The organism is Candidatus Nitrospira nitrosa (assembly GCF_001458735.1).
Taxonomy (GTDB): domain Bacteria; phylum Nitrospirota; class Nitrospiria; order Nitrospirales; family Nitrospiraceae; genus Nitrospira_D; species Nitrospira_D nitrosa.
This window is the reverse complement of the sequence record NZ_CZQA01000001.1, coordinates 1,146,148-1,203,011: the sequence shown is the minus strand read 5'-3', so window position 1 is coordinate 1,203,011 and position 56,864 is coordinate 1,146,148. Positions and strand designations below refer to the sequence as shown.

Sequence of the window (56,864 nt, the reverse complement as noted above, 5' to 3'; positions counted from 1 at the left end):
CACCTTGTCTGCAGCGGAGAAACTGACATCCTCCGCCTGCGCGCCATCACGCAACGTGGTGTCATAGATTTCTAATTTCGCCGTCTGCTCGACAGACGGACTTTTAACAGCAACCGGAGCCTGTTCACGGACAACGCGGGAAGTACGTGATCGTTTGGTATAGCTAGCCATGGGGGGAAAGGGTATCAGGAGAGGGGCTCCCCTGTCGAGACGTCAGGCCTGAGCGACTTGCACCATCACTCGGTCAATTTCTGAATGAGTTGATCAGAACTTACGACGCGCATCTGACAACCGTTATGACTCTGAACATCACCTGGTGGCTGCCTATTATGCGTTGCGTTTGCAATCCCCTCCGGCCCGTTTACTATCACAACCAGAATCGCGAGATTCGAATCCATCCAGTTCTAATAGCACTGATCGATGACTCTCCCAGTTTCTGAGGTGCATAGACTTCCCTCAGGCTCAGGAACAAATCATGTAGCAGTCCAGGAATTCCTCGAAAGGAACACTGTTGATTTCATTAGCTGACAACAGGAAGCAGGTTTATCGTGAGGCAGCTGCGTCCGACGAAAGCCGATCCAAGTGGTGATGGTCGTGTGCTGGTCTTATTCCGACTGGTATCAGGACCGCACTTGGTCAAGACCGAATGCTGAATGGAGGGAGCGCATGGCCAGTTCGAGGTACTTCTCATCGATCACGCAAGAGATTTTGATCTCCGACGTACTGATCATCATGATGTTGACCCCCTCGTGCGACAGCACGTTGAACATCTTGGCTGCCACGCCGGAATGCGACCGCATGCCTACGCCGATAAGCGAAACCTTCGCAATGGCTTCGGTGACGGAGACCGATTTGGCCTCGATATCCTTCGCCACGCCTTGGATGAGGGGCACGGCTTTTTTGAGGTCCGCCCGGGGGACGGTAAAGGAGAGGTCCGTCAAGGCTGCTTGGCTGATGTTCTGAATGATCATATCGACATTGATGTTGGCATCGGCCACAGGCCCGAAGATCCGAGCGGCAATGCCCGGCTTATCCGGGACACCGATAATCGTGATCTTTGCCTGGTTCCGGTCACCCGTGACTCCGGCAACCGCCGCCGCTTCCATATCCGTATCTTCCTTCGTCACGAGCGTTCCCTTTCCTTCTTTGAAGCTGGAATTCACTTCGACCGGCACGTTGAACTTCGCCGCGAATTCCACCGATCGAGTCTGCAGCACTTTGGCGCCAAGACTCGCCATTTCGAGCATCTCTTCATAGGAAATCTTGTCGATGCGCTTCGCCGCCGGGACAATATTGGGATCGGCGGTGTAGACCCCGTCGACATCGGTAAAGATAATGCAGCGATCGGCTTTGAGTGCTGCCGCCACCGCAACTGCGGAAAGATCGGACCCACCTCGCCCCAGCGTCGTCACATCCGACCGTTCGTTGATGCCTTGAAACCCCGCCACAACCGGCACCACCCCTTGATCCAGGGCCTCGCGGAGCCGTCCGGACGTCACGCGTGCGATACGCGCCTTCGTATGGGCGCTGTCAGTCATGATGCCTACCTGCCGGCCTGTAAACGAGCGCGCATCAACACCTCTCCCACGTAACTCCATCGCCAACAGGGCGATGGTGACGCGCTCGCCGGTGGAGAGCAGCATGTCCATCTCCCGATCATCCGGAGTCGCGGTCACTTCGTGGGCGAGTTTAATGAGGCGATCTGTTTCACCGCTCATCGCGGAGAGCACGACGACAACTTGATGGCCGTCTCGAAGTGTTTTTTCGACACGATCGGCCACCCGTTGGATACGCTCGATTGTCCCGACCGACGTGCCGCCGTATTTCTGGACGATCAGTGCCACGATGGTCAGCTTTTAGAGAAGAACTTATTCACGAACTTTGTGGCATCGCGAGCAGGCATATCGGCGGCCTGAGCATCTATCTCAGTGAATCGACGGCCGGCTGATCCGGCAACTTGCTGGCCTCCCTCGCCGAACGCATAAAAGGGTTGGCCGTTGACCCCTCGTCCGTGCTCGCACACGACCAGGAACCGAAAGGGCCCTTGTTTGGCCAGGCCCTCAACAAGCGGACCAACCAAATGACGGTCGAACTCTTCGATGCCACGCACCTTTGCTTTGATATCAGTGCCGTGCATGATCTCGTCCGTCAATCGAGCGTGAACATACACAAAATCTTTCTTGGCAAATTCTGCGAGCGCCACAGTAGCCCTGGTGCGCAGATCGCCGTCGGCCAGTCGTTCCGGATCGACTGCCTCAAGGCCGGCACAGATCCCGACGCCGCGGTAGACATCGCTGGTCGCCACGACGGCCCCGGCAATGTCGTACTTTTCGGTGAGGCTCGGCCACATGACGGCTCGTCCCTCACCCCACAGCCACACACAATTTGCCGCTTTCTTTCCCTCGGCAATCCGCTCATCGTTGACCGGATGATCGCGCATGATCACATGCGCCGCATCCATGAGCTTGCGGAGAATGTCTGCACCGTCGCCCGTGGGCAGAGCATCGACAATGGATTGACCAAGGAAGGACTGCGGATCGTGACAGAGCGCTCGCGACTTGCCATTGACCCAGACCATGAGATGGCGATGACCGGCGCCCGGATAGAACTGAATGGTTTCGGAACCGAGTTGCTCGTTGATCGCCTCGAGCAATTCGCGGGCCTCTTCAGTTTCGATTAAGCCGGCTGTCGCATCGTCCATGATCACATTCGGCCCTAATTTCTTAATCTCTGCGCCCTTTCCACCATCGGCTCGCAGCGTGACCATCGTGCAGCGATAGACCACGTCATGTTCCGTCACCGAGACACCCAGGCTTGCCGCTTCCAGCGGCCCGGGACCTTGATAGTATTTCTTCGGGTCATAGCCGAGAATGGCCGCCCCGAGCAATCCACCTCCATGCCGAATCCCCTCGCTTGGAATGATCAGCTGACCGAGCTCTCCCGTTTGAGTGAGCTGATCGAGATGAGGAGTGGCGGCCGCCTGCAGTGGTGTTCGCCCATTGAGTTCTGCTTGTGGATGGTCCGCCATCCCACCAGCATGCACGATCACATATTTCATCGAATCTACACGCCTTTCACACGTTCAATAATCGAGCGACATCCTCGCGCGTCGCCTTGACCGTCAGTGGTTGTTTGGACACAGAAATGGCGGTATCGGCATCCTTCAGGCCATGTCCTGTCAGAGTACATACCACCGTGTCACCTTCCCGCAGAGCCTTGTGACGATGAAGCTTGGCCACGCCGGCCACGGAGGCGGCCGAGGCCGGCTCGCAAAAGACCCCTTCCGTGGCAGCCACCACTGTATAGGCCTGAAGAATTTCGTCGTCTGTCACCATATCGATCGCGCCGGATGACTCTTGCACCGCGTTCAAAGCCGAGGACCAACTCGCAGGGTTGCCGATCCGAATGGCGGTTGCAATGGTTTGTGGTTGTTCGACAACCTTCCCCAATACGATGGGGGCCGCACCTGCCGCTTGAAACCCCATCATGCGGGGCAGCCGTGTGGTCTGACTGGCGGCACGATACTCCTTGTAGCCCTTCCAATACGCTGTGATATTTCCGGCATTTCCCACCGGCAAGACGTGGATGGCCGGAGCATCGCCGAGTTGATCGCAGACCTCAAACGCTGCGGTCTTCTGCCCTTCAATCCTGTACGGATTCACGGAGTTCACGAGTTCGATATGAAGTGAGGTTGATAGGTCTTTGACGAGGGTGAGGGCCTGATCAAAGTTTCCTTCTATCTGAATGACCGTCGCCTGATGCATCATGGCTTGAGACAATTTGCCCATTGCGATCTTGCCGGCTGGAATCAACACATACACCGACAATCCGGCTCGAGCTCCATAGGCGGCGGCGGACGCTGACGTATTCCCCGTTGACGCGCACATGACCGCCCGCACACCACTCTCCACCGCTTTCGAAATGGCAAAGGTCATCCCCCGGTCTTTAAATGATCCGGTAGGATTGACCCCTTCGAACTTGAGATAGAGTTCAATCCCAGGCGCAATCGCCTTGGCCAGTCGTGCAGCACGAATCAGTGGGGTATTTCCCTCGCCCAAGCTGATGACTGGAGTCTTCTCGGTAACAGGAAGGAATTTACGGTATTCCTCTATAATTCCTCGCCAACGATTCATCGGTTACTCGTCTCTACCTTCCACACGGATCAATCTCGTCGGTTCAGCCACGAATGCGTGCCGGTTGATTTCGCGAAGTGCGGTTTGTACGTCGCGTTCTTTGGCCATGTGAGTCTTAATGACAACCGGGACAGTCTGCCCCTCTCGTCGCCCCTGTTGAACCATCGAGGAGATACTGATCCCGCAACGCCCGAGTTCACCCGCGATCTGCGCCAAGACTCCAGGGCGGTCCACCACGGTAAACCGGAGGTAGTAGAGCGAACTAATCTCCTCCATGGCCCGAAGCCGTAACGGTCGCCGATGGTCCTGTTGGAATGAGGCAACCGGCACCCGGCCGATCGCACCTTTGAGAATATTGCGCCCGATGGCGATCACATCGCTGACCACCGCACTCCCGGTCGGCATGGACCCGGCTCCGCGCCCATAAAGCACAACATCACCGACGGCATCCCCAACAAGCTGGATGGCATTGTACACATCTTCGACTTGTGCAATGGGAGAGGTGGACGGAAGCATCGTGGGATGCACCCGCGCTTCGATTTCTCCGTTCACACACTTCGCGATGCCCAAGAGCTTGATCGTGCAGCCAAACTGTTTGGCGTACGCGATGTCGGTCGGCGTGATGTTCGTGATCCCTTCCGTATAAATTTCCTTGAAGTTGACAGGAGTACCGTAGGCGAGATTCACGAGAATGGCCAGTTTGTGCGCAGAATCGACCCCGGCGACATCAAACGTGGGGTCCGCCTCCGCATAGCCCGCCTGCTGAGCGTCTGCGAGTACCGCCTGAAAGTCGTGCCCCTCTTGGGTCATTCTCGACAAGATATAGTTGGATGTTCCATTGATGATTCCGTATATGGACTCGATCGTATTGCCGGCCAGCCCTTCCGTCAACGCTCGAAGCACAGGGATTCCACCGCCCACGCTGGCCTCGAACCCCAACTCCACACCCTTCCGGGTGGCGGCCGCAAAGATTTCTTCGCCGTGCAACGCCAAGAGCGCCTTGTTCGCCGTCACAACATGCTTCCCGGCAGCGATCGATTCCAATATGATTCGCTTTGCCGTGTCGTACCCACCGATCAGTTCAATCACGATGTCGATGTCGGGATCCGCCAGGACTTGCTTCGCATCGGTCGTGAGGACCCCTGGAGCTACCGTCACTCCACGGTCCTTGACAATGTCCAGGTCTGCCACGCGAACCAATTCAATCGGCACGCCGACCCGGCGGCGGATGAGATCGGCATTACTAAGGAGAGTCTTGGCGACCCCGGTGCCGACGGTCCCAAACCCAATGATCCCCACTCCGATCCGAGACTTCATTCCTCGTCTCCCTCAAGCTTGAGGGTTTTGCGGATCCCACGGACCGCCTGCCGCGTACGATGTTCGTTCTCCACGAGTCCAAACCGCACGTACTCATCGCCCCCTTCGCCGAATCCGATTCCAGGCGACACCGCCACCTTGGCGTCTTTGAGCAAGAGCTTCGAAAACTCCAACGAGCCCATGTGGCGATAGGGCAAGGGGATGCGCGCCCACACGAACATTGTCGCCAACGGCTTCGCGACTTGCCACCCAATTCGGTTCAGCCCACCGACCAGCACATCGCGACGTTTCTGATATCGATGCACGGTTTCTTTGACACAGTCCTGTGGGCCGTTCAGTGCGATGACGCTCGCAATTTGAAGAGGCTGGAAAATCCCATAATCGAGGTAGCTCTTGATCTTCGCCAACGCACCGACGACCTCTCGATTACCGACACAGAAGCCGACGCGCCAGCCAGGCATATTATAGGCTTTCGACAGGGTATAAAATTCCACCCCGCAGTCCTTTGCTCCTGGAACCTGAAGAAAACTCGGGGCCTTATAGCCGTCAAAGACCAGATCAGCATAGGCCAGATCGTGGATGACGATGACATTGTGTTCCTTGGCAAACGCCACGATCTTCTTGAAAAAGCCCAGATCCGCCACCGCGGTTGTGGGGTTGTGCGGGAAATTGATAACCAGAATCTTGGGCCGCGGGAACGTCTGCCGATAGACACGGGTGAGATCTTCAAAAAAATCGCTGTCCTGGCGAAGCTCGATGCCGCAGACTTCCCCGCCGGCAATGATGAAACTGTACATATGAATAGGATAGGTCGGCGTAGGAGTCATGACCACGTCGCCGGGACCGATGATGGCCAGAGCGAGGTGCGCGAGGCCTTCCTTCGATCCGATCGTGACGATCGCTTCGGTCTCCGGGTCGAGATCGACATTATAGTTTCGCTTGTACCACCCGCAAATGGCGTGCCGAAGCTTGGTGATCCCACGTGATGCAGAGTAACGATGATTCTTCCCTTTACGTGCGGCTTCGATCATCTTCTCGACAATGTGCGTAGGGGTAGGTTGATCCGGATTCCCCATGCCGAAGTCGATGATGTCTTCACCCCGTTGCCGTGCTTCCAGCTTCAGTGCTTGAACCTGCGCGAAGACATACGGAGGCAATCGCTTGATTCGATAAAACCCGTCGCCCAACCCCATGAAGTTCCTTTGACTATTCGTGCGGGAGAATGCTCACCCGACGCGCCGTGGCAAATGAGCCTAGAGGTTCACCAGGCGCCTATTTTAATGGAGCAGTCCAGTCCAGTCAATTTCCCAAGTTTTTAAAAGACTTCCCGTCGGGAGACGAGGATCTGACACAAAGGATTTTCCGTCTAGGCCGTTCTTGCCCCCCTTCCCCCCTTTCTGTTACTAATAGCATTGAGATTATCTCACTCGTCTGTCTCTTGTCTTTAATTTTACCCAGTAGCATAGCTGTTGAAGGAGGGTGAATGGCTCGGCTCGGCGTGAATATCGACCATGTTGCGACCTTGAGACAGGCTCGTGGGGGGACCGATCCTGATCCGTTGGCGGCCGCCGTTCTCGTTGAACTGGCAGGGGCTGATGGTTTAGTCGTTCATCTTCGAGAAGACCGACGCCACATTCAAGATCGAGATCTACATCTGCTTCGCGAAGTTTCCCGAACAAAGCTCGACCTTGAAATGGCCACGGACGCCGAGATGGCAAAGATCGCCCTCAATATCAAACCCGACCTTGTCACCCTGGTACCGGAAAAGCGTCAGGAACTCACCACGGAGGGCGGCCTCGATGTCGTGGGTGAACGAGAGCGCATTCAGCACATCGTGAACTTGCTCCGTAACGGCGGCATCCCGGTCTGCGTCTTTATTGAGCCGGACTTGAACCACATTAAAGCCGCCCATAAAATCGGGGTGGATTTCGTGGAGCTGCACACCGGACGCTATGCCAATGCGACGCGATCGAAAGAAGCCGACACCGAATTCGAGGCTATTACCCTCGCCGCAAAACTCGCGTACAAACTTGGAATCGGTGTGAACGCAGGACATGGGCTGAACTACCGTAATATCAAACGGCTGACGCATGTTCCTGAAATCGTGGAATACAATATCGGGCATAGCATTATTGCGCGTGCGGTCCTTGTGGGCCTAGTGCAAGCCGTCAAAGAAATGAAGGCGCTGCTGGGCTAGGGGACGTCCTCTCCTGCCAGCTTCGTCATTCTCGCGACCAACAGCTTTTCATGATCAAAATCATCACCGCTGCACAAATGCAGGAGCTCGAGCGCCGAACTATCGGAGAAGCTCGCATCCCTGCGACTACCTTGATGGAGCGAGCGGGGTCAGGCGTGGCCACATGCATCGAGCAGTGGATGGGGACTGTCAGTGGTAAGACGATTACCGTGGTCTGTGGGAAAGGGAATAATGGCGGCGACGGGTTCGTGGCCGCTCGGCTGCTTCGGCGACGCCGTGCCAATGTTCGTGTCCTGGCGATGGCCTCCCTCTCCGAGTTAAGCCGAGACGCTGCGTTGATGTACAGGCAGTTTGTAAAAGTTGCCGGCAAGTCTGCCGTCATTCCCTACAGATCCAAGGAGGTGTCGCACTCGCTGTTCCAGGAAAGCGATCTACTTGTGGATGCGCTGCTTGGAACGGGACTGTCTTCGACCGTCACCGGTCGCTATGGCGAAGTGATTCAGAGCATGAACGAGGTGAACCGTCACGTCGTGGCTATTGATTTACCCTCGGGCCTTCACGCCGATACCGGAACCGCGTTTGGATCGGCTGTTCATGCCGCGCTCACAGTCACCTTTGGCCTGCCCAAGATAGGTCTGTACCAGAATCAAGGGATCGACTTGGCTGGGAACATCCATCTTGTCGATATTGGGATACCACCGTCCTATGTCGATGCCATAGAAAGCCGAGTGGCCTTACTCACACCTCAGTGGGTTCACGAGCATCTTCCACGACGTGAGCGATCGGGACACAAGGGAACCTACGGACACGCCGGGGTCATTGCAGGGTCTGTTGGAAAGACCGGCGCGGCCGCGATGGCTGCCCAAGCGGCACTGCGTGTAGGGGCCGGCCTCGTCACCGTTGCAACTCCTTCAAGTGTCAACGACGTATTGGAAGCCAAACTCTTGGAAGTCATGACCCTCCCGATGCCGGAAACAAAGGCCAGGACGTTTTCCCGCGCCGCATTAGATCGTCTCCTCGCCTTCATGGCGACCAGAGATGCGATAGCAATCGGCCCAGGATTATCAACTCATCATGAGACGGTTGAACTCATCCAGGCATTGACCGCACGACTCGACCGACCAGCGGTGCTTGACGCTGATGCGCTGAATGCCCTGACTGGACGTACCGCGATCCTCGCGTCATGCAAAATCCCTCCGATCATCACTCCCCATCCAGGGGAAATGGCTCGGTTGGAGGCTGAGGCCACTCCTCAGACAGTTAATCGTGATCGAATTGGTACCGCCACTCGATTTGCCAGAGAGCGTGGTTTGTTCGTCATCTTGAAGGGAGCACGAACGGTTATTGCACGACCAGACGGCACCATTGCAATCTGTCCAACCGGTAACCCTGGGATGGCGACCGCCGGTACGGGAGATGTGTTGACTGGGATGGTCGTTGGTCTGCTGGCGCAAGGCCTGCCGTCATGGGAAGCTGCCTGCACGGCAACCTATCTGCACGGAGCAGCCGGCGATCTGGCTGCAGCCATCAAGGGGGAAATGGGCATGATCGCGGGGGACCTGCTTGAGCACATTCCCACTGCGCTGAACAAGATTCTGGCCCCCCCCACGAACCAGGTCCGGTCGGGAACTTAACGGTCTGGTAGAACGGCATTTCTTATGGCCCGAGCAGTTCGCTCCCGTGGTCTTGTCCTGAACTCTCGACGTGAGACGGAGTTAATCGGAGAATCCATCGGGCGGGTCCTTCGCGAAGGAGATGTGATTGCATTGATCGGTGATCTGGGAGCTGGGAAGACGGCATTAGTCCACGGGATCGTCTCTGGTCTTGATGCTCCCCCCAGCGTAGTCACCAGTCCGACATTCATGTTGATGCACCGATACCACGGGCGACTCCCTTTGATTCATATGGATCTATACCGATTGAGCAGTCTTGAAGAGGCCGAGGCCGTCGGTCTCGCTGAAGTTTTTACCGACGACGCGGCGACAGCCGTTGAGTGGGCTGACCGATTTCCAACCCTCCTTCCTTCTGACCGGCTCGAATTGCGGTTGAGTCACAGAACCTTCACCACTCGATCGATTCAGTTTATGGCACAGGGGACACGATCCCGTTCACTGTTGGCGCGCATCAGGAAAGCCTTGCCATCGAGGCAGAGGCAAGGTCAACCGCCACGTCCAGGACCTAGTGAAAAGAGAAAGGCCCCCATTCGATGACGCGCCTCATTCTTGTCGGCATCCTCTTGCTCCTTTCACTGGCGTTTGTCCTACAAAACCAGGAGCAGGAAGTTACGCTGCGGTATTTCTTCGGCTTACTTGAGGCCTCCACACCAATTTATAAACCCGTTATGGCGGGGTTCGTCGTGGGGCTCCTGGTTTCCGCTATCCTACTCTGCCCTCCTTGGGTGCGCAGCCGTATTCAGCTACGTCGTAAGACAAAGGCACTACAACAGGCCGAGGTAGACCTAGAGCGGCTTCGACAATCGCTCGAGAAGGTATCTGGACGGACTCCCACCCCGGCAGACATAGAACCCGTGAGACATTTTGCTGATGAGTGAGACAACGCTCAGCCCTCTCATGCGTCAGTTCCGTGACATCAAGCAGGGATACCCGGACGCGATTTTATTTTTCCGTGTCGGAGATTTTTACGAGATGTTCTACGAAGACGCGCTGGAAGCGTCTCGGCTCCTCTCAATTGCATTAACGTCCCGAGATAAGAATAGTCCTCACCCAATTCCGCTGTGCGGTGTCCCATACCATTCGGCCACCGGTTACATTGCAAAATTGCTCAACGCTGGACGCTTGGTCGCCCTATGTGAGCAAGTAGAGGACCCGAAGTCTGCCAAAGGCCTGGTCAGACGCGAGGTCGTTCGCCTGTACACACCTGGTACGCTGGTGGACACCGAGTTCCTGATTCCTGGAGAGCTCAACTATCTGGCCGCCCTCGCCGTTCATCCGGATGCCGATTTTGGTCAACGGATTGGGCTTGCCAGCCTCGAAGTGTCGACCGGAGAGTTCTGGTTGATAGAGTTTCGCGGTTCACAGGCGGTGAGCCAGGTTCTGAATGAATTGTCTCGACTCGATCCTCGTGAGCTGATCTTCCCAGCGGACCTCGATAGCCGGAGCGTGCAATGGATCAGACAGATCACAGGACCACGCTTGTGTGAACGTCCGGCTGCTCCATTTGAGACCCTCCGTGCGACCCATCTACTGACGAGTCATTTCCGCGGTACCTCGCTTGAAAGCCTGGGATGTCAGGGATTCCCAGCTGCCGTCGGCGCAGCCGGCGCGGTGCTGGACTATTTCCGTGCGACCCAGCCCGCAGTGCCATTGGATCACATCCGCCGATTATCCGTTCGGGGGAATGACGAAGTCATGCATCTCGATGGGACAACCATTCGAAATCTGGAACTCCTGAAGCCGTTGTCCGCTCGGGAACAAACGGATGCAACCGGTCCCTTAACACTGTTGTCCGTGCTGGACCACACGGTCACTGCAATGGGATGTCGGCTGTTACGTCAGTGGGTGGTTATGCCTCTGTTGCGTTGCAAGCTCATCCAAGCACGTCTTGATGCCGTGGAAGAACTCAAGGAGTCTCTCTTCGTACGAACGTCCTTACGCAGAGCATTGCGGGAGGTCCAGGACATTGCACGGCTCGGGACACGTATCACGCTCGGTTTGGCCAACCCTCGTGAATTGCTGGCATTGAAACAGTCGCTTGCCGCCATGCCTGAAATCTCCACCCAACTGACTTCCCTTCAGAGCGAATTATTAGTCCAGTCCTTCGCAACATGGGATGGCGCGGAAGATCTGTACGATCTGATCGAACGAGCCATCCGCCCGGATGCCCCGCTTTCTTTACGTGACGGTAATATCATTCGAGAAGGCTATGCCCCAGACATCGATGAACTTCGAAAAGCCAGTAAGGAAGGGAAGGAATGGATCGCTGCCCTGGAAGGCCGAGAACGCGAACGAACCGGAATTGAGTCCTTGAAGGTTCGTTACAATCAGGTATTCGGCTATTACATCGAGATTACAAAAGCCAATCTGGGCCGTGTCCCACCGGACTACATTCGGAAACAAACACTCGTCAACGCAGAGCGTTTTACCACTGCGGAGCTTCAGGAATTAGAAGAGCGCGTGATCGGTGCCGACGTGAAACTTCTCGCCTCCGAACAGGAGACCTTCGTAGCTCTTCGCTCCCGGCTGGCTACCGAAACCCATCGGTTGGACCGAATGGCGACACTGTTGGCTCTGATCGATGTGCTCGCCGGTTTAGCCGAGACGGCGGCCCTCTATCGGTACTCAAAGCCGACCGTGACGGAGGGTGGTGGGATTACGATCAGGGAAGGTCGACATCCCGTCGTCGAACGGATTTGTCAGGATTCAGTTTTTGTACCGAACGACACGACTCTGGACCTTGCCACTGAAAGGCTGCTCATCATCACCGGCCCCAATATGGCAGGAAAGAGCACCTACCTTCGGCAGGTTGCGTTGATTGTGCTCATGGCCCAGGTAGGATGTTTTGTCCCGGCTACAGAGGCGCGCATCGGTTTGGCCGACCGGATTTTCACCAGAGTTGGTGCATCCGACAATTTGGCTGGAGGGCAAAGTACGTTCATGGTTGAGATGGTTGAAACTTCGACTATTCTCCGTCACGCTACGCAAAGGAGTTTGCTCTTACTGGATGAAATCGGCCGCGGAACCAGCACCTATGATGGTCTCAGCCTTGCGTGGGCCATTGCCGAGTATATCCATGATTGCACACAGCTCGGTGCTCGTACTCTCTTTGCCACCCACTATCACGAGATGACTCAATTGGAGTCTCAACGTATCGGAATTAAGAACTATCGTGTGGCTGTTCAGGAATGCGATGGAGACATCGTGTTTCTGAGAAAGATCATCGCCGGTAAGGCCGATCGCAGTTATGGCATTCACGTAGCCAAACTTGCAGGGCTTCCCCCGGAGGTGGTTGGTCGCGCTCAAGCAGTCTTATCGCAACTCGAACGACCCGAGTCTACCCCTACCGTCTCGGCTTCAGGTCCATCACAACAACCTGCCCAACCTCTTCCTCAACCCCATCCATTGATAGAAGAGGTGAAGCAGATCGATCTGTTCTCGATAACCCCACTCGATGCCATGAATCGCCTTGCTGATCTGCAGCGGATGGCTAAAACAGAGATCGCCGAATCATCCGTTAGTCAGTAATTCTGAGAGTTCTACATCCCCAATTGTGACTCTGCATTGAAAGAGGCGGGGCACTGTGCGTCTTGCTGAAATTCATTCCGACAATTGATCTGTTCTCAGCCTCTCTGCAAGATTCTTTCATGGTGACTGAGGTTATCGGCTGTGCCATTGATGAGAAGAGGGGGAGTCCAGGCTCAAAATACAAGGGGGCGGCATCCCTGAAGGAATGCCACCCCCCTCTCCGCTTTGATAACTTCTTCAGTGACCGAGATTATACTGCGCAGTCCAAGGAATCAACCCGCCGAGGACCTTCCCACCAGGAAGCATGACATCGTATTGCATGCCGACGTTGCTCCCATCCGGTGTAACCGGAGACGTGTTGAGCCCGGTCTTAGCTTTGTTGCAGGATGCCTCGAATTCGTTTTTCCCTGTGCATTCCTTGAGTCGAAGTGCGGACATGCTTACGGGCTTGCCCATTGCACCTGATACATCAGGAATTCTCTTCACCGCAGAAATCACCCGATGGTTCTGTTCTGTTTCTGTAACGACGAACTCAATCAGGTCCGTCGTGCTACCGGGGGGAACTTCCTTCGCAGCAGCCGGTCCCGCATGGGGTCTCCCCATTTTCTGTAATTCTTGCCAGGCAGACTTGTCAGCATAGAACTTCAGATTCTTACCGGGGTGAACTTTCTGCCAGTATAAACCACTCTCGGCATTTCCACCAAACACGGCCACATTGATCCATACGGCTTCGTCATAGGGATCGAGAACAATCACTCGCCCCTGTAACGTGGTAGGTTTACTCATATCGCCCCATTCGAATCGCTCTTGAAATGACTCAATAGCCGAGGCGCTCGACACCAGACCCACTACGAGGGCAACGGCTGCCAGAATGGCTGCACCTTGCTTCTGAAACATCATGATCGTGTCCTCCTTCACAACAACGTGCTGTACTAAGAGTAGCTAGTCTTTCAGTATTTTGAAGCCGGTGATGGTTCGACCGTCGAGGGTGACCTCCATGGCGACCAATTCCTGTGAGGCTTTGATGATTTTATCCATCAGAGCCTTATCCTTCACGGCAAGGCGAACCGTCGTGGCTGCATGGTACCATCCGGAATAGGCCGAGTTCTTTTCCGTTCCTCCGACAAAGCCCCATGCACAGCAAGTAAAGAGAGGATCCGGCGGTTTCACATCGAGCATGGTTGATGATCGGCCTCCCCCCTCTCCGGATCCTTGATCTCCAGAATTCCAGTACTGAATCCCGAACAACAGTTCTCCATCGGGGTTATCCGCCCACTGAGACCAAACACGTCCTTGCAGAGTCTTGACTGCGGCCGAAGCCTTCAGCGGCTTCCCTCCTACGACGTCATCCGCAAGACCAAGGTGCTCAATGCCAGCAGCGAATGAAAATTCGGCCGCTAGCAAGCTGATACTTGCACATACTATGGCGGTAGCTAGAACGACAGCCTTTTTCATACCTCGTCCCTCCTTCATCAGATTGATTACCAGTGTCTTCATAAGTTATTGATCACATTGAGTTGATCATCGTAAATGCAACAAACTATTTCCTTGTAGACTGACTTGCGCCGTAACTTGTTCAGTGCCCAAGGGAGAAATCCTAGACCAGGATAATAGAGTCGGAACGGTACTGAAACTGCGCTGTCCTGTCAAGGGCATGTTTTTCACGCATAGCCTTGGTTTCGAAAATACTACGACGAGCAATAGGAAAACAATAGCTTAGATGGTTTTATGCCTTCGTGTTTTCTCGCGGTCAGGCCATCGACAGAGAGAACCGTTTCCCTAACACCTTGGTCTGTTGTGATGAAAGTGGTCCCAAACCTGTTACGGCCATATGCTCTGTTGTAAACAGAGTACGTGCTACTCGGTTGACCTGCTGCTCCGTCACGGCGTCAATATCTGAGATCATTTCCTCTAAGGAGGTATGAGTGCCGGCAATGAGTTCGTCCTTGGCAAGTTTGTTCATGCGGCTGTGTGAACTCTCCAAACTCAACATCAGGCCGCCTTTCATTTGTTCCTTGGTCCGTTTGAGTTCCTCACTAGTCATTCCCCGGCGAGCCATTTTCTGAATTTCTCGACGGATCAGGTCCAGCACCCGCGCAACTTCGCTGGCTCGGGTTCCGGCATACACTGTGACGGTCCCCGTATCTGAATACCCCGATAAGAACGAATAAACCGAGTAGGATAACCCACGCTTCTCTCTGATCTCTTGAAAGAGTCTTGAACTGACGCTCCCTCCTAAGACGCTGTTGAGCGCATATATCACATATCGGTCCTTATGGCCGGCCGCGATTCCTTGAAGTCCCACGCAGAGATGGACCTGCTCCAAGGGCTTCCGCTTCAGGGTCACACCGCCGTGCAGTTCAGCCGGCCAACGCGTTCCCGAATCGGTGGCCTTTGAGGCCTGGTAGCGTCCAAAGAGCCTGGTCATCATTTTCTCAAGCTTCTGTTGATCGAAGTTCCCAGCAAGAGCCACAACGATGCCTTCCGGGCGATAATGTCGATCCATGTACTCGAGCAGATCTTGGCGACGAATGTGGCCAATGGTGGACGCTTTCCCAAGGATAGGACGACTCAACGGATGCGTGCCCATCACCAATTTGGCGTGTAACTCTTGAATGAGATCCTCGGGATCGTCTTGCACCATGCGAATTTCTTCGAGTACGACCTGCTTCTCTTTTTCGATTTCCTTCTGCGCGAGCCGAGAACGAAAGAAGAGGTCCGAGAGAAGGTCTAAGGCTTGAGGCAGATGCTGATCCAGGACTTTGACATAGAAGGTCGTCGTTTCGCGCGTGGTAAACGCATTCATTTCTCCACCGAGTGCGTCTATTTCACGGGAGATGTCCGTCGCGGAGCGTGATGTCGTTCCTTTGAACAACATATGCTCGATAAAGTGAGAATACCCGGCTTCTTCGGGACGTTCGTCCCGAGAGCCGGCATTCACCCAAATACCTATGGTGACGGATTTGACGGTCGGGATTCGCTCGGTGACCAAGCGAATCCCGTTGTTGAGGATGACCTTGCGATACAAGTGTTACCCACCCGCTGGATCAGGTGCGCCGCCGGTGGTCGGTGCCGGAATAGTTTCTTTTCGACTGAGGCGGATTTTCCCCTGCTTATCGATTTCAAGCACTTTGACCAAAATTTGGTCTCCTTCGGCCACTTCATCAGAAACCGATTTTACGCGATGATGGGCGAGCTGAGAGATGTGCACGAGTCCGTCCGTGCCCGGCAAGACCTCGACGAAGGCGCCGAAGTCCATGATTTTTCTTACCGTCCCGGAATAGACCTTCCCGACTTCGACTTCCTCGGTCAGGCGGTTGATGATGTCCTTGGCTTTCTGGAGAGATTCACCGTCCGAGGACGCGATCGTGACAATCCCGCTGTCTTCAACGCTGATCTTGACGCCACAATCGGCTTGAATCCCGCGGATCGTCTTCCCTCCCTGCCCGATGATATCCCGTATTTTGTCCTGCTTGACCTTCATCGTGTGGATGCGGGGGGCAAAGGCTGAGAGTTCGGTGCGTGGCCCCTGGAGTGCGTTCGCCATGCGGCCCAGAATGTGGAGACGTCCCGATCGGGCTTGTTCCAACGCTTGCTGCATCAAGGTAGTGGTAATCCCACCAATCTTGATGTCCATTTGAAGTGCGGTCACCCCGTTCTTCGTCCCGCATACTTTGAAATCCATATCACCCAAGTGATCTTCAAGGCCGAGAATGTCGGACAAGATAATCACATCGTTTCCTTCTTTAATGAGCCCCATCGCAATACCGGCAACGGGCTCCTTGATTGGAACACCCGCATCCATCATTGCCAACGTTCCGCCACAGACTGTAGCCATCGAGGAGGACCCATTGGATTCCAGAATCTCCGAAACAATGCGCAGAGTGTATGGAAACACATCCTTAGCGGGGATGACAGGCTTCAACGCCCGCTCCGCCAATGCGCCGTGGCCGACTTCACGTCTACCTGGTGAGCGAAGCGGTCGCGCTTCACCGACACTGAAGGGCGGGAAGTTGTAATGCAGCATGAATGTACGGGTATACTCCCCTTCTAACGCATCAATTCGCTGCTCATCGTCCGTCGTCCCCAAGGTCACAACGGCGAGACTCTGGGTTTCTCCGCGGGTAAAGATGGCCGAACCATGCGCGCGCGGCAAGGCGCCGACTTCACAGGTGATCGGTCGGATGTCGGATGGCCCACGGCCGTCCGCCCGCGACTGTTTCTCCAGAATCATCTTCCGGACTTCCGTGTACTCCAGTTGATGAAAGACGATCTTGATATGCCGCTCACGTGAAGCGTCTTCTGGTTTCTGGAGCTTTTGAACGGTCTCCGCAAGGATTTGGTCCAATCGCTCCTGCCGCGCACTCTTGTTGGAAATCATAATGGCGTCCCGAATCGGCTGGGCCACCAGAGACTTAATCTCCGCCTGCAGCGTGGGATCAATCGACTCCTGTACGACGTTTCGCTTAACGCATCCCACCTTCTTCGCTAATTCATCGATCTTCTGAACAATCTTCTTGATTTCGCTGTGAGCTAACTCCAGCGCCTGCAGCATGGTTTGTTCGGAAAGTTCATTGGCACCTGCCTCCACCATCATAACCGCATCGGCCGTTCCGGCCACCACGAGATGGAGGTCGCTTTGTTCCATGGCTTCGAGGTCTGGATTGACGACGAGCTGACCCTTGATATAGCCGATCTTCACTCCGGCGACGGGCCCATTGAATGGGATATTGGATATGGCCAGTGCCGCCGAGGCCGCGGTAATTCCGATCACGTCGGCCGAGCCCGTCTTGTCGGCTGAGAGGACCGAGGCGATGACCTGGGTTTCGAAATAGAATCCTTCAGGGAAGAGCGGACGCAGGGGACGATCAATCAATCGGCTGGTCAAGACCTCCTTCTCAGCCGGTCGGCCTTCCCGTTTAAAATAGCCTCCAGGAATCTTGCCTGCCGCATAGGCTTTTTCCTGGTAGTCGACCGTCAAGGGAAGAAAGTCGATCCCAGGCTTGGCGGTTTGGGCTGAAACAGCCGTAGCGAGCACGACGGTATCACCGTAGGATGCCCAAATTGATCCGTCGGCTTGTTTCGCGACGCGACCGGTTTCAAGCCGGAGCATACGACCGGCAACTTCTACCTCTACAACATGTATCATCTATGGTCTCCTCTGGTTAGGTCCACAGATGCCCACTGACAAACGCTCTGGTCGACGTTCCTCGCTGCTCAGTCGAGCACGCGAAGGGCACACGTCTCCCACCCATGGCCGGAAGATTTCACCCGGCAGTGGAGGAACAGAGCGCATGTCGGTGTTCATCTGTGGGACATGCGAGTAATGCGATGGCGCCGGTCCACGCCGTTCTGGGAACGACCGGTTACTTGCGTATACCGAGGCGATCGATAATGGCCCGGTAACGAGCGTCATCCACTCCGCGAAGATAGTCCAACAACCGACGCCGCCGGCCGACCAGTTGTAACAACCCGCGTCGCGAGTGATGGTCTTTCTTGTGAGTCTTAAAATGCTCGGTCAGATAGGTAATGCGATTCGTCAAGACGGCTATTTGGACTTCCGGAGAGCCGGAATCTTTGTCGTGCTGCTGATATTCCTGAATCAGTGCTGCTTTTGCTTCCTTCAATAACGCCATAACCACTCCTTCTCCATTAATGACTCGAGAGACTTAATACTTTACGCACTTTAATCGCTCCCAGACCCGTCCGGTCATGAGTTCCAATTGCCAACAGTCGCCCAGCTTCATCCTTCAGTCGCACATTGCCTGCCGCCAGGGAAGAGAGAGACTGACCAATCCCTATCTGGGACACGGGTGTCCCGTGTAACACCCGCTCTGCCTGTTCCTCGTTGACAACCACAGCAGGAAGCTCGAAAAGGAGTTCGTCCAGGGAAAGAAATTGCGATGCGAGAGTGCTCGCCGCAAGGTGAGAGGCGACTTGTTCGACCGTCAATGCACGCTCGATCGAAAGTGGCCCCACACGACGCCGTTCCAACGAAAACAGGTGCCCCCCGACACCTAAGGCCTGGCCTATATCGGCACAGAGCGTACGCACATACGTGCCTTTCGAACAAACAACGCGCAATGTTGCATCTCGGCCATCAAAGGACATGAGTTCCAGCGTATGAATCACGATAGAGCGTTCAGCCCGGTCGATCGTCTTGCCAGCCCTGGCGGCCTTATACAGTCGTTGTCCTCCGACCTTGACTGCCGAGTACATGGGCGGCAGTTGTCGTTGGATACCACGGAATCCGGTGAGCACTGTTTGTAGATTGATTTCCGTGACTCCACTTGGATCAGTACTCGTCAAGAGCCGACCGGTTGCATCCTGTGTATCCGTCGTTTCTCCGAGCCGCAACTGAGCTCGGTACTCCTTATCCCAATCAACCAGATATTCGGCAATTCTTGTGGCTCGCCCCACAAGAATCGGCAAAACCCCTGTCGCACTTGGATCTAATGTGCCGGCATGCCCAACTTTGCTTTCTTTCAAAAGGGCGCGAATTTTGGCAACAACATCATGCGACGTCCAACCGGTTTCTTTGTGAACAATAAGTACCCCGTCTTGGGACACCCTCTGCTCAAACATCGTGGTAGCGCTGGTCATAGCATCAAGACTCTGAAACACTCGATTCCTCAGTGGAGTCTTTGAGGGCTTGCGGTTCTCCGGCAGGACCATGCAATCCTGCCAATAACTGGTCGATTCGATTACCCCTTATGCCACTCACATCCTTCTTGAAAATAACATCGGGGAGGTAACGGAGCGACAGACGACGTCCTAATTCAGCACGCACAAACCCACTCGCTTTTGACAGCCCGGCAAAGACTTCACGCTCAGCCGCATCCCGCTCCATGGTCGTAACGAAGACATGTGCGATACGCAAATCTCCTGTGAGTTCGACATCGGTCACGGTGACACCATGCACCCGAGGATCTTTGATTTTGCGCATAAGAATATCGGCTACTTCCATGCGAATCTGATCGGCCACTCGATCAGCCCGTTTGTAGGTTGCCTTAGACATCGTAAGGTGATGGTCCTCAGGAACGGCGACATGGGGCTGAAGGCTAGAGCAACTCCTGTTGAGTACGGATCACCTCGAGAACCGGCATACTCTTGATCAGGTTCAGCGCCTGCTCCAAAACTTGGCTCACAAAACGTCCCTCGCTGGCCACACAGGCCATTGCGAGAACGGCCTTCTGCCAGAGATCTTGCCCATCGACTTCTGCCACAGAGAGGTTAAATTTACTTCGCAGTCGCTCTTTGAGTCCATGCAGGACCTGACGCTTATCTTTCAACGATTGGCTCTCTGCGATGAACAACTCGACCGTACAGAGCCCAACCACCATAATGACCGCCTACAACGTGCCCTTTATATGAGCCGGTCTCCGTGAGAGCGCCTACCGCACGGCGCCATGATCTGGATTGACATCTAAAGCTTAGTGGCGATTTTGTCGATCGTATACGCTTCGACAATATCTCCCACTTTCACATCATTGAAATTCTCTATACTGAATCCACACTCATATCCCTGCTGAACCTCACGCACATCGTCCTTGAATCGCTTCAACGAGCCAAATTTACCCTGATAGACCACCACATTATCCCGAATCACACGGACTCCAGCACTGGTTCGCGAGATGAGGCCATCAACCACATAGGCACCTGCCACTGCGCCAACCTTTGGGATCATAAAGACCTGGCGTACCTCTGCACGTCCCAGAGCTCGCTCCTTGAGCGTCGGTTCAAGCAAGCCTTCCATGGCGGCTTTGATATCGGCAATGGCGTCATAGATGATCGTATAGAGCCGGACATCGACACCTTGCTGCTCAGCCAATGCCGTGGCCTTTGGCTCAGGTCTAATATTAAACCCAATGACGATCGCCCGCGATGCTGCCGCAAGCAGGACATCGGATTCCATAATTCCGCCGACGGCGTTATGAATGACCCGAAGCTTGACCGCGTCGGTCGATAACTTTTCAACCGCTCCGGCCAACGCCTCAGACGATCCCTGCACATCGGCCTTGATGACGATGGCCAACTCCTTCACTGACCCTTCTTGGATTTTTGCAAAAAGGTCATCAAGCGAAACCTTCGTCGGACTGGTCAATTCGGCTGCTCGACGTTTTTGAGCTCGCTCTTCGGCAATCTCTCTGGCTACCCGCTCATTCGAGACGACATGGAAGACATCTCCTGCCGACGGAACACCCGGCAAGCCAATGACTTCGACTGGAATGGACGGCCCGGCCTGCTGTACTTTTTCACCACGATCATTGATGAGCGCCCGTACACGGCCACTGAACGTACCCACGACATACGCATCGCCGACCCGCAAGGTCCCACCCTGCACCAGGACCGTCGCGACTGGCCCTCGCCCTCGTTCAATTTTCGCTTCGACGACCGTACCTCTAGCCTGCCGGTGTGGATCCGCCTTGAGCTCAAGCACTTCGGCCTGCAAAAGAATCATTTCCAAAAGCGTATCCAGACCAGTTTTTTGCTTGGCCGACACTTCAACCATGATCGTATCGCCACCCCAAGCTTCAGAAATGAGTCCATGTTCTGAGAGCGCATTCTTGACCCGATCCGGATTGGCTGTAGGCTTATCGATCTTGTTCATCGCAACGATGAGCGGAACGCCTGCGGCCTTCGCATGGTGGATGGCCTCAATAGTTTGAGGCATGACGCCATCGTCTGCAGCAACGACGAGAATGACGACATCCGTGACTTTAGCCCCACGGGCCCTCATGGCCGTGAAAGCCTCATGGCCTGGCGTATCCAAGAAGGTCACCTGCTTGCCGCGTACCGAAACCGTATAGGCCCCAATATGCTGCGTGATACCGCCAGCCTCTCCCTCTGCAACATTGGTTTGACGAATGGCGTCGAGTAATGATGTCTTCCCGTGATCGACATGACCCATGATCGTCACGACAGGTGGGCGCGGTTCAGGCCGTTCTTCACCGCCAGTCTCCAGCACATCTTGCAACAAATCGTCCCCTACTTTTTCAATTACGATATCGATCTTGACACCACTCTCTTCAGCTAACATCGCCGCTGCGTCCAGATTCATTGGCTGGTGATAGGTCAGCATTTGACCCATCTCCATAAGCTTACGAACAATGTCTGCGGGACGCTGGCCAATCAACTCCGCAAATTCTTTGACCGTTGTTCTCGGAGTGACCTTGACACTCTTTCGACGCGGCTTCGTCACCTCTGATGGAGCACTATGGTGCAAATGCTTAGAGCGATCATCACGACGTTGGACCGGAATGGCCCGGAGATCCTGCCAACGTGCGGCATCCTCTCTGAGCTTCACATCCTGCTGCTCATCTTTCGGCCGACCTGGCTTTTTGGCCTTCTTGAGCTTGTCCTTCTGTCCTTCGGCTTCAATGGCCTCGAACGCCATGCTCTTCTTCTTGCCGAGGACGGATTCAACCGTCGTGGTCGCAGCGCCTGGCGGTGCAACGACCGGCTTAGGCTGAGCGGCCGCTTGCGTGGGAACCACCGCCGAAGGTACCACTGCGGCAGGAGGTGCGACTATGCTTTCCGGTCGAATGTCCTCCACACGTGGGCTGGGCGCGACAGGCTCTTCAATAACCGACTGCTCTGCAGAGGGTGATGGATCGGTGCTTGCTGCAACTACTAGCTCAGGCTGAGCTGAATGCTCTATTTCCACGGCCGTGGATGACGAGAGAATCTCCGCCGGCTCTTCTTCTTTCTTACGCTTAATCAGAATGCGCCGCTTGTCAGGCTTGGCAGACTCTTCCGTCGGTTGCCCCTTGCTCGCCAAAGACCTGCTCTGCGCCGCGCCGGGAATGGACTTAGATGGAGAGTCTGCTTCAGTCGCAGCCCCCTGCCCCTTAGATTGCGGAGCGAGCTTTCCCAACACCTTCTCCACGATCTCATCATCCAGCGCACTACTATGGGATGTCACTGGCACACCCATTTTCTTGAGCTCTGGGATGAGCACGCGATTTTCCATGCCTAGCTTCTTTGCCAGTTCGTATACACGCATTGCCATCAGACGATTCCGTATCCTACTCTGATCCGTTCAGTGCCTCTTCCGCTCTCGCAGCTTGACGAGCCTCTTCCTGCAGTCGTTGCGCCTCTGTCTCTTCAGCCAGTGCCGCTTTGATTTCCTTGTCGCGCTCCACTTTCTCCTTTTCGTACTCCGTGGCGCTGATGATGTCGATTTTCCATCCTGTCAAACGCGCCGCAAGCCTGACATTTTGGCCATTCTTGCCGATCGCCAAAGATAGTTGGGAATCGGCGGCCACCACCAATGCCGACTTCTTCTCCTCATCGATACCGACCTTTTCGATCGTCGCAGGATTTAAGGCTTCGGCGATGAATACCCTCGGATCTTGGGTCCAGGTAATGATGTCGATCTTCTCACCACGCAACTCACGGACGACGGCTTGCACGCGGGAACCTTTAATACCGACACAAGCACCCACCGGATCCACCGCCTTTTCCCGTGACGTCACAGCAATCTTTGTCCGATCCCCAGGCTCTCGAACAACCGACTTGATTTCGATAATCTTCTCCATGATCTCAGGCACTTCGAGCTCAAAGAGTTTCGACACAAATTGGGGATGGCTTCGCGACAAAATCACCTGTACATCCTTAGGGGTCCGACGAACTTCCAACAGCATGGCTTTCACACGATCACCACGACGGTATGTTTCACGCGGGATCTGCTCTTGTATCGGGAGAATCGCCTCTGTCTTCCCGAGATCTACCAAGTAATTACGGCGCTCCATGCCAAGAATGATGCCGGTGACCAAATCACCCTGCCTCGTGGAGTATTCCTTCTGCACCGCCTCCCATTCTGCTTCACGAACCTTCTGAAAAATGACTTGCTTGGCGGTCTGCGCAGCAATTCTTCCCAATTCATTCATCTCAATCAGGGAACCGATTTCGTCTCCAACTTCGGCTTCGCTGTCATACTGACGGGCTTCTTGTAGGGAAATTTCGGCTTTAGGATTGCTGACCGTTTCGACGATCGTCTTCTTGGAGACAACTGAAATTTCTCCGGTTTTCGGATCTATCTCAACCTGAATGTTCTCAGCCTGCCCAAAGCGCTTTTTTGCGGCAGTCTGCAGAGCGGATTCAATGGCTCCGATTACGCGCGCCTTGTCGATTCCCTTTTGGCGCCCGATTTCGTCAATTACTGAAATCAGTTCTCGGTTCATACCTCACGCTCCTGCATCCGGTTTGCATCCACGGCGCCCCCACCCACAATTTAGATTTTCACGACCAATTTCGCTTCCGCAATGCTCTCACGGCTGAGCTGAATCGCCAAGGGAGCTCGATGCGTACCGACCTCCAACACGACGAGAGTCTCGTCTACTTGCATCAGTTCTCCGGTAATCCGCCACTGACCTTCGAGAGGCTGTCGAAGCTTGAGATTCACCTGTTTTCCAATCGCCCGTTGATAGTCCTGAGTTCTCTGGAACGGGCGATCCAAACCTGGAGATGAGACTTCAAGCGTATAGGCGTGAGGGAACGGATCGGCGACATCGAGTGCCGGCCCTAGAGCCTTATGTGCTTGCTCACAGTCGGTGATGGTCACTCCACCCGGTTTGTCGACCAACACACGAACAACAGACCGCGGACCACGTCCAACGCAAACAACATCGATCAATTCGAGTCCGAGCGTCCATAGAATCGGCGAAATAACTTCCTGCAATCGGTCGATAACCGGCTGCACACTACTCCCCGGCGTCCTCAACCTTCATGTCCTCTTAGGCACGTGACCAAACAAAAAAGTGGGCGTGCGCCCACTTACAGAGGCGGTACCATAGCACGCACCCCTAAGCAATGCAAGGGGACTAGCCCGTCAGTATCGCCCATCGAGCTGCCAATGCCTGAGTCACTGGACCGGGGCGACCGTTGCCAATGGATTTCCCGTCGATCTGAACGACCCCGAGTACTTCGAGCGTGGTCCCGGTAAGAAAAACCTCGTCTGCCTGGTACAGGGAGTCGATCGACATGAATCGTTCCTCGACGACGACCTCTTCCCTTCTTGCTAATTGCAAGACGACGGTCCTGGTCACTCCGGACAGAATACGCGGACTTTCGGGAGCCGTCACGAGTACGCCTCCCTGAACAGCCATCACATTGCTCACGGCGCCCTCCATGACCAAGCCGTCACGAACCAAGATGGCCTCAAATACACCCGCTTTTCTTGCCTCCTCACGAGCCAGCACGTTGGCCAGCAAATTCACGCTTTTGACATCGCATCGGCCCCATCGCAGATCCTCGCACGTACAGGCCATCACGCCGGTGTGGCGCATTTCAACACTGAGCGGGTGAATGGCTCGAATCGTCATAACGACAGTTGGCCGACTCTCTGAAGGAAAGCCATGCTCGCGGGGAGCCACCCCTCGCGTTACCTGAATATAGATCTTGGCGTCCTGATAGCCAGCTAGGCTCAGTCCCTGGTGAATCCATTGCGTCCATTGCCTTCTGGTATAGGGTTGGGAAATGGAGAGTTGCGTTGCGCTTCGATCAAGCCGGTCAAGATGTGCACTCATTTCGAACGGGGACCCTCGATAGGTTCGAATCACTTCATAGACCGCATCGCCGAATTGGAATCCGCGGTCATCGATGGATACCGTCGCATCTTGCCATGGAAGGAAACGCCCATTGATAAATGCAATGTCTGGCATGGACTCAATCCCCCGTCGTAACCGGCTGCGCCTCAATCGTGAAGAGCCGGCGATCTTCCGAGGTGAATTTCCACCCCATGCGCTTTTCAAACACGATGTGATAGACACCTGGCTGCACGGCCTTAAACTCAAAGATTCGCTGTCCGTTGTCGACCGCGTTATTACTGGCGATGCGGAGAAATTCGTCGCCGAGCAAAGCCAGTCCCTTGGTGTCATAGGACGCGACCCACTGCTCACCCCTTGTCCGGTCTTCCCATAACTGAAGGACAAAGGGTCGATCAACCACGACCTTGCGGGAATCTCCGGTCTCCCCTATCGATAGGGGTTCGACACCAACGGTATTCACACCGGCATCCTCTGTGCGTTCGTTACGGCTATGCACGTTTCTTTGAAAATCTTCATGATTTTTTTCGCGGGCCGATCATGATCTCACTTCCCTCCACTCGCACCTCGTAACTTCCCACGCAATACCCGCCCCCATCCGTACCTTGTCCATTTCGGATGTCGAACGCAAGGTCATGCCACGGACAGGCGATGACGTACCCCTTGAGTCGACCTTCGATAAGAGGCCCCCCTTCGTGAGGGCAGCTATTATGGATGGCATAAAATTTCCCATCGATATTGAACAGGGCAATCGGTCGATCATTGACCTTGACGATCTTCGACTGCCCCGGAGGTACGTCCTCAACCTGACCGACCTTTTGAAACCCATCCATCATGTGTATTCCCTTGGTATGCCGCAAGGCGTATCTGCTGAATGCTGAAAAAATCCACCAGTGACGTGCTGGCACCGCTTATTTAGGGTTCACCGTGCTGATGCGTGCGCCTTATCTCTTCGCTCGCTGCGGCCCTGGCGGACAACCTTTTTGACTGTCCTGATGTGATCGTCATGAATGGTGATTGGAACACCCCATCTGTAATTTGTTCGTAATGACCGATTTAACTTCTACTTGGCTAGAGGCGCAGGGCGTATTTGAGCTCGTCGTTTTTGGCCACACCTGACTTTTTAATGAACCCAGACTCCGCCTGTATCACATAGCGAGCCGCCTCGGGTGGCGGCCCAAACAGTGGGCATGGATCCTTCGCGCAGGGCTCTGCCTGTTCAAGCAGATGTACCACATGATGACTCTCATCGACCCACAGTATGTCGATGGGGAATCGGTACTCCCGCGTCGTGACACGATGAAGACCATTTTCCTCAAAAATATACAGCATGCCCGCATTTGCTGGTAACCCCTCTCGAAAGGCAAGTCCAAAGAGGAGCTTCTCAGGCGTATCGGCCACCTCGGTCTCCAATTCGACGCCACTGGGAAACGTCACCACAATCACGCTCGATTCTTTGCGTTCAACGAGAATCACTGAGGCGCTCATCAATAGCACCGCCAGCAAGATCATCATGATGATCCGCTTCTTTTTCTGCTCTCGCTCACTCGCTTGGTTATGACTACGAGACATCTGGAGAAGAGTACCGACTTTATTTTTTCACATGCTGGGCCCAATGACCCATGCGTACAACTGCCCTAGGCCTTCTGACCGGAACTCGTTACATTGACCTGGAAAATCAGCACAGGATAGAATGCCTACTCACGCTGCCACTCGTCAAATTGGTCACTACTATGGTGGCGGACGTGGGAGCTTGTCAATATTGATTTGAGAGTGAGAAGGAGGCTTCGATCATGGCTTTACTGATTACAGACGAATGTATCTCTTGCGGGGCATGCCTGCCGGAATGTCCCAATGAAGCCATTTTTGAAACCAGAAGTGATGCTGAGTCCAAAGGGAACCACGTCGGTGATGGACAGGGAGTCGGCGATAACATTTATGTCATCGCCCATGACCGATGTACGGAGTGTGTCGGCCATTTCGACGAACCACAATGCGCAGCTGTATGTCCGGTCGATAATTGCTGCATCTCAGACCCTCTCTATCCGGAGACGACGGAGATCCTTCTGGAACGAGCGAAGACGTTGAATCCTGATAAAGGAATCGATCCCGCTAAAGTGTGGAGCGGGGTTAGGAACTAACTCAATCTCTGTTCCTGGCGTTGAAGGAAGGCCTTGGCTCTGAAGAGAACCAAGGCCTTCCGCTTTTTAATGGATTCTTGACGCCTCTACGGCCACTTCAGACAGCCGGAAAACGAAACGGCCCCAAGGAGGATTTCCTTGAGGCCGTCAATCTACACCGAGACTTTTTTATTCGTTGCCGTGAACTATTTCAGCATGAGTAACTTGCCACCCACATGGGCAGGATGCAAGTGACATTTATACTCCAGGACGGTCCCGGCCGCATAAAACAGGTCGCTGGTCGGAACACCGATATATTGCGTCTCTCCTGGCTTGAGCACGAGCTTCGTATGTAAAACGGTTGGCGCCGATTGATTCACTGCGGCAGTGAGCTGAAACCCGTGCTCAGCCGTTGAATTATTCGTGACTTTTAGGAGAACGGGTGCACCTGGACGTGTCTTGAAATCGATCACTGTCACAGGAGGATACCAAACTTTCATGTTGCCAAGCTCGATCGCGAAGAACGAGGCATCAACGGTGAGTTCTTTGAATGGCTGTCCCACGACGGAACCTGATTCGAGATCCCCGGTCTCGACACCGCCCGCTTGAAGTGCGTATGAACCTGAAACCCCGGCCAACACCAATCCAAGGCCGAGAAAGCCCGTCAACAATACCTTACCCATGGCCACCCCCCTTGCGAGATTAAAGAAGAGATAAAATAGAAGCTTGTAAACCGATATCGTGATGATGCCAAAACCTAGATGACGTGCAGGCGCTTGGTACTGCGTACCGTTTTTCTTTTTTAATAGTGCTTAAAACAACTTATCCATAACCCTAAAATTTCAACTATGCAGAGACATGTATAACATAGGGCTCAAAATGGAAGCAACCGATTTAGAGCCATCCTAGGCAGAAGAACTCGTCCCAAGTTGGCCGCAACTGGCGGCCACGCCGTTCACCCACGACTGATGCCGGCGGTGGGGTTAGACATGGCTCTGTTCACATCCCGTCTCGCCCGAAGAACCTCATACGGGTACAAAAGTACGGACGGACTCAGCTTGAAAAACCGACCATCGGCCCTCTCCTTCGCTTAAGTATTTCACCAATATGCCGATACAACAGCCAAGGAGCTACAGCATGCCCATTATTGTGGCAGTCAACGGGGTTGCGGAAGTCTATCCGGCAAAGCTCGTGACTCCACGGTATAACCGCCTGGAGACGGTGGCAGATCGGGAGCATCATGGCCAACAATCATCGACGTTGGATCACCCCGCCTTAGTTGCGCAAACGGCCTACCAACAACAGAGCCCTGATCGATCACACCCAACGCCGGCAGTCCTGGCCCGAGACTTGATGACGACAGCCGTGCTCTCGCTTCCATCTGACAGTCGGCTCCTTGATGCATGGACGCTCATGAGTCACAAGGGATTTCACCACATCCCCATCACCTCATTACATGGCACGCTCGTGGGAATGCTCTCGTATCGGGATCTCCTCCATCATGTCCCTGAATTGATCACATCGGCCGATACACAACAGGCTTCCCACAAGCATGCTGCCGAGGTCATGACTCCGCGAGTGATCTCGGCAACCCCTACCACGGAGATCCGTGAAATCGCCCGAGTCATGCTGGAGGAACGGATCCATGCGGTTCCGATTCTCGATCAGAGCCGTCGTCTCGTCGGCATACTTTCCAGGCAAGACCTGCTCCGTGGCCTCGCCAACCACGGCCCCCTTGAATTATGGACCTGACCTTACTGACTTTTTTGGCCTCTCGTTCAAGATCCGTTCATGGAAACATCTCGTCAATTCCTGTAACGCAGGCTGGGTTATCATACTCGTGACCATCGTGAAAACGTCGCCGCCTGACCAAGCGGACTTCCCCCCATATCAACCACAGTCCAAATCACAGCCTGCTCAACCATAAAACGTCGACCCGTTGCTGAAATCCGCACACCGTTATAGCCGTCATAGTAGCCGTTGATTCGCGCCTGAGCCAACATGCGATCCCGTTCGGCTCGGTTGTCAGGCTCAGCCGTCAGTCGCGAGGGAGTCGCGGTCAATTGTTCCCAAGAGACCTCCCACAAATCCAGCGCGACGTGATTGCCATAGTTTAAGATCGGATCGGGTTCGGCACCATGCGACACCACCACACATGAAGCATCGAACAACCTCTGAGCTTGCGCCGTGACATCTCCGGCCCGCTCAATCAACTCCTTTCCAATCCAACGGCGATAGCTGTCCAGCAAGAACTGACTCCACTCCACAATGCGCGGTTCGTTCCACGGTGCAGCCTTCATGGGTCTGGTGGTATCACGACGTGGGGGGAAGGGCAAGCGGGATAGGCACCTTGTCAAGACCATAGGCCTTCTCTGTATAATAGGGGTCCCACTTTACAAAAACAGGAGCACTGATGGCGGGCAAGACACTGTTCGACAAAATTTGGGAGTCGCATGTCGTTCGAGCGGAACCAGATGGGACCACCCTCCTGTACATCGACCGGCAACTCGTACACGAGGTGACGTCGCCGCAAGCCTTTGAGGGGTTGAAGCTTGCCGGCCGGCGTCCACGCCGCCCGGCGGCCACACTGGCGGTACCGGATCACAATGTTCCTACGACCGACCGGACACTGCCGATTGCCGATCACATCAGCGCGAAGCAGATTCAAACCCTTGAGGAAAACTGTCGCGACTTTGGTATTACCTTCTTTGGTATGGACGACATCCGACAAGGCGTGGTCCACGTCATCGGCCCTGAACAGGGGTTCACGCTTCCCGGAACGACGATCGTGTGCGGAGATTCTCATACGTCGACCCACGGAGCGTTTGGAGCCTTAGCCTTCGGCATCGGGACCAGCGAAGTCGAGCATGTCTTGGCCACACAGTGCTTGGTACAGAAGCGGCCCAAGACGATGGAAGTGCGGGTTGAGGGGGCCCTTTCTGATCGCTGCTCGGCTAAGGATATTATTTTGGCGATTATCGGGAAGATCGGAACGGCCGGGGGGACTGGGTACGTCATCGAATACACAGGATCAGCGATTCGCGCACTGAGTATGGAAGGACGCATGACCCTGTGCAACATGTCCATCGAGGGAGGAGCCCGCGCTGGACTCGTGGCCCCTGATGAAAAAACGATCGCCTATGTGAAGGGACGTCCACTAACTCCGAGAGGAACGTTGTTCGAACAGGCGGTTCAAGCATGGCAATCCCTCAAGACCGACCAAGATGCCAGCTATGATGCTGTCGTGACCCTGCGAGCGGAAGAGATCGCGCCGCAAGTCAGCTGGGGAACGAGCCCCGGAATGGTGCTGGGGGTGGATCAAAAAATTCCAGACCCGAGAACGATCGTTGATGTCAAAACCAAGAGTGCGACGGAACGGGCATTGAACTACATGGGGTTATCTCCTAATACACCGATCACTGACATCAAAGTCGACAAGGTCTTCATTGGTTCCTGCACCAACTCGCGTATTGAAGACTTGCGGTTGGCGGCCAGCCTGGCCAAAGGTCGGAAGGTGGCGACATCCGTGCATGCCATGGTGGTCCCAGGGTCCGGTCTCGTCAAACAACAGGCCGAGGCGGAAGGGCTTGATCGTGTGTTTCGTGACGCAGGATTTGAATGGCGGGAGGCAGGGTGCAGTATGTGCCTGGCGATGAATGCCGATGTGCTGCAGCCAGGAGAACGTTGTGCCTCCACCAGCAATCGCAACTTCGAGGGACGCCAAGGCGCAGGCGGGAGAACCCACTTGGTCTCCCCTGCCATGGCAGTGGCGGCGGCTATCGAAGGACACTTCGTCGATATTCGACATTGGAGCTGAGGTCGTTTATGGAACCGTTTACCACTCTCACTGGTCTCGTGGCCCCATTGGATCAAATCAATGTGGACACCGACCAAATTATTCCGAAGCAATTTTTAAAGACGATCAAACGGACCGGGCTCCGCGAAGGTCTCTTTTTCGACTGGAGAAAGACAAAGGATGGATCCCCTGATCCTGACTTTTTCTTGAATCAGCCTCGCTATCAAGGGGCATCGATCTTATTGACGCGCGATAATTTTGGATGCGGCTCATCTCGAGAACATGCCCCCTGGGCCCTGTTGGACCAAGGGTTCCGTTGCGTCATCGCCCCAAGTTTTGCCGACATTTTTTACAACAACTGTTTTCAAAACGGCATTCTTCCCGTGGTGCTGAAAGCAGACGAAGTATTGGCGCTCATGAAGCATGCCGTTGAGACCGAGGGATACCGGCTTACAGTCGATCTCGCCAACCAGACGGTGACGACGCCGGAGAAAACAGTCTATCGGTTTGAGATCGATCCCTTCCGCAAGGATTGTCTCTACCGGGGTCTTGATTCGATCGGCTTGACGCTCCAACACGAGCAGTCCATCTCAGCCTACGAGACTCGTCGAAAGACTGAGGCCCCCTGGCTCTTCGGCGACCTTCACGCGTAACGAGGGAGACATCTGGTGAAAGCAGTGAAAGTATTGTTGACTATCCTCGTGTTTCTTGGTGCGGCCTATCTCATCGTTGTATTCAACTGGACGTATTCCGATGGAAACCGAGCCGGGTACATCCAAAAATTCTCCTCGAAGGGGTGGGTGTGCAAAACACATGAGGGAGAGTTGGCCATGACCACGGTACCTGGGACCGCACCGGTCCTGTGGCCGTTTACAATCTGGGACGACAAAGTCGCCGATCAATTGAACGACATGATGGGAAAGCGCGTGATCCTACACTATAAGGAGTATCGTTATATCCCCACCACCTGCTTCGGGGACACGACCTATTTTGTCGATAAAGTGGAAGTTCAGGAGTAGCCAAGCCTTACCGCTTACAGCCACTTTTTCAAACGGAACCCGATCAGCATGATCGCGGCGACGATGCCCATGATGCCGAGCGCCATGGGATAGCCCCATGCCCACTTCAACTCGGGCATATGTTCGAAATTCATCCCATAGATGCCGGCGATGAAACTGAGCGGCATGAAAATCGTCGTGATCACCGTCAGGACCCGCATGACGGCATTCAGGCGATAGCTTACGCTGGATAAATAGATATCGAGGCTGGCTGAAACCATTTCACGTAGGGTCTCAATCGTGTCCACAATCTGCACCACATGGTCATAGACATCCCGGAAAAAGAGTTTCATCGGCTCATGCAGGAACGGGCATTCCGAACGCGAGAGATTGTTCATCGCTTCCCGTAACGGCCACACAGCCCGACGCACAAAGAGCAGTTGCCGTTTCAGCGCATGGATGTCTTGTAGTGTCTCAGGCTTCGGATCGGCGATCACCCGTTCCTGAAGCGATTCAATGCGTTCGCCGAGCATTTCGAGCACGGTAAAATACTGGTCCACCACGGCATCGATCAACGCGTACATAAGATAGTCCGAGCCATTTTGACGCAGTCGGCCCTTGCCGCCTTTGAGGCGATCCCGAACGGCGCCAAACACATCCGTCCCGTTCTCCTGAAACGAGAGCACATAGTTCCGTCCGAGAACAAAACTAACCTGTTCAACCAGAATATCTCCTCGGTCGGAGGTCATCAGCATCTTCATCACAAGAAACAAGTATGTCTCGTAGTCATCCAGCTTGGGACGCTGATCGGTGTTGGCAATATCTTCCAGCAGAAGCGGATGGAGGCCGAAGTGTTTGCCGAATCCTTCCAGCACCTCAACCTTGTGGACACCACCGACATTGACCCAGGTCACCGTCTCATCCGCTGGTGGGCGAAGGGTCTCCATGTCCGTCACAACCTGCTCGTCGCAGTGCGTACCGGCATAGTTGAAGCGAGTCACGGTCACGGAGTTCGTACGTGTCTCACCAATGTGGATTAGAGTCCCGGGAGACAGGCCGGTCTTCTTCGAACGCTTCTGGACTAACTTCATGATAGCGAGCTTGTACGCAGATTCCTGTGGAACGTCAAGCCAAGAACTGGCGCGTTCCTTTTCATTCAATCATAAGCCTGGTAATCTGCCAGTCATGAAATGGCCTCGAGAGCTTGAACAACTTGAAGCAGCGATGCGAGCGGCCGGCTCAGAGGCCTTGCGGTTGGCGACTGAGGGATTCGAGACGATCAGAAAACCAGACCAGTCTCCGGTCACATCGGCGGACCTCGCGGTCAACCGGATTCTTCACGCACAGCTGCTCTCAGCGTTTCCCCACGACGGATGGCTATCGGAAGAATCCCCGGATGATGCCAGTCGACTGCAGAAAGATCGGATCTGGGTAGTCGATCCCATTGATGGGACCAAAGCCTTCATCAACAGAGTTCCGGAATTTTGCATTTCCGTCGCCCTCATCGAGCAGGGTCTTCCCATCGTGGCCGCCATCTATAACCCTTCGACCAACGAACTCTTCAGTGCAATCCGAGGCGAAGGACTTCGACTGAACCACGAGTCAATCGATTCACGGCCTACCAACGCCGGACACCTCCCGGTGATTGCGCTGGGTCCATGGGAGCGTCAAACTGGTCGTTTTGCGGCTTTCGATTCATCCACTCAACATCGTCCGATGCTTTCCATCGCCTGGGCCCTCGCGCTGATGGCATGCGGCCGCATCGATGCGGTGGCCACATTTGAACCCGAAAATGAGTGGGATGTCGCGGCTGGAGTCCTATTGATCAATGAAGCTGGCGGAACAATTACTGATGGAAGCGGGCAGACTCTGACGTTCAACCAACCAACCCCGCGGTACCGTGGAATCATCGCCACGAGCCCTTGCTGTCCCGCGTCTCTCAGTCGAGCATTGGCGAGCCTTGCTCCCACATCTGGCTAGTCAGGTTCATTCACTACCTTGGGTAGCTACATTCCATCTTGCGTCAGCCGCCGACAGGCCTCCTCCAGATCCTGATCCGTCTTGGCATAACTGAATCGGATAAAATCAGCCCCGACCTTGCTCGTGAAAAAGGCTTCCCCTGGCACGCCGGCGACCCTGGTTTTGCCTAACAGAGACATCGCGCGCGCCTTCCCCGTCAGGCCAGGAAGATGGGAGACATCCGCTAAGACGTAATAGGCGCCTTGGGGAATGGATGGAGTGATTCCAGCTTGAGATAACGCCCGACAGAATTTCTCACGCTTCCCCTGATACTCCTGCCGCAAGCCTTCGTAGAAACTATCCGGCAATTCACGAATCCCCCGCGCCACACCCATCTGCAACGGCGCTGGCGCACAGACGTAGAGCAAATCGTTCATGGCGCCGATGGCTTGTGCCCACTGTCGTGAGGCGACGCTGTACCCGATCCGCCAGCCCGTCACACTGAACGTCTTGGAGTATCCGCCAATCGTGATGGTTCGCTCCGCCATCTCCGGCAATGAGGCCATGCTGACATGGCGTCGTCCGTCATAGAGGAAGTATTCATAGATTTCATCCGTCAAGACGAAGAGGTCATGCCGGCAGGCAAATTCCGCCAATGCCTCGAGTTCAGATTGGCTATAGACCCTCCCGGATGGGTTGCCCGGTGAATTGACGATGATAGCCTTCGTTTTAGCTGTCACGGCTTCCTCTAACTGGGTCATCGAATAGGACCAAATCGGAGGCTGCATGGAAACCGTGACCGGAACCGCTTCGACCGCCACAAGGGCACTGATGTGGTATTGGTAGTAGGGCTCAAACAGAATGACCTCATCGCCGGGATTCAGCAGGGCAGCACAGGCGGAATGGAAGGCTCCCGTCGCACCGGCGCTGACGGTAATGTCGGTTTCCGGGTCAGCCTTCATCCGGTTATACCGCTCTAGCTTCTCGGCGATGGCCTGCCGGAGGTACGGCAACCCGTCGAAGCGCGTATAGACGTTATAGCCATCATGAATCGCCCGCTCAGCTCCTTCGAGCACGACCGGTGGAACCGGCGTATCACAGACGCCCTGAGCCATATTGAGGCCCTTAGCTTCAGCGCAGGCCTGAGTCATGGCTCGAATTTCTGACTGAGCCAAATCCGTCATCCGTCGACTGACTGTACGCATCACGATACTCCTTCTTTTCTATTCCGAACTGCTGTCTTTTCTGTCAGAGGATTGTGCCAACGTCAAGATGGGCAAGATAGGATGGGAGGCTTCGACCGCACACTAGATATCGGATCCATATAGTTTTGAGGACCGTCGGAAGAATCATCCCCCCAGCTCGCCTGACCCCTTGGAGTGTTCATCATGGCGACCGTGACGACCGATGTGGTGGCTAAAAAAGCATATGCCCCCCTTAGCCTTATGCCACCGTTGTTCGGATCCTCGCATAAAACATCATATGTCCCCGCATAACTGTATTTTCCGTAGACAAGGGATCCGACCTCCGGTGTCATGGCCCACGAGCCTACAAATAAACGACATAACGCCAATCCTGTGCGGAAGAGTCTAACCATAGACCTGTTGCCGAAGAGTGCGCCAGCTAACTACACTAGCACGTCAGTCCAAACAGTGGCGACCGATCAGAACTTCCTACAAGGCCGCATCATGCGACTCGCTCTTGCTTCCATCTTGGCCCTGCTCACTGGATGTGCAGAATCTCGCCTCAATGACGGGCTAGATCCCGACTCTAGGACCAGTACCACGTACAACCAAATTGGCACTGTACAGACCGAGGGACGCAGGACCCTATATGAGCAGGCCCGTGAGGGGCTACGACAATCTCGTGAACGCTATGTTGCAACCACCCGCCCAGTCCTTGAGCGCAAGTTGCGACAGGAACACCCAGATTTGGCCGAGACGGAAATCGAGGCGATGGTCAATGAGGCCCTGGCGAAAGGCGAGCACCCCGAGACGGAGCCGCGACCAGAGGGTCCGGCCAGGCTCCCTCCGCCACGTCCAGCGAACTGTTTACCTCCCCCAGGGAGCTGGCCGTCCAATCCAAATTGCTACTAATGAGTACGCAGCTATTGAAGTTAGTCGAGTTCCGTACGCTAACGAGCGACCATGATGCTGCGACGCGCAGAGCAAGGCTTGCTCTCAACCTATGACCACTCCCTCTGAATACCCGAGCACCATACTGCACGTGGCTTTTCCGTAGATGCTCTTGCTATGATGATATCTATGCGACTTCACCGAGCAGCCTCGTTCCTTTTCGCCATGGCTTTCCTGCTGGCTGGCTGCGCCTCCTGGTTCCTAAAAGGTGAAGCACCCGAGGTGCTCGTCACCAACGTCACCCCGTTGGACGCGACGATCTTCGAACAACGCCTCCGTGTCGATCTCCGGGTCCGCAATCCCAACGATTTTGATTATCACCTGACAGGCATCGATTTTACGTTGAATCTGAACGGGAACCGTCTGGCCCGTGGCCTTGGGGGCAAGGAGCTCACCATTCCCCGGTTGGGTGATGCCGTAATGACTATCGAGACCACGACGTCCACGCTCGACATCGTGCGCCAACTGTTTCAATTCTCTCAGAAACAGGAACTGATGTACGACATCAAGGGTGTGCTACATAGCTCGGAAGGACGATTGCCGTTCACCAATGCCGGCACGCTTGTTGAGCCGGGCATGTTCTCCGGCTCGCCAACAGATTCTTCTACAAGTCCGAAATAGCGTGCACAAGGCCGGAAAAGGGTAGCAGGGGTCTTAACTTCTAGGGATGTCACTTGGCAAGAAGAGCTCTTATTGCCTCCGTCCCTCGAATCATTTAGCAATATCTTCTACACGGAATGTGCAAATAGTCGCTTGACCATACGACTTATTCCTAGACTCAACACACCCATGACAAGAAGCGCACTCGTGGATGGCTCAGGAACTGCTGTCACGATAAGCTGCGACGGATGACCATAATTAAACTCCATGGAACTGAAGAGCACTCCACCACCCTCGTCTGCTCGCAGGTTGAACGCAAGATACGGCGCGTGGGTATTAGCCACAAACGATGTGACATCAAAGAATGCGTCTTGTCCAAAGTCCAATCCTGGAGGAAGCGTGAGGGTGCCAAGAAAGGACCCGGCATTAGCATCTGTGATATCAAGCGGAGCAATTGATGTTCCATATCCGTAAATGTCTATCGTCGAATCCCAAATAGGCAAGCCGTATGGATTCACTGAAAGCATTGCATTCGTCACCACACTGGGGATTGCCGATGTAGAAAACTTTATTGCGCCCTGTATATAACCGCTGGCCCCAACATAGTCACCATCGGAAACCGTATTGCAGCCATCACAGGTATAGAGGGATCCGTCGCTGACTGGAGTAAGGGTGACCGGCGAAGCGACGGCTGCCGCGACAAAGACGACATTAAGAACAGCTGGGAGCAAGAATTGAAGTTTCATGGACTCCTCCAATTTGGACAAAGATTCTTCGATTCTCTTCTTTACCCAAGATGCGTAGGTCTAGGCATTCCCATAATGGATGCACGTTGAGCAAGGTATGGCTTAGGATTCTTCCTTTACACTGTCTTCGCAGTTCGCTTTTCCACAGATGGGTCGGTAACCACATATCGTTGTTTGTGTTCCATAGTATTGTAGGGCCACGTTATAGACACATTTCATTCCTCCGTCAATCATCAACAGTCAGAGTATTCTTCACGAGGCTAGAGAGGGCTTCGGAAATTCGGACAGTGTGATAAGTGGGAGCCTGGCTTCACCAACGCCACCGGAAGGTGGCGACACAAAGGAGCGAGGCAATGAAACGCACGAGACGGAATCACGGAGCCACCTTTAAAGCACAGGTGGCGTTGGCCGCGGTCAAAGGGGATAAGACCCTGGCCGAATTGGCCGAGCAATTCAGCGTCCACCCCACCCAGATCACAGAATGGAAACAGCAGTTGCTGGCGCGAGCCTCGGACGTATTTGGTGGGACGAAACCATCAGCGGAGGCTCCGGATCTCAAGACCCTGCACGCGAAGATCGGGCAACTGACCTTGGAGAATGATTTTTTAGAAGGCGCGCTCACCAAGGCCGGCTTGCTGAGCGCAAAGCGATGATCGATCGCACGCATCCCTTGCCGGTTGTGCGGCAATGCCAACTCCTGCAGCTGGCCCGCTCGACCGCCTATTACCAGCTGACGCCGACCTCCGAGACGACGCTGGCGTTGATGCGGCGGATTGACGAGCTGCATCTGAACTATCCCTTTGCCGGGGCTCGGATGCTGCGCGATCTGTTACAGCAGGAGGGCCATGCCATTGGGCGACGCCAGGTGGTCACCCTCATGCGCAGGATGGGGATTGAGGCGCTGTATCGGAAACCGCATCTGAGTCGGCGGCATCCGGCCCACACCATCTACCCGTATCTCCTCCGTGATCTCACGATCTGTCGTCCCAATCATGTCTGGGCGGCCGATATCACCTATATTCCGATGCGACGCGGCTTCGTGTATCTCTTCGCTATCTTGGACTGGGCCAGTCGCCGAGTGTTGGCTTGGCGGCTCTCCAATACGTTGACCACGGACTTCTGTCTCGACGCCGTGCGAGAGGCGATCACGCAGCATGGCTGCCCCGAGATCTTCAACACGGATCAAGGGTGCCAGTTCACCAGCCAGGAGTTCACGGGACTCTTGAAAGACCACGGCATTCAGATCAGCATGGACGGCAAAGGCTGCTGGCGGGATAACGTCTTCGTGGAACGGTTGTGGAGAAGCCTGAAATATGAGGAGGTCTATTTGCACGCGTATGACACGGTCAGCACTGCCTATCAGGGGCTGGAGCGCTATCTGCTGTTCTACAACCAGACCCGACCGCATCAGGCGCTTGATGGCCAGACGCCCGACCAGGTCTATTATGACAATCTGACCACACGACGGACTGCCGCGTAGTCAGCAATCCGCCAGGCGCCACTTATGAACTGGTAAAAACTGTCCAACCAACCGGAGCCACCTCTGCTGAGTCACCTCATATCCCATTCTAATCCTCCGCTTATTGGCAATATGCGGGAATTCTCGAGGCAGCCAGATGTTTGGCAAAAGCACTTGTTGCCGCCATGAATGATACTGGTCTACGCACCTCGTGATAGTCTTGGGAGACTGTAACTCCAGTAAGACTTTTGGATTCGCTAGTTCTTGTTGAGTGGCCGATCGACTGTACAAGCCGCCTCAGCTATCCGAAGACCACGCTGAGTTCCAGATTTGGATTGCAAGGACGGGCACCCGCATCGGGCAAATAGGATCGCAGAGCAAGAGAGGCCTGGTCCACCAATGACCGCGCACGCTGAACCACCCAAGCCAGAACTCGTCGCTAATAGACGCCACTACCGCTACTACGATCTCGTTATGGCGGGCTTCGTGACGGTACTGCTCTGCTCGAACCTGATTGGGCCCGGCAAGACCTGCATTCTCTTCGGCCTCACGTTCGGCGCCGGGAACCTCTTCTTCCCGATCTCCTACATCTTCGGTGACGTGTTGACCGAGGTCTATGGCTACGCGCGCACGCGCAAAGTCATCTGGGCGGGCTTCATCTCAATGATCTTCGCAACAATCATGGGGCTCTTCGTGATCCACATGCCGGGGGACCCGGATGAACCCTTCAATGCCGTCATCCAACCCGCCCTGGAAGTCGTCTTCGGGAACACAGGACGGATCGTCATTGCCTCGATGATCGCTTACTGGTGCGGCGACTTCATAAACAGCTATGTCATGGCGAAGATGAAAGTCTGGACCGATGGGCGTCATCTCTGGACCCGCACGATCGGCTCAACCGCAGTCGGCCAACTGGTCGACAGCGCCCTCTTCTATCCGATCGCCTTTCTTGGGACCTGGCAGGCTGGGACGATGATGAAGGTTATCGCTTTCAACTGGGCGTTCAAGGTCTCCGTTGAGATCGTCTTCACGCCGGTGACCTACGCGATCGTAGGCTGGCTCAAGCGCCAGGAGAACGAGGACTGGTACGACAGGCAGACGAACTTCACGCCGTTCTCGTTGAAGGACTGAGGTCTCGAAGCGCCGAACACTGCGCTGAACGATAGCACCGAGAAACCATACGGTGATCTAAAAAGTATCCGACCCGCGTAAGTTTGGCTCTTCTCAACCATCATAGATTCAAGGATACCGGTATAACGCTCTGATCTGAAGAAACGGATCGTAACTCTTCAAATGATTGCTCGCTGGTATACACAGGACAAGCCTCGACCTCACTACCTATTTCTTATAGCGATCTGAAGCTGAGACAAAGGAGCAGAGTGCAGTTTTGGTTTCACGAGCAACCCGTTCGGACAGTCCCGCGTTTCACCTTCGGTCGCCTGTCGATTATGAACTTGCTCTCTGCCCCTAGTACTTTTTGAAGTCTCCCCTCAATCAGGGTTCTACATCATAGCCTTATGTGGACTGCGAGATCTCCGATGGATCCATCGGCATTGGGACTCATAGCAACCCCTAAGCGTGTTAAAACATAATCTGCCAACTCATCTTTATGGTTAGAGGTACTCGATCCACGGCTTAGAACACGGTTCGCACTACCTGCGATAAGATCTGCCATCTGAAGAAAAATATTACTTTTTGAGTCTAGGGCAACGCATCTTTGCACAAACAGTTTTCCGCCATATATGCTTGCTGCTGCTTGCTTAAGTTTCATTTCTAGATTTGCAGTGAGCAATTTATCGGCGCCGACTTCTTCAAGGTCCTTCCATACATCAAGAATGCGTGGAAGCGGAGCCCTGCTTGTCAAAATCTCGTGATCAATACCTCTTGTAATGAGAAGATAGAACAGATCATCAAGGGCAACTTTGGAATTCTTAATCCCTGCCCTTTCGACCGAGATGAATTTAAAACTTATCGTTACGCCTTGTGTAATAAAAATATCGACTAGTTCTTTATAAATAGGCAGGTCTTCCTTACTAACTTTAGAAAAGTGAAATTCGTGTGCAAACTTCCTTTTTTGTTTTAACTCGCTGGAAGCGAGCTGTAGCTTGAGGGCATCCTCACCGCCCGATAGAAACCATAGACTGCCCACAATTAGATTGGGCGAATCTTTCCCACTTTCATCTAGGAACACCGCATAAACGGGATGGTCAGGAGTTTCAATAGCCTTTTCTCTCTCATCCTCCTCAAGCGTGCCACGTATTTCCCGCACAGCCGGATCCGCTTGAAACAATCGGTACGAGTTCTGAATCCTTGCGCGTGCCCTCACTAGGGAATGAAGCCGTGGGAGTCTATACAGATCGTCCAACTTCACATAATCGCCATTAAGAATACCTTTTTCAAATGTTCGCCAATATCGAATCTGTAGTGCGATATCCGAGTTTCTAGTGTCCGGGTGATGATTCATCAACCATGCAACTCGGTGATGCATGCTAGATAGTGAGGAAGAAGCGATACGAGCCAGAAGAGCTTGCTTCTCTCGTTCTATTCGCTCTTCTTTACTCTCCTTCTTGGCAATCTTCTGTTCTTCAACTTTTGACATCGCATTCTCAATTGAGACGACAGAAACATGGCTCTTGGACCTCTAAACTTTAATATGAACAACGCTATCGTTCATGCAAAGCGTATATTACCCTGTTGCGAGCTTCAGAATTCGGGCCACCTCACCTCTTGCTCTGTGCCCTGGTGCGACTGAATGCTGGGCTACCGATGGATGAAGGCAAGGCATAAAGACTCTGCAGAATCCCCGATTCCCAGACAAAGCGGTCTAACTCTGGGCCCCATTGTCTGATTGCCTCGCACCGACATTACGTAAGATAACAAGTTTGACATCAACTGTATCCCGTCGGTTGAGTTGAATGGATATTGTGCTACGGCTTCCCCCACAGGGCTTCCAACCGGTTGGCTCTTCCGCAGCCATATTTGTAGTACTTATAGCGCAGCGGATTCTTCTTGTAGTAATCCTGGTGATAGTCTTCGGCTGAATAGAAGGTCGCCGCAGGGACGAGCTGGGTCACGATTGGCGCAGGAAATTTCCTGGCTTGCTCGATTGCGGATTTCGATTCTTCCGCTTGTCGCTTTTCCTCCTCGTTTGAATAGAACACGGCAGATCGGTACTGAGTCCCGTGATCGCAAAACTGCGCGTTGGGCGTAAGCGGGTCCACATTGTGCCAGAAGGCATCGAGGAGCTTCTGGTAGGTGACCTTTGTTGGGTCATAGATAACTTCAACAGATTCCGCATGGCCCGTCCGTCCGGCAGACACCTCCTCATAGGTCGGATTGGCCGCAGTACCCCCCATATACCCTGAGACAACACTGACGACACCCTCCACCTTTTCAAACGCTTCTTCCATGCACCAGAAACAGCCACCGGCAAAATATGCCTTGGCGCTTGGAGATGCGCCTGGCGCTTCCGCAAGTGGGACCTGTGCGAGAAGCGTGCATACGATAATTCCGATGGCCAGAGCTATGAACCGCCGTTGAGTTGTCATGTTGGTATCCTCCTCCCTTATCGTCGTCGCGGAGGCTCCATTCTTACATCGCCAGACAGCACACTTCGCAGAATCGTTGTCGCACTACGTGACCCAAGAACGAAGATGGCATGCGCTGGTTGTCCGGTTACACCGGCAGATACCCATAGGTGTCCTGTGCCGTACGGTGTGCCCGTCGTTGCCGTTTGTCCATCAGCTTCATGATGAGCTCGATCGCTTCTTCCGGCGTAGCTGCTGCATTGACCAGTCGCTTGTCGAGTTTGCGGAAAAATGTCACATCCGCATCCGATGCCGCGACGAGAATGACGGGTTTCCCGGCCTTGACCGCCAGGGCCACTTCGGAGACGGTCCCGGACCCGCTCAATCCGCATACCACCACGACATGGCTAGTCAACACGTTGATGTTGTTCCGACCACTGCCCATTTCGGTGATGATGGACACGTCGACATGCCGAGACACCTTGTCCTTCGCCGTCGGTAAGATACCGATGGTCAGGCTGCCCCCAACCCGTTTGGCGCCTTCACAGGCAGCTTCCATGACGCCCACGTCTTTCCCGCCCGTCAGCACCACCCAGCCGCGTCGCGCAATAAACTCGCCAAGGATTCGCGCATTATCGAGATCCTTCTTCGGTGCCTTGGCTGGTCCCATTACTCCAACGATAAATCGCATCCCTACCTCCACCTCTGCATATCCAACCTCTCAAAAACGAGAGGCAACCAGGTTCACATCGGCATATGCCCATGCCCGCTTCCATTGCTGCTCCACCTCGTTCGCCTCGCGATCCTTGCGTTGAGCGCGAAGGCTCTGCATCAGCCCGTACTCAGCCCATCCATTGTGTGGATTCTTGATCAGATCGGCTCGATAGACCGATTCCGCCTCCTGAGCTCTGCCAGCCTTCTGCAGAACGACACCCAAATAGTGCCTAACTGGAAGGGGCCAGAACGATGGCTCCGAATACGGTAGGGCGTCCTCCAATTTGATGGCCTCCCGAAGGGCTGTGATTGCCGCATCATAGTGCTTGTGATGAACGGCAATTTCTCCGGCAAGCAGTCGCTCGGCAATCTGAATGAGCGCCCGCTCGGTTCGCTCCTCGCTTGTCTGGTGTCGCGCGAATCGTTTTGCCAACGCCGCCAATGCGACATGCTCTCCTTCGGCTCCAGGCCCCCTGCCGGATGCCATCAACGCCATTCCCCTTCCCAATCGCCAGATGGCTTGTTTGAGTCGGAACGTGTTCGGTGGAGGCAATTCTTGGAGCAGCGCGTCCCACTGTCCAAACCGGATCATCGACCACAGTGGCACAGGCCGGTACAAGTCCTTGGATACATCTTGCCGTACTTCCGTTTCCCTGATCGTCCCCATTAATTGTCGTGCAACCTTCATGGCTTCGACGCTTCGCCCCTCCATGATCAACGACGCCCAGAGAAAATGGAGGTTGTGCCGGTAATAGCCATCAGCCTCATCCCCACGAGATGATCTCCCAGCCAAGTCGCGTCGGTCGATTTCAGCAGCCTGTGCATTGTCTTCCACGGCTTCATGATAACGACCGAGTCGCATATGGATATGCGCCGGCATATGAACGAGATGTCCGGCCCCTGGCATCAACGCTGGTAGGCGTTCTGCGCAACCCAAGGCTCGTTCTGGAGTCAATGACGCTTCCATGGCATGGATATAGTAGTGACAGGCTCCAGGGTGATTCGGTACACGCGCAAGAACCGTCTCCAGCGTTGTGACAAGTTCCTCTGTCCCGGACTTCGGCTTTCCATGGACGGTCCAGAAATCCCAGGGATGGAGATCCATGAGGGCTTCGGCAAACAAGACTCCGGCATCGGGATCCTCCGGAAATTGTTTCCAGAGGACTCGCATCGCATCCGCATAAGCCTTGTCCAGTATCGCTCGTGTGGGTCCCTTCAGGGTGTAGCGCTTGCCGATGGCAGTGATATAGGCCTGTTCGGCGAGGGTCACATGGGCACTGTAGGATCGGGCTTTCTGCAGAGCCTCCCAAGCCCGGCGCTCATCTGTCTTGTCCATGGCTGCGTTGATATTTGGCCCGAGCGCAAGTGCGATGCCCCAGTAGGCCATCGCGGCAGAAGGATCAAGTTTCGCTGCTTGCTCAAACGCCCGGATTGCCTCCTCATGGTTAAAACCGTAGACGAGCCGCAACCCTTGGTCAAAGTATCGTTGTGCATCCTTAGAATGGGTGGTGATTGGGTGGTGCAGAGTCCCGAGATTCTCGAAGAGAGGGACTCGATTCGCAGCTTGTTCACCTGCTCCCGCGGACTCTAGGACAGATAGACTAAGACAGAGTACGACACAGGAGGAGAGTCGACGAGTCATCATCGTTAGAGTCTTAGCAGACGAGACCAGTACCTGACTAGAGGATGAGGGAACACAGGCCCCATCTCACCATTACTCATGGACTAGGCTCGTGTTTGGCTTGCCGGGAAATTGAAGTCAGGATACAGGCAGGACAACTGATGAAGGTTTAGCGCTAGAGGTTGAGCGACGGGCCTTCAGCTTCCTGATGGGGAAACGGACGTTCATTTCCTTGCGGGTGAGTTTGTGCTTCACCGACTGCCGGCTTCTTTCGACCGACACGGTTTCTCTTCACCGTCGCAGCCGCTGTGCCGTTGGACGTGGTTGAAAACTCTCCCGTTTCGAGTTCTTTCCCTAAATGAACAAGGACCTGCTGTTGAGCACTCACCAACGAGGTCAACTCTTGAATATGCGACGTGAGCCGGGCAATCTCATCCTGTTGGCCGACCAAGCAGGCTCGGAGATCGGCAACTTCTCCTGATTGAACAGGTGTTGGGGTTTGGAGAATCGTAACGTTTGGTGCCAAAGGAGTTGCAGTTACCTGTGCATGTTCTTCAACCGCACTCACGCGTCTCACACTATGGTTACTACCAAAGCGCTCAACTTGGTCACTTCGTTCTTTTGTCCAATCCGGCAGCGCAAGAGGCTTCTTCCTGACTCGAGCGGAAGTGTCCCCTACATATTGCACCACATTCGTAATGAAATTACGGACTTTACTGAGACAGAGCGCCCCTGCCTGAAGCAGAACTTGACCGTAGGCCGGAGGCACCGGTCGTGCTTCATCAATTTGCTTTTGAGACGGAATCCGATGGATTAAGTTGATAGGTTCTTTATTGAAGCGAGGAGGCATCTGGCGGATCCCTTCATTCAGACCTAGTCACCCATGATTAATGTACCTACTCCTCATCGCCTCAAGAGTCAACCTTTTTATTCACTGGAGGCAAAAATATATTCGTATTCATAACTAGTTAGCTAGAACCGGGTCATGCTGGAGAAGGTAAACCGTGGCAAGACCATGGCCGGGACGAGCATTTTCCCTATCTCCGAATTCACGGCTTCCATCGGACGCGTCCAGGCCTCAACCTGTCGAAAGGCCACGAGCGGGCTCTCATGAAAGCGGAAGTTTTTCACGGCAGACACTACCTCCCCCTTCTCTACAAGGAAGGTCCCATCTCGTGTCATGCCGGTCAGCAGCAGGTTGCGATGATTTACAGGCCGGATGTACCAAAAATTCGTGACCAGAATTGCCCGCTCCGAATTCTTCACGAGATCCTGAATGGAGGCCACTGGGAGTCCCTCCACGGATAAGGCCGGAGCGTCCAGAGTCGGGACAGGATCCACGCCATCAGTCTTGGCCGTAAACCGGTTGTGGGCCAGCTGTCGTAAGACTCCATGCTCAATCCAGACCGATGCAAGACTCGGTAAGCCATCCGCCGTAAACCCCTCACCCAATAGATCAGGATGATCTGGACTATTCCGGAGGCTCAATCGTTCATCCACAATGAGACGTCCCAGCTTCCCAGCAAATGGGCTGGTTCCCTTCGCATAGGATTTGGCATCGAGCGACCACATCAGCCACGTCCACAGGCCTGCCACCGCCGCCGGCTCAAGGATCACGGGATACGTCCCTGGTGAGAGCTCCTGCACATCACGGCCGGACTTGGCTTTCTTAATCGCGACCAAGGTCCGCTCCTGAACCTTTAAGTGATCAATCGATCGATGTGCGGCAGCACTCCAACCTGTTGCCTCTCCGGCCTGCACGGTCAAGCTAAACCGGGCATCCCCCCGCTGCTCATAGCCGAAGAGCCCATTGTTTGCAGCAATCCCGACCGCCGTCATCGAGGACGACACCACCCCTGCCGCCAACAGATTCTCCATCCGACACTGACTGATTGCTTCGTTGGTGTACTCCAGCCGGCGGGCTGGCCCCGCCCCAGCAGTCTCAGGTTTTGCCGTCGCTCGCATGGCAAAGGCGCAGGGGTCCGGTGGGGGAAGGTATTCCGGATCGACCGGAGAGACTCTGGCAATCCGCTCAGCCCGAGTCACGGCGTCCTGAATCGCACCAGCCGTGAAATCCGTTGTGCTGGCCGTTCCCTGCCGCCCATCAAACGCAACGCGAACAGATAGTGTCCCGCGTCTCGTATCGACGTTTTGCACAACCTGATTATTGGCAAATCGAGTCGTTCCGGCATGGCGGTCATGAAGGCTGACCATCGTATGATCGGCAGACGAGCGTGTGAAGACGAGATCACTGAGAAAGCGAAACTCCTCACGACTCGTCATGTGCGGCCAGGACTTCCCACTCGCGGCGGTCATGCCTGTCCCTCTCCTCTGATCACCTGTACCTGTCGAAATCTTGCGGTTGACGCGGCATGGGTCATCCAGCCCGATTGACCTGGTTGACCTTTCCCACACGTGATGAACCCGTACCGACGACGAGCTGATCGATCCGCCACGCCGTCGCAGCTGTTCCAGAACTCCGGCGTGATCCCATGATAGATCACGTCCCGCACCATATGAGTCCGTCGACCGTTTTCAATCAGCCAAAACGCGTCCCCGCCGAACTGGAAGTTATACCGCCGCTGATCAATGCTGTACGACCCATGGCCTTCGATGTAGATGCCCCGTTTCACATCGGCAATCAGTTGCTCGACCGTCGCCGCCCCTGGTTCAAGCCCGATATTGGCGATGCGAACGATAGGGACGCTGCCCCATCCATCAGCGCGGTTGGACCCACGGGAACGAGTCGCGCCAATCTTCGGTGCCACTTCTCGATTGGTAGAGTAGCCGACGAAGATCCCGTCTCGAATCACGTCCCATTGCTGGCACGAGACTCCGTCGTCGTCATATCCGGTAGCCGCGAGCGTCTCCGGTTCGGTGTTATCCGCCACGAGGTTCACATACCGAGAGCCATACCGAAAGGTTCCCAATTTCTCCGTCGTCAAAAAACTGGTGCCGGCATAATTGGCTTCGTACCCCAGCGCACGATCAAGTTCACTCGGATGGCCGCAGGATTCATGAATTGTCAAGGAGAGATGTTCCGGGTCGAGTACGAGATCATACTGGCCCGCATCGACCGTGGGAGATCTAACTTTTTCGGCTGCTTGAGCGGCCACACGCGAGGCCTCTCGCCGCAGGTCAGCCTCCTCGATCAATTCATACCCTTGGCGCAGATGAGGCGTATTGAAGCTCCGTGACGCAAACAGGCCATCATGTAACGCGGTTGCGGTACAGTCCCCTTGTTCCGCCAAGAGATCAAACTCCAAGTGAGACCCCTCTGTCGACACAAACAATTTCTGGTCTCGTCTCGCCCAGAGGCTCGCACTGCTTCGTGCGATCCCCTTCTGCCGGTGAAGAATCTCCATGACACTCAACAGTAAGTCGGTTTTCTTCTCGAGCGGGACGCCGAAGGGACTGATGCGATATGGCGTCACGATACGATCACGATGAACCGGCTCCGGAGCTAATCTGACCTTTTCAAGGGCGACAGAGGCAGACCCCTTGGCGATCTCGACGGCCAGATCCGCGACTCGTGGAACTTCCTCCAGTGAGAGAATCGAACTGGCAGCAAATCCCCAAGCTCCGTGATAGAGCACGCGGACCCCGAAGCCGATGTCCCGGATATCTCGAATCGACGCGATTCGACGATCTTCGCCTTCGATCTGTTCTGTTTGGCTGTCTTGAATGCGGATGTCGCCGTACTCGGCACCCGAGGCCGTAATCCGTTTCAGCGCAAGCTCGGCAAATTCATCCCAGGTCGGTGAGCTCATGAGGCTGGTCCTCAGAGTGATGGAAGAGATGGGTCAGTATAACAGGTGGGGAGCAAAACGGTGAGGGTCTCAAAGTCGGATGGACGAGATTGACTTACTGCCGATTCTTCTGATCCGGTCTCAGGTACGAGGTGAACGCGCCTGACCTTGCAGCTTCCTAAGAAAGCTGGCGACTATGAGCTGCGCCGCCGAACGGTTCGCGTGAGAGTCTCGTCATTCCACGTCTCCCCCGCCTTGATGGCTAAGCTTGTTGTGAATCAATAATCCGCTGGATGCTACGCTTCAGTTCCGGAATTTTCTCGAACACCACATCCCATACCAGTTGATAATCCACTCCAAAGTAACTGTGGATCAGGCGGTCTCGCATCTGAGCCATCGGACGCCACGCAACCTCGGGATGCGATGCCCGGAACTCAGCGGGCAAGTTCTTCACTGCTTCGCCGATAATCTCCAAGCTGCGCACGAACGCACGTCGCAGCGTCTGATCGACTACAAATCGCTCATAGGTAAGCGTCCGACTCTAATCGAGGAGATACTCGACTTCCGCGAGGATATGCCGCAGATAGTCATGCGGCTCGAAGGACATCCGTTGCCTCGGCCAAAATGTGTGGCCCGATAAACGGTGAGAGTGACTCCGTAGTGATCACTTCCACCCGATGCTGCAACGTGTCTTCCAGCAGATCCGCCAGCTCCATGAAGCGATCGAATGTCTTTTCATTCGGAGCGAACTCGATAAGCACATCAACATCACTGTCGGGGCGAGCCTCGTTACGAAGTACGGACCCGAAGAGTGCCAGCCGACGAATACCAAGGCCCCGAATCTTTGACTCAATGGCGTGAAGTCGCCGAATTGCTTCATCACGGGTGAGAGAACTTGTGCTCATATGGAGAATATATACGAAATATCCGACTGATGCGAGACGGAAAGGCTGGTACTGCGTTGACCAGGCCGTGGAGAAGCGAAGCTGGTGGGGAGTTCTTGAGTTTGCCCAGCTCTCCCGCTTGATTTGCTGATGGGAATGCAACCTCAAGAAGTGACCCCGATATCACTTCTGGTGCGGGTTAGCCTTGTGTTACGGAACAGATTTAAGCAAATCATTGACTGAAGCCTTAAGAACTTCTCATGAGGTTCTGCACGTCGCATCGTCAAAATTTGCTCTAGTAGTTACTTCGACCCAAGGATGAACAACATTCCGCGATTCTCGGAGGGCGTGGCTGAATTTTCCCCTATCACTCTTAAGCCAACCGACATCTACAGCTACATCGATTAGGGAGCCAAGAGTCCAATCTTGGAGGGCAGGGGCTTTCCCATTTCTATCCTTTGGTGCTTTTCCGGACTGATACGCGATCGCCGGAGTCAGCGTGGCTCTAGCTAGAAGCAAAGCCTCTAGAATGCTACCCATCATGATTATAGCGGACGTGTGGCACTCGATATGCGCGCACTTCTGCGCCTCTCTCCACCTACGGCCAATCGAATCATTAAGGTTTGGAACGGACGACGTAAGATTTGATACATCTGGAGGCGCGAAGATTTCCTTCTTTGGTTTGGTGACGCCACCGGCATCAAGGAACTTCAGAGCGCTACGGATATGGCCAGCCAAAGCTTCCAAGCGAACTCGGCGGCTTTGTGTCTGAAAGTCTTCGTCGTTGTCGAACTGGGTTAGGAAGTTCGGAGAAAGCCCAGCCACATTTTCAATGACATGGCGTGCTTCACGCACCTTTGCGTCTACTTCACGAAGCCCACCAAATTGCTCAGTGGCAGCCGCCCCACTTGCAAGAGAAACTTCAGCCAAGATTCCACGGAGAAGGGTGATTGCTTCCGAGTGTTCCATAGTCAGACAAGATAATTTGGAAGGCTAACAATGTTTAGACCGACCTGCATAAAAGCCGGATCTGCCCAATTCTGTCTGTAAGACACACCACTACGGTTCAGGAATAATACGCCATACCCTTGCCGTTCAATGAGTTGAGTCTGCGAACGGGTCTTTATGCGGAATCGAGCTAAAACAACCCCGCAATCCCGGTGGCGATTTTCTCTTGGACGATTGGAGTGGCTTCAGGAATGTCCAAACTTTTTTGCCGCACGTGGCCCACCATTCGCATCAGTTACACCATCACGCCACTGGATGACGGCGACCCGAACGGCTGACCGAGCGATTTGCCGAAGCAGCGATCAGACCGCCGTGGTGCCCATGCGAGTCTCGTCGACGAAGGTTTCTGTTGCGTCGTCGATGTTTCGACCCTGGCGACCTTTGGCCGGCAGGATGTACAGCTGTTTCGCATCGACCTTTTCTTTGTGCTCCGGTGGCGGCGTCATCTCGTAGACCACTGGTCGGCGGTGATCCGCTAATTGCAGCTCGGGATTGTAGACGCTGTTGAACTTCCACAGCATCTTGATGAAATTGGTCTGCCCCCGCATCAAATGCCCTGCCGCAATCTTTGCCGTACCTTTCAGCGCAGCCCAACCCAGGTGCTTCTTGTTCAACACCTGTTGCGTCTTGACCAGCTCTGCATAAAACTCCGGCAGCGGCATTTTGGTCGGCATGACGGCATGCTGAATGTCGAACAGGCGGTAATCCCGAGTATGCATCTTGCGAGATTCCGTCACCCAGCTCTCCGTGCCGGGATACGGCGTATTGACGCTGATATTTACAATCTCCGGAATGTCCAGGCACCACTGCCGCACGACTTCGAACCGTTCCCGATCCCAGTCGGGGTCTGCGATCAAATTGATGGCCACAGTAATGCCGAGGGAGCGGGCGAATTCAAGCGCCTCGAAGTTCCGCCCCAATGAAATGCGTTTCCGGTGCATCTTAAGGCCTTCGGCATCGATAGCCTCAACGCCCAAGAACATGTACTGCAGGCCGAGCGTCTTCCAGAATTGAAAGACTTCCTTATTGCGCAGGAGCACGTCGCCCCGCGTCTCCATGTAGTACTGTTTCTTGATGCCACGCCGCGCGACCGCTTCGCCGATCTCCATGCCCTGCTTGCCTTGAATGAAGGCCACATCGTCGACCAGGAAGATGCCTGGCTCTTGCACCTGCTCCAATTCCTCGACCGCTTTCTCCGGACTGACCATGCGATAGCTGCGGCCATAGAACGTCCAGGCGCTGCAGAAGGAACAATCCCAGGGACAGCCTCGTGCGAATTCGACGGAGGCACAGGGGTCCAGTACACCGATGAAGTATTTGTGCCGGTTTCGCAATAGGTCGCGTGCCGGACGGACGTTGTCGAGATTCTCGATAAATTGTGCCGGCGGTCCTTCGCCGTCGAGCGTGACAACGCCGGGAACCTTTGTAATGGCCTTGCGGTCTTGCTCCACTGCTTCTAACAGCTTAGGGGTGGCGACTTCGCCTTCGCCTTTGAGAACACAATCGATGGCCCCATTCCCATGCTCCAAGAAATCCTTGGCCACGAAGGAAGCGCTATGTCCCCCGACAAAGACGAAGGCATGCGGCAACTCCTTTTTCGTCAATTTCGCAAGGTCCACGACCTCAGGAACATTGGCCAAATAGTTACAGGCGAATGCGACTGCGTCGGGTTTCCAGGAACGGATCAACGCCTCATAGTCTTTCCATGTGTCTGCCTGCAGATCGATCAGACGAACATCGTGACCAGCCTGGCGGCATGCTTGGGCCACCATCTCCAGGCCAAGCGGCTCCAGGCGGAGATAAATCTTGGTGTACATGAGCGGACCGGGATGAACTGCGAGGAACTTCATGAGCCCCAACCTCCTCGTCTATAAAGCGCTGAGCCAGGTCAAACCATTCGTGAATACGAAGGACTCGTCCGACCCACTTGGTTGATCGTGATATGACAGCCGATGCGGGGATGCATTCTGACAGAATGAACACTGCTGTGCAACCAGTGGGACCCCATAAGCTCCGACAACTTCAGATGATTTCCCATGAATCTGGGGAGGGCACTCTGGCTTTTCTTGGCATGAGTGCCTACCATATCCCCATGCCGTCTCCCGAACAGACCACACGACAGCGCATCATTGAACTCCTGACCGGCGCTCCGATGGCGAGCCATCAACTCGCCCGTGCCCTGAGCATCGCCGAGCGGCTGGTAGAGGAACACCTTGCGCATGTGGTAAAAACGGTTGCTCGAGACCGGTCACGGCGATTTCTCCGTGAACCATCCAGCTGCATGGACTGTGGATTCATGTTTCGCGACCGTACGCGCCTAACGCGACCAAGCCGTTGCCCGCAATGTCGAAGTGAAGGGATTACTCCCCCACGCTACCATATTGAATCACTCGCATCTGGCACGACGCATGACAGCCTGATGGCGTCACGCCGGAGCAATAGTGGGAAAGGATCTATATGAAGACAGCACGTCTCGTCCTCTGTGCCCTCTGCATTACCGTCTTATTCGGCTGTTCCGACAAGGCAAAAGAGCTGCTGGAGACTGCCGCGTTCGAAGAAAGCCAAAGCAATTTTCCGCACGCACTGGAGATCTACCAGGAATTGGCTCGGACCTATCCTGAAAGTAGAGAAGGGGAAATTGCGCGGGCTCGGATCGCCGATCTAAAATCCAGGCAATAGCCACTGTCGTACTGCATCAGGAGCCTGACCTCGCCCTTCCGTGAGAGGACTCCGTGTTGCGTTCTGCCCCCTACCTTTGCCCCTCCCTCCCCCTTCTTTCGTTGCATGGCATGTTTCGCATCATCCTCTAAGGTTGTCAGTGGGCACTATGGGAGAGTGACCGAACCAAGTCAGGAGGGGGGAATATGAAGACCTATACTATTCGCAAGACGGTACGGACTTCGGCTCGTTGCCAACTCTGCTACTTTTGTGATGGTTCTCTCACCACTGGGATCGTGTGGGATCTGTCCGAAGTTGGCTGGCGCGCAGCCGGAGAACGTCCGGTTCATGCTGGGACTGAATCGACCGTCTATATGACCATTCTTGAGGGAGACCAATCACACAATATACTGATTGATGCGGCCGTTGTACGATGGTCTGATGGTCAAATTTCAGGCTGGGAAATCCTCCGGATGGATGAAGCAAACCGAACCCGGTTGACCCACTTTGTTGAAAAGCTCAGAGCGGCCAGCCCAACAGAGAAGGTGCTAACGGGCTCACACCCATGACTCAGCCATGTTAGCCTGGCCTCCGGTTAAGACTGAGTCGCACGATCGGGTGTTGGGCGAGGGAACCAAGGGAAAAAAGCACTGGTCGTCGCCTGATAGGCTTTGTACTCTTCTCCACGAGTGGAGAGGGCTTCCCGTTCCGCTCGTGGAATCCCGGTGACTCTGAACAATAACCACCCCATGCCAATGGGCCCCACCAAGGTAAATAACCAGCCAGGGGCCCCCAAGGTCATCACCACATACGAACACCAGTGCAGCCAGTCAAAGAAATAGTTCGGATGGCGTGAATAGCGCCAGAGTCCCTCTCGGCAGACACGCCCCTTATTCCTCGGGTCGCCCCGAAAATGGGCAAGCTGCCGGTCAGCCTTTCCCTCCCAGGACACCGCCAGCCCCCAGATCAGCAGTCCGATCATTTCGACAACCGAGGATGGAATCCGTGGGTTCCATAGCACCACAAGAAACGGAAACGAAAATACCGCCACAGACACGGCCTTCCATTGGAAGTAGACGAACATATTGACCGACTCGGAATCACCCCATTCCTTGCGCAAGCGCCGATAGCGATTATCCTCCGGTTGCCCGGTGAGGCGCTGCGAATACAGGTGGTATCCCAGTCGCCCGGCATACATCAGCACGAGCATCGCCGTCAGCATGATCCGCTCAATTCCAACGGGGGCTTGCGTGATATACAAGAGCACAGCGGCGATCAGCCCCACACACCATCCAACATCACCGATTGCGGCATTTTTGGTCTTCCGTTGCACAAACCACAAGATCACCATCAAGGCCGCCACTGCGATATAGGCGATTACAACCAGCGACAACGGATCCGCTTCATCCATCCCATCTTGCATTCCCATTGTTCTTACCCTTTATGCCAATGTTGACTCATAATCCCACAGGTCGCCCCCTTGCTGCATCCGGCTCTGTACCCACTCCCGAAACCCTGGGATGGGAAACGACAAGAGCGCCTGAAGCTTGTCGCAATTCAGGGAAAGATCTCGCGGGCGCGGGGCACCGGTGTGACCCGTGACCGACCCTTCAAAGAGATGTCCCTGCAGCTCTGGATACCAGGCTAGTAGTGCCTGACCAATTTCCCAGCGAGATAGCCGATCCCGGCCGCCCAAGTGATAGAGACCTCGGGCCTCTCGATTCATGAGTTCCCAGACCGCTCTTGCAATGACTCCAGCTGGCAATGGGCATCGAAATTCGTCGCCATAGAGCGTCATGGTTTTGCCACTCCTGGCCGTCCGGCGCATATCTTCGACAAAACTCCGATCTCCGTTCAACGAGGTCCCCGCGGTCAGAACAATACGCAGCACCGTATGTCTGGGATTCTGCAGTACTTGGTGCTCAGCTTCAAGCTTGGTTTGGCCATAGACATTGATCGGATTGGCGTGATCAGTCTCTCGATACCACCCAACCCGCCCATTAAAAACTTCGCCACTCGACAGGAACACAAAGGGGATTTCCTTGGAGCATCTAGCCAGGTGCGCCGTGGCTTCGACATTGATCCGTCGAGCCTGCTGCGGGTCGTGTTCACAATCCTTCGTTCGGCTCAACGCCGCACAATGAATGACCGCACGCGGCTGAAGCGTTCGCCATACCTGGTCGACCGCCCGCTGGTCCGTCAGATCCAGCTCAGCCCGACTTAGGCCATGGACTTCCCAATCAGGTGCCCATCGAGCAGCGTTCTTGATGACGTACTGCCCGATCAACCCCGCTGCCCCGGTAATGATGGCAATTGGCTTCATGTCAGACCAGCCCTTACCCTGCTTTCCTTACGAAGGAGGGTCAACAGCACTGTCCAGCAAGGCTGTAGTGAGCAAAGCGGCTGGTCATGGGTTGTTCTGCATGTTGAGCCGCTGAGCGTCAGAAGCACGAAGCTGATGCGAGTTTTCACCGCCAGCTACTGACGCGTCAATTTCCGATATCGAATTCGATGCGGTTGGTCAGCCTCTTTACCTAAACGTCTCTTCCGATCGGCTTCATACTCACTGTAATTCCCTTCGAACCAGACCACCTTACTGTCGCCCTCAAATGCGAGAATGTGGGTGGCAAGACGGTCGAGGAACCACCGGTCGTGACTGCTGATCACTGCGCAGCCTGCGAAACTTTCGAGCCCTTCTTCAAGCGCACGCAACGTGTTCACATCAAGATCGTTCGTCGGCTCGTCAAGGATGATCAGATTCGCCCCCTCCTTCAACATACGCGCCAAATGCACCCGATTCCGTTCCCCGCCAGAGAGGTCTTTGACCTTCTTCTGTTGGTCTGTCCCAGCAAAGTTAAACCGAGCACAGTAGCCACGAGCGTTGACTTCAGCCTTGCCGAGCTTGACGGTGTCCTGCCCATCCGAAATGATCTCATACACCGTTTTGTTCCCGTCCAAGCTTCGATCCTGATCCACATAACCAAGCTCCACGGTCTCACCGACCTTGATCGTGCCGGCATCCGGCTTCTCCTTGCCGATAATCATCTTGAACATGGTCGTCTTCCCTGCGCCATTGGGGCCGACGACACCGACGATCCCACCTTTCGGCAAGCTGAAATTGACCTTTTCGTACAGTACATTGTCCCCGAAGGCTTTACTGATACCGGTCGCTTCGATGACCACATCGCCGAGCCGCGGTCCTGGTGGAATATAGATTTCCAAATCTGCCGCTACCTGGTCCTGCTTCTGGTTGACGAGTTCCTCATACCGATTCAAACGCGCTTTGCCCTTCGATTGCCGAGCCTTAGGCGACATGCGGATCCATTCCAACTCATGCTCCAACGTCTTCTGCCGTTTCGACTCTGCCTTTTCTTCCTTTTCCAATCGGTCTTTCTTCTGCTCCAACCAGGAACTGTAATTGCCCTGGAAAGGAATCCCATGGCCTCGGTCCAGCTCTAAGATCCACCCGGCCACATTGTCCAAAAAGTACCGAT

General features: G+C 54.6%; 57 protein-coding genes and 1 pseudogene (2 of these 58 only partly in view). 17 read left to right on the top strand and 41 right to left on the bottom strand.

Going from position 1 to position 56,864, the window contains the following annotated elements; translation table 11 throughout:
- The 6 genes from cimA to alaC all read right to left on the bottom strand — a co-directional run.
- A protein-coding gene (gene cimA / locus COMA1_RS05670; RefSeq protein WP_090745001.1) for a citramalate synthase crosses the window boundary here: on the bottom strand, positions 1-171 show its start. Its footprint begins 1,479 nt before the window's first position; 171 of the gene's 1,650 nt are visible here — the first part of the coding sequence; its start codon is at positions 169-171; the stop codon falls past the left edge of the window.
- Positions 172-620: 449 nt separating this feature from the next.
- Positions 621-1,844, bottom strand: coding sequence for an aspartate kinase (locus COMA1_RS05665; protein ID WP_090744998.1), 1,224 nt, complete (start codon positions 1,842-1,844; stop codon positions 621-623).
- Positions 1,845-1,849: 5 nt separating this feature from the next.
- Positions 1,850-3,058 carry a 2,3-bisphosphoglycerate-independent phosphoglycerate mutase gene (apgM, locus tag COMA1_RS05660; RefSeq protein ID WP_090744995.1) on the bottom strand — a complete coding sequence of 403 codons (1,209 nt, stop codon included), beginning with the start codon at positions 3,056-3,058 and terminating at the stop codon, positions 1,850-1,852.
- A gap of 16 nt (positions 3,059-3,074) precedes the next feature.
- Positions 3,075-4,133 (bottom strand): threonine synthase, encoded by a 1,059-nt coding sequence (thrC, locus tag COMA1_RS05655; protein ID WP_090744993.1) that lies wholly within the window; start codon positions 4,131-4,133, stop codon positions 3,075-3,077.
- Positions 4,134-4,136: 3 nt separating this feature from the next.
- On the bottom strand, positions 4,137-5,450 hold the full coding sequence (locus tag COMA1_RS05650) for a homoserine dehydrogenase (RefSeq protein WP_090744991.1): 1,314 nt from the start codon (positions 5,448-5,450) through the stop codon (positions 4,137-4,139).
- Positions 5,447-6,643 carry an alanine transaminase gene (alaC, locus tag COMA1_RS05645; RefSeq protein WP_090744988.1) on the bottom strand — a complete coding sequence of 399 codons (1,197 nt, stop codon included), beginning with the start codon at positions 6,641-6,643 and terminating at the stop codon, positions 5,447-5,449. The genes COMA1_RS05650 and alaC overlap by 4 nt, the downstream gene beginning before the upstream one ends.
- Positions 6,644-6,933: 290 nt before the next feature.
- On the opposite strand from alaC, the gene COMA1_RS05640 reads away from it, so the two are divergent.
- From COMA1_RS05640 to mutS, 5 genes are read left to right on the top strand one after another with little or no spacing between them, the layout of a single operon-like run.
- Positions 6,934-7,647, top strand: coding sequence for a pyridoxine 5'-phosphate synthase (locus COMA1_RS05640; protein ID WP_090744985.1), 714 nt, complete (start codon positions 6,934-6,936; stop codon positions 7,645-7,647).
- 50 nt (positions 7,648-7,697) lie between these two features.
- On the top strand, positions 7,698-9,281 hold the full coding sequence (locus COMA1_RS05635) for an NAD(P)H-hydrate dehydratase (RefSeq protein WP_090744983.1): 1,584 nt from the start codon (positions 7,698-7,700) through the stop codon (positions 9,279-9,281).
- Positions 9,282-9,305: 24 nt separating this feature from the next.
- Positions 9,306-9,857: a tRNA (adenosine(37)-N6)-threonylcarbamoyltransferase complex ATPase subunit type 1 TsaE gene (gene tsaE / locus COMA1_RS05630; protein WP_090744980.1), complete on the top strand. Its 552-nt coding sequence runs from the start codon at positions 9,306-9,308 to the stop codon at positions 9,855-9,857.
- Complete coding sequence (locus tag COMA1_RS05625) at positions 9,854-10,198, top strand: LapA family protein (protein WP_090744977.1); 345 nt, start codon at positions 9,854-9,856, stop codon at positions 10,196-10,198. The genes tsaE and COMA1_RS05625 overlap by 4 nt, the downstream gene beginning before the upstream one ends.
- Complete coding sequence (gene mutS / locus COMA1_RS05620; protein WP_090744974.1) at positions 10,191-12,848, top strand: DNA mismatch repair protein MutS; 2,658 nt, start codon at positions 10,191-10,193, stop codon at positions 12,846-12,848. Before COMA1_RS05625 ends, mutS begins: the two co-directional genes overlap by 8 nt.
- Before the next feature lie 237 nt (positions 12,849-13,085).
- On the opposite strand, the gene COMA1_RS05615 is transcribed toward mutS, so the two are convergent.
- The 15 genes from COMA1_RS05615 to COMA1_RS05545 all read right to left on the bottom strand — a co-directional run bounded on the left by COMA1_RS05615 (position 13,086) and on the right by COMA1_RS05545 (position 26,911).
- Positions 13,086-13,748 carry a hypothetical protein gene (locus tag COMA1_RS05615; RefSeq protein ID WP_090744972.1) on the bottom strand — a complete coding sequence of 221 codons (663 nt, stop codon included), beginning with the start codon at positions 13,746-13,748 and terminating at the stop codon, positions 13,086-13,088.
- A gap of 42 nt (positions 13,749-13,790) precedes the next feature.
- Positions 13,791-14,303 (bottom strand): hypothetical protein, encoded by a 513-nt coding sequence (locus tag COMA1_RS05610; RefSeq protein WP_090744969.1) that lies wholly within the window; start codon positions 14,301-14,303, stop codon positions 13,791-13,793.
- A 295-nt stretch (positions 14,304-14,598) separates the two neighbouring features.
- Entirely contained in the window at positions 14,599-15,876 is a 1,278-nt protein-coding gene (locus tag COMA1_RS05605) for a M16 family metallopeptidase (protein WP_090744966.1), read from the bottom strand.
- A gap of 3 nt (positions 15,877-15,879) precedes the next feature.
- Entirely contained in the window at positions 15,880-17,997 is a 2,118-nt protein-coding gene (pnp, locus tag COMA1_RS05600) for a polyribonucleotide nucleotidyltransferase (protein ID WP_176697876.1), read from the bottom strand.
- A gap of 217 nt (positions 17,998-18,214) precedes the next feature.
- A complete protein-coding gene (gene rpsO / locus COMA1_RS05595; protein WP_090744963.1) occupies positions 18,215-18,484 on the bottom strand; it encodes a 30S ribosomal protein S15 in 270 nt (89 codons plus the stop codon).
- A 16-nt stretch (positions 18,485-18,500) separates the two neighbouring features.
- On the bottom strand, positions 18,501-19,433 hold the full coding sequence (truB, locus tag COMA1_RS05590) for a tRNA pseudouridine(55) synthase TruB (protein WP_176697875.1): 933 nt from the start codon (positions 19,431-19,433) through the stop codon (positions 18,501-18,503).
- A 22-nt stretch (positions 19,434-19,455) separates the two neighbouring features.
- Positions 19,456-19,866, bottom strand: a complete 411-nt coding sequence (gene rbfA, locus COMA1_RS05585; protein WP_090744958.1) for a 30S ribosome-binding factor RbfA — start codon at positions 19,864-19,866, stop codon at positions 19,456-19,458.
- A gap of 43 nt (positions 19,867-19,909) precedes the next feature.
- Positions 19,910-20,191, bottom strand: coding sequence for a DUF503 domain-containing protein (locus tag COMA1_RS05580; protein WP_090744955.1), 282 nt, complete (start codon positions 20,189-20,191; stop codon positions 19,910-19,912).
- 83 nt (positions 20,192-20,274) lie between these two features.
- Complete coding sequence (infB, locus tag COMA1_RS05575) at positions 20,275-22,854, bottom strand: translation initiation factor IF-2 (RefSeq protein WP_090746857.1); 2,580 nt, start codon at positions 22,852-22,854, stop codon at positions 20,275-20,277.
- 22 nt (positions 22,855-22,876) lie between these two features.
- Positions 22,877-24,034 (bottom strand): transcription termination factor NusA, encoded by a 1,158-nt coding sequence (nusA, locus tag COMA1_RS05570; RefSeq protein WP_090744952.1) that lies wholly within the window; start codon positions 24,032-24,034, stop codon positions 22,877-22,879.
- A 50-nt stretch (positions 24,035-24,084) separates the two neighbouring features.
- Complete coding sequence (locus COMA1_RS05565) at positions 24,085-24,552, bottom strand: ribosome maturation factor RimP (protein ID WP_176697874.1); 468 nt, start codon at positions 24,550-24,552, stop codon at positions 24,085-24,087.
- Between the two features lie 121 nt (positions 24,553-24,673).
- A complete protein-coding gene (gene dat / locus COMA1_RS05560) occupies positions 24,674-25,513 on the bottom strand; it encodes a D-amino-acid transaminase (protein ID WP_090744947.1) in 840 nt (279 codons plus the stop codon).
- Positions 25,514-25,517: 4 nt separating this feature from the next.
- Positions 25,518-25,859, bottom strand: coding sequence for a protease inhibitor I42 family protein (locus tag COMA1_RS05555; protein WP_176697873.1), 342 nt, complete (start codon positions 25,857-25,859; stop codon positions 25,518-25,520).
- A gap of 52 nt (positions 25,860-25,911) precedes the next feature.
- Positions 25,912-26,232 carry a Rieske (2Fe-2S) protein gene (locus COMA1_RS05550; protein ID WP_245630857.1) on the bottom strand — a complete coding sequence of 107 codons (321 nt, stop codon included), beginning with the start codon at positions 26,230-26,232 and terminating at the stop codon, positions 25,912-25,914.
- Between the two features lie 235 nt (positions 26,233-26,467).
- A complete protein-coding gene (locus COMA1_RS05545; RefSeq protein WP_176697872.1) occupies positions 26,468-26,911 on the bottom strand; it encodes a DUF192 domain-containing protein in 444 nt (147 codons plus the stop codon).
- Positions 26,912-27,189: 278 nt separating this feature from the next.
- Here COMA1_RS05545 and COMA1_RS05540 point away from each other — a divergent pair, with 278 nt between their 5' ends.
- Complete coding sequence (locus tag COMA1_RS05540; RefSeq protein WP_090744937.1) at positions 27,190-27,537, top strand: 4Fe-4S dicluster domain-containing protein; 348 nt, start codon at positions 27,190-27,192, stop codon at positions 27,535-27,537.
- A 185-nt stretch (positions 27,538-27,722) separates the two neighbouring features.
- Here COMA1_RS05540 and COMA1_RS05535 read toward each other — a convergent pair whose 3' ends face one another.
- Positions 27,723-28,199, bottom strand: coding sequence for a hypothetical protein (locus COMA1_RS05535; RefSeq protein WP_090744934.1), 477 nt, complete (start codon positions 28,197-28,199; stop codon positions 27,723-27,725).
- A 454-nt stretch (positions 28,200-28,653) separates the two neighbouring features.
- On the opposite strand from COMA1_RS05535, the gene COMA1_RS05530 reads away from it, so the two are divergent.
- Positions 28,654-29,268, top strand: a complete 615-nt coding sequence (locus COMA1_RS05530) for a CBS domain-containing protein (protein WP_176697871.1) — start codon at positions 28,654-28,656, stop codon at positions 29,266-29,268.
- 80 nt (positions 29,269-29,348) lie between these two features.
- Here COMA1_RS05530 and COMA1_RS05525 read toward each other — a convergent pair whose 3' ends face one another.
- On the bottom strand, positions 29,349-29,816 hold the full coding sequence (locus tag COMA1_RS05525; protein WP_090744928.1) for an MEKHLA domain-containing protein: 468 nt from the start codon (positions 29,814-29,816) through the stop codon (positions 29,349-29,351).
- A gap of 113 nt (positions 29,817-29,929) precedes the next feature.
- On the opposite strand from COMA1_RS05525, the gene leuC reads away from it, so the two are divergent.
- From leuC to COMA1_RS05510, 3 genes are read left to right on the top strand one after another with little or no spacing between them, the layout of a single operon-like run.
- Positions 29,930-31,333: a 3-isopropylmalate dehydratase large subunit gene (leuC, locus tag COMA1_RS05520; protein WP_090744925.1), complete on the top strand. Its 1,404-nt coding sequence runs from the start codon at positions 29,930-29,932 to the stop codon at positions 31,331-31,333.
- 8 nt (positions 31,334-31,341) lie between these two features.
- On the top strand, positions 31,342-31,965 hold the full coding sequence (leuD, locus tag COMA1_RS05515; protein ID WP_090744922.1) for a 3-isopropylmalate dehydratase small subunit: 624 nt from the start codon (positions 31,342-31,344) through the stop codon (positions 31,963-31,965).
- A gap of 15 nt (positions 31,966-31,980) precedes the next feature.
- Complete coding sequence (locus tag COMA1_RS05510; protein WP_090744918.1) at positions 31,981-32,331, top strand: hypothetical protein; 351 nt, start codon at positions 31,981-31,983, stop codon at positions 32,329-32,331.
- A gap of 14 nt (positions 32,332-32,345) precedes the next feature.
- Here COMA1_RS05510 and corA read toward each other — a convergent pair whose 3' ends face one another.
- Positions 32,346-33,401, bottom strand: coding sequence for a magnesium/cobalt transporter CorA (corA, locus tag COMA1_RS05505; RefSeq protein ID WP_090744915.1), 1,056 nt, complete (start codon positions 33,399-33,401; stop codon positions 32,346-32,348).
- A 94-nt stretch (positions 33,402-33,495) separates the two neighbouring features.
- Between corA and COMA1_RS05500 the strand changes: the two genes are divergently transcribed.
- The gene (locus tag COMA1_RS05500) at positions 33,496-34,290 is read left to right on the top strand and encodes a 3'(2'),5'-bisphosphate nucleotidase CysQ (RefSeq protein WP_176697870.1); all 795 of its coding nucleotides are present in this window, start codon (positions 33,496-33,498) and stop codon (positions 34,288-34,290) included.
- 26 nt (positions 34,291-34,316) lie between these two features.
- Here COMA1_RS05500 and COMA1_RS05495 read toward each other — a convergent pair whose 3' ends face one another.
- Positions 34,317-35,474: a pyridoxal phosphate-dependent aminotransferase gene (locus COMA1_RS05495; RefSeq protein ID WP_090744909.1), complete on the bottom strand. Its 1,158-nt coding sequence runs from the start codon at positions 35,472-35,474 to the stop codon at positions 34,317-34,319.
- 1,059 nt (positions 35,475-36,533) lie between these two features.
- On the opposite strand from COMA1_RS05495, the gene COMA1_RS05485 reads away from it, so the two are divergent.
- Positions 36,534-37,025 carry an LEA/WHy family protein gene (locus COMA1_RS05485; protein WP_176697869.1) on the top strand — a complete coding sequence of 164 codons (492 nt, stop codon included), beginning with the start codon at positions 36,534-36,536 and terminating at the stop codon, positions 37,023-37,025.
- 107 nt (positions 37,026-37,132) lie between these two features.
- Here the strand turns inward: COMA1_RS05485 and COMA1_RS05480 are convergent, their stop codons facing one another.
- Positions 37,133-37,750, bottom strand: a complete 618-nt coding sequence (locus COMA1_RS05480; protein ID WP_090744900.1) for a PEP-CTERM sorting domain-containing protein — start codon at positions 37,748-37,750, stop codon at positions 37,133-37,135.
- Positions 37,751-38,103: 353 nt separating this feature from the next.
- Here COMA1_RS05480 and COMA1_RS05475 point away from each other — a divergent pair.
- A protein-coding gene (locus COMA1_RS05475) for an IS3 family transposase (protein WP_090744497.1) occupies positions 38,104-39,230 on the top strand; the annotation gives its coding sequence in 2 pieces (ribosomal slippage) (positions 38,104-38,359 and positions 38,359-39,230; 1,128 coding nt in all).
- 378 nt (positions 39,231-39,608) lie between these two features.
- Positions 39,609-40,340 (top strand): queuosine precursor transporter, encoded by a 732-nt coding sequence (locus COMA1_RS05470; RefSeq protein WP_090744897.1) that lies wholly within the window; start codon positions 39,609-39,611, stop codon positions 40,338-40,340.
- Between the two features lie 376 nt (positions 40,341-40,716).
- Here the strand turns inward: COMA1_RS05470 and COMA1_RS05465 are convergent, their stop codons facing one another.
- The 12 genes and pseudogenes from COMA1_RS05465 to hpnR form a co-directional block, all read right to left on the bottom strand.
- Positions 40,717-41,808 (bottom strand): DUF3800 domain-containing protein, encoded by a 1,092-nt coding sequence (locus COMA1_RS05465; RefSeq protein ID WP_090744894.1) that lies wholly within the window; start codon positions 41,806-41,808, stop codon positions 40,717-40,719.
- A gap of 328 nt (positions 41,809-42,136) precedes the next feature.
- A complete protein-coding gene (gene msrA, locus COMA1_RS05460) occupies positions 42,137-42,757 on the bottom strand; it encodes a peptide-methionine (S)-S-oxide reductase MsrA (protein ID WP_090744891.1) in 621 nt (206 codons plus the stop codon).
- Between the two features lie 127 nt (positions 42,758-42,884).
- Positions 42,885-43,427 (bottom strand): SLOG cluster 4 domain-containing protein, encoded by a 543-nt coding sequence (locus tag COMA1_RS05455; protein ID WP_090744888.1) that lies wholly within the window; start codon positions 43,425-43,427, stop codon positions 42,885-42,887.
- Positions 43,428-43,457: 30 nt separating this feature from the next.
- Positions 43,458-45,095 carry a tetratricopeptide repeat protein gene (locus COMA1_RS05450; protein WP_090744885.1) on the bottom strand — a complete coding sequence of 546 codons (1,638 nt, stop codon included), beginning with the start codon at positions 45,093-45,095 and terminating at the stop codon, positions 43,458-43,460.
- A 151-nt stretch (positions 45,096-45,246) separates the two neighbouring features.
- The gene (locus tag COMA1_RS05445) at positions 45,247-45,921 is read right to left on the bottom strand and encodes a hypothetical protein (protein ID WP_090744882.1); all 675 of its coding nucleotides are present in this window, start codon (positions 45,919-45,921) and stop codon (positions 45,247-45,249) included.
- A 122-nt stretch (positions 45,922-46,043) separates the two neighbouring features.
- Complete coding sequence (locus COMA1_RS05440) at positions 46,044-47,387, bottom strand: TldD/PmbA family protein (RefSeq protein ID WP_090744879.1); 1,344 nt, start codon at positions 47,385-47,387, stop codon at positions 46,044-46,046.
- Positions 47,384-48,841: a TldD/PmbA family protein gene (locus COMA1_RS05435; RefSeq protein WP_090744876.1), complete on the bottom strand. Its 1,458-nt coding sequence runs from the start codon at positions 48,839-48,841 to the stop codon at positions 47,384-47,386. Before COMA1_RS05435 ends, COMA1_RS05440 begins: the two co-directional genes overlap by 4 nt.
- Before the next feature lie 241 nt (positions 48,842-49,082).
- Positions 49,083-49,343 (bottom strand): annotated as a pseudogene (locus COMA1_RS05430) (HepT-like ribonuclease domain-containing protein); the annotation flags it as partial.
- A gap of 64 nt (positions 49,344-49,407) precedes the next feature.
- Positions 49,408-49,725 (bottom strand): nucleotidyltransferase family protein, encoded by a 318-nt coding sequence (locus COMA1_RS05425; protein ID WP_090744874.1) that lies wholly within the window; start codon positions 49,723-49,725, stop codon positions 49,408-49,410.
- Between the two features lie 237 nt (positions 49,726-49,962).
- Positions 49,963-50,673, bottom strand: a complete 711-nt coding sequence (locus COMA1_RS05420; protein ID WP_090744871.1) for a hypothetical protein — start codon at positions 50,671-50,673, stop codon at positions 49,963-49,965.
- A 169-nt stretch (positions 50,674-50,842) separates the two neighbouring features.
- Positions 50,843-50,944 (bottom strand): complement resistance protein TraT, encoded by a 102-nt coding sequence (locus COMA1_RS21355; RefSeq protein ID WP_218055309.1) that lies wholly within the window; start codon positions 50,942-50,944, stop codon positions 50,843-50,845.
- Between the two features lie 70 nt (positions 50,945-51,014).
- Positions 51,015-52,562 (bottom strand): hopanoid C-3 methylase HpnR, encoded by a 1,548-nt coding sequence (gene hpnR, locus COMA1_RS05415; RefSeq protein ID WP_090744868.1) that lies wholly within the window; start codon positions 52,560-52,562, stop codon positions 51,015-51,017.
- A 125-nt stretch (positions 52,563-52,687) separates the two neighbouring features.
- Here hpnR and COMA1_RS20560 point away from each other — a divergent pair, with 125 nt between their 5' ends.
- The 3 genes from COMA1_RS20560 to COMA1_RS05400 all read left to right on the top strand — a co-directional run bounded on the left by COMA1_RS20560 (position 52,688) and on the right by COMA1_RS05400 (position 53,939).
- Entirely contained in the window at positions 52,688-53,173 is a 486-nt protein-coding gene (locus COMA1_RS20560) for a transcriptional regulator (protein ID WP_141654231.1), read from the top strand.
- Positions 53,170-53,391 carry an outer membrane protein assembly factor BamD gene (locus COMA1_RS05405; RefSeq protein ID WP_090744863.1) on the top strand — a complete coding sequence of 74 codons (222 nt, stop codon included), beginning with the start codon at positions 53,170-53,172 and terminating at the stop codon, positions 53,389-53,391. Before COMA1_RS20560 ends, COMA1_RS05405 begins: the two co-directional genes overlap by 4 nt.
- 185 nt (positions 53,392-53,576) lie before the next feature.
- Positions 53,577-53,939 carry a PilZ domain-containing protein gene (locus COMA1_RS05400; RefSeq protein WP_090744861.1) on the top strand — a complete coding sequence of 121 codons (363 nt, stop codon included), beginning with the start codon at positions 53,577-53,579 and terminating at the stop codon, positions 53,937-53,939.
- Positions 53,940-53,965: 26 nt separating this feature from the next.
- On the opposite strand, the gene COMA1_RS05395 is transcribed toward COMA1_RS05400, so the two are convergent.
- The 3 genes from COMA1_RS05395 to ettA form a co-directional block, all read right to left on the bottom strand.
- Positions 53,966-54,799 carry a DUF1295 domain-containing protein gene (locus tag COMA1_RS05395; RefSeq protein WP_245630853.1) on the bottom strand — a complete coding sequence of 278 codons (834 nt, stop codon included), beginning with the start codon at positions 54,797-54,799 and terminating at the stop codon, positions 53,966-53,968.
- A gap of 12 nt (positions 54,800-54,811) precedes the next feature.
- On the bottom strand, positions 54,812-55,693 hold the full coding sequence (locus tag COMA1_RS05390; RefSeq protein WP_090744858.1) for an SDR family oxidoreductase: 882 nt from the start codon (positions 55,691-55,693) through the stop codon (positions 54,812-54,814).
- Positions 55,694-55,848: 155 nt separating this feature from the next.
- Positions 55,849-56,864 carry the 3' portion of an energy-dependent translational throttle protein EttA gene (ettA, locus tag COMA1_RS05385; RefSeq protein WP_090744855.1) on the bottom strand. Its footprint extends 667 nt past the window's final position, so the window shows 1,016 of its 1,683 coding nt (coding positions 668-1,683); its start codon lies beyond the right edge, outside the window; its stop codon occupies positions 55,849-55,851.

What these genes read in the sequence shown, in the direction of transcription:
- nusA (WP_090744952.1), bottom strand. Translation starts at nt 24,034, where the DNA reads ATGAACCGAGAACTGATTTCAGTAATTGACGAAATCGGGCGCCAAAAG.
- corA (WP_090744915.1), bottom strand. Translation starts at nt 33,401, where the DNA reads ATGAAGTTAGTCCAGAAGCGTTCGAAGAAGACCGGCCTGTCTCCCGGG.
- thrC (WP_090744993.1), bottom strand. Translation starts at nt 4,133, where the DNA reads ATGAATCGTTGGCGAGGAATTATAGAGGAATACCGTAAATTCCTTCCT.
- COMA1_RS05500 (WP_176697870.1), top strand. Translation starts at nt 33,496, where the DNA reads ATGAAATGGCCTCGAGAGCTTGAACAACTTGAAGCAGCGATGCGAGCG.
- tsaE (WP_090744980.1), top strand. Translation starts at nt 9,306, where the DNA reads ATGGCCCGAGCAGTTCGCTCCCGTGGTCTTGTCCTGAACTCTCGACGT.
- leuC (WP_090744925.1), top strand. Translation starts at nt 29,930, where the DNA reads ATGGCGGGCAAGACACTGTTCGACAAAATTTGGGAGTCGCATGTCGTT.
- leuD (WP_090744922.1), top strand. Translation starts at nt 31,342, where the DNA reads ATGGAACCGTTTACCACTCTCACTGGTCTCGTGGCCCCATTGGATCAA.
- COMA1_RS05450 (WP_090744885.1), bottom strand. Translation starts at nt 45,095, where the DNA reads ATGATGACTCGTCGACTCTCCTCCTGTGTCGTACTCTGTCTTAGTCTA.
- infB (WP_090746857.1), bottom strand. Translation starts at nt 22,854, where the DNA reads ATGCGTGTATACGAACTGGCAAAGAAGCTAGGCATGGAAAATCGCGTG.
- COMA1_RS05485 (WP_176697869.1), top strand. Translation starts at nt 36,534, where the DNA reads ATGCGACTTCACCGAGCAGCCTCGTTCCTTTTCGCCATGGCTTTCCTG.
- COMA1_RS05445 (WP_090744882.1), bottom strand. Translation starts at nt 45,921, where the DNA reads ATGCCTCCTCGCTTCAATAAAGAACCTATCAACTTAATCCATCGGATT.
- rpsO (WP_090744963.1), bottom strand. Translation starts at nt 18,484, where the DNA reads ATGGCGTTATTGAAGGAAGCAAAAGCAGCACTGATTCAGGAATATCAG.
- pnp (WP_176697876.1), bottom strand. Translation starts at nt 17,997, where the DNA reads ATGATACATGTTGTAGAGGTAGAAGTTGCCGGTCGTATGCTCCGGCTT.
- dat (WP_090744947.1), bottom strand. Translation starts at nt 25,513, where the DNA reads ATGCCAGACATTGCATTTATCAATGGGCGTTTCCTTCCATGGCAAGAT.
- COMA1_RS05420 (WP_090744871.1), bottom strand. Translation starts at nt 50,673, where the DNA reads ATGGAACACTCGGAAGCAATCACCCTTCTCCGTGGAATCTTGGCTGAA.
- COMA1_RS05470 (WP_090744897.1), top strand. Translation starts at nt 39,609, where the DNA reads ATGACCGCGCACGCTGAACCACCCAAGCCAGAACTCGTCGCTAATAGA.
- COMA1_RS05540 (WP_090744937.1), top strand. Translation starts at nt 27,190, where the DNA reads ATGGCTTTACTGATTACAGACGAATGTATCTCTTGCGGGGCATGCCTG.
- COMA1_RS05465 (WP_090744894.1), bottom strand. Translation starts at nt 41,808, where the DNA reads ATGTCAAAAGTTGAAGAACAGAAGATTGCCAAGAAGGAGAGTAAAGAA.
- COMA1_RS05625 (WP_090744977.1), top strand. Translation starts at nt 9,854, where the DNA reads ATGACGCGCCTCATTCTTGTCGGCATCCTCTTGCTCCTTTCACTGGCG.
- COMA1_RS05455 (WP_090744888.1), bottom strand. Translation starts at nt 43,427, where the DNA reads ATGCGATTTATCGTTGGAGTAATGGGACCAGCCAAGGCACCGAAGAAG.
- COMA1_RS05440 (WP_090744879.1), bottom strand. Translation starts at nt 47,387, where the DNA reads ATGACCGCCGCGAGTGGGAAGTCCTGGCCGCACATGACGAGTCGTGAG.
- COMA1_RS05530 (WP_176697871.1), top strand. Translation starts at nt 28,654, where the DNA reads ATGCCCATTATTGTGGCAGTCAACGGGGTTGCGGAAGTCTATCCGGCA.
- COMA1_RS05535 (WP_090744934.1), bottom strand. Translation starts at nt 28,199, where the DNA reads ATGGGTAAGGTATTGTTGACGGGCTTTCTCGGCCTTGGATTGGTGTTG.
- COMA1_RS05390 (WP_090744858.1), bottom strand. Translation starts at nt 55,693, where the DNA reads ATGAAGCCAATTGCCATCATTACCGGGGCAGCGGGGTTGATCGGGCAG.
- COMA1_RS05635 (WP_090744983.1), top strand. Translation starts at nt 7,698, where the DNA reads ATGATCAAAATCATCACCGCTGCACAAATGCAGGAGCTCGAGCGCCGA.
- COMA1_RS05580 (WP_090744955.1), bottom strand. Translation starts at nt 20,191, where the DNA reads ATGGTGGTTGGGCTCTGTACGGTCGAGTTGTTCATCGCAGAGAGCCAA.
- COMA1_RS05650 (WP_090744991.1), bottom strand. Translation starts at nt 5,450, where the DNA reads ATGAAGTCTCGGATCGGAGTGGGGATCATTGGGTTTGGGACCGTCGGC.
- msrA (WP_090744891.1), bottom strand. Translation starts at nt 42,757, where the DNA reads ATGACAACTCAACGGCGGTTCATAGCTCTGGCCATCGGAATTATCGTA.
- COMA1_RS05550 (WP_245630857.1), bottom strand. Translation starts at nt 26,232, where the DNA reads ATGATGGATGGGTTTCAAAAGGTCGGTCAGGTTGAGGACGTACCTCCG.
- COMA1_RS05525 (WP_090744928.1), bottom strand. Translation starts at nt 29,816, where the DNA reads ATGAAGGCTGCACCGTGGAACGAACCGCGCATTGTGGAGTGGAGTCAG.
- hpnR (WP_090744868.1), bottom strand. Translation starts at nt 52,562, where the DNA reads ATGAAGTTCCTCGCAGTTCATCCCGGTCCGCTCATGTACACCAAGATT.
- COMA1_RS05400 (WP_090744861.1), top strand. Translation starts at nt 53,577, where the DNA reads ATGAAGACCTATACTATTCGCAAGACGGTACGGACTTCGGCTCGTTGC.
- rbfA (WP_090744958.1), bottom strand. Translation starts at nt 19,866, where the DNA reads ATGTCTAAGGCAACCTACAAACGGGCTGATCGAGTGGCCGATCAGATT.
- COMA1_RS05640 (WP_090744985.1), top strand. Translation starts at nt 6,934, where the DNA reads ATGGCTCGGCTCGGCGTGAATATCGACCATGTTGCGACCTTGAGACAG.
- mutS (WP_090744974.1), top strand. Translation starts at nt 10,191, where the DNA reads ATGAGTGAGACAACGCTCAGCCCTCTCATGCGTCAGTTCCGTGACATC.
- alaC (WP_090744988.1), bottom strand. Translation starts at nt 6,643, where the DNA reads ATGGGGTTGGGCGACGGGTTTTATCGAATCAAGCGATTGCCTCCGTAT.
- COMA1_RS05615 (WP_090744972.1), bottom strand. Translation starts at nt 13,748, where the DNA reads ATGATGTTTCAGAAGCAAGGTGCAGCCATTCTGGCAGCCGTTGCCCTC.
- COMA1_RS20560 (WP_141654231.1), top strand. Translation starts at nt 52,688, where the DNA reads ATGAACACTGCTGTGCAACCAGTGGGACCCCATAAGCTCCGACAACTT.
- COMA1_RS05545 (WP_176697872.1), bottom strand. Translation starts at nt 26,911, where the DNA reads ATGATGATCTTGCTGGCGGTGCTATTGATGAGCGCCTCAGTGATTCTC.
- COMA1_RS05395 (WP_245630853.1), bottom strand. Translation starts at nt 54,799, where the DNA reads ATGGGAATGCAAGATGGGATGGATGAAGCGGATCCGTTGTCGCTGGTT.
- COMA1_RS05495 (WP_090744909.1), bottom strand. Translation starts at nt 35,474, where the DNA reads ATGCGTACAGTCAGTCGACGGATGACGGATTTGGCTCAGTCAGAAATT.
- COMA1_RS05425 (WP_090744874.1), bottom strand. Translation starts at nt 49,725, where the DNA reads ATGAGCACAAGTTCTCTCACCCGTGATGAAGCAATTCGGCGACTTCAC.
- truB (WP_176697875.1), bottom strand. Translation starts at nt 19,433, where the DNA reads ATGTTTGAGCAGAGGGTGTCCCAAGACGGGGTACTTATTGTTCACAAA.
- COMA1_RS05610 (WP_090744969.1), bottom strand. Translation starts at nt 14,303, where the DNA reads ATGAAAAAGGCTGTCGTTCTAGCTACCGCCATAGTATGTGCAAGTATC.
- apgM (WP_090744995.1), bottom strand. Translation starts at nt 3,058, where the DNA reads ATGAAATATGTGATCGTGCATGCTGGTGGGATGGCGGACCATCCACAA.
- COMA1_RS05405 (WP_090744863.1), top strand. Translation starts at nt 53,170, where the DNA reads ATGAAGACAGCACGTCTCGTCCTCTGTGCCCTCTGCATTACCGTCTTA.
- COMA1_RS05435 (WP_090744876.1), bottom strand. Translation starts at nt 48,841, where the DNA reads ATGAGCTCACCGACCTGGGATGAATTTGCCGAGCTTGCGCTGAAACGG.
- COMA1_RS21355 (WP_218055309.1), bottom strand. Translation starts at nt 50,944, where the DNA reads ATGCGAATGGTGGGCCACGTGCGGCAAAAAAGTTTGGACATTCCTGAA.
- COMA1_RS05480 (WP_090744900.1), bottom strand. Translation starts at nt 37,750, where the DNA reads ATGAAACTTCAATTCTTGCTCCCAGCTGTTCTTAATGTCGTCTTTGTC.